This is a genomic window from Streptomyces sp. NPDC058246, assembly GCF_042881985.1.
GTDB lineage: Bacteria > Actinomycetota > Actinomycetes > Streptomycetales > Streptomycetaceae > Streptomyces.
In genome coordinates, this window is sequence record NZ_JBHVWZ010000011.1 from 1 (window position 1) to 56,728 (window position 56,728).

Sequence of the window (56,728 nt, forward strand, 5' to 3'; positions counted from 1 at the left end):
ATCCTCGACGCGGTGGACTCGCCGCTGGTCACCGCCGCCGAGACGTCCTCACTGGCCGACGTGATGAAGGAGATGGCGGCTGCCGACACCGTGGTGGCGACCCGCTACCACAACCTGATCTGCGCGCTGAAGGTCGGCACACCGACGCTCGCACTCAGCTATGCGGCGAAGAGCGACGCACTCATGGCCCGGATGGGTCTTGGCGCGTACCGCCACCCGGCCCGCGAGGTCGACGCCGACCGGCTGCTCGAGCAGTTCCGGGCGCTGGAGAAGCGCTCGGCGGAGCTGCGGCAGACCCTCTCCGAGCGGAATCTGGCCGCCGTCCGGCAACTTGACCACCAGTTCACCGCCTTGACCTCGGCCCTGTTCCCGGCGGCCGACCACACCCACGCCCTGCGGGAGGCTTCATGAAGGCGACCGAAGTCCCGGAGATCGCCGGCGCGTACCTGTTCGAGCCGACGCCGTACGCCGACGAGCGCGGCTTCTTCTGCCGCACCTTCGACGCCGACGTGGTCCGCTCGGTGGGCCTCGACCCGGACGCCTTTGTCCAGGACAGCGTGTCCCGCTCGGTCCGGGGCGTGCTGCGCGGCCTGCACCTGCGCTCCGGCGCGGGCGAGGCCAAGCTCGTGCGGTGCTCGTACGGGAGGATCTTCGACGTCGTCGTGGACCTGCGCCCCGGCTCTCCGACGTACCGCAACGTGGCCTCCTTCGAGCTGTCCGGGGAGACGCAGACGACCCTGTACATCCCGGCGGGGTGCGCGCACGGCTTCCAGGCGCTGACCGAGACCGCCGACACCTCGTACCGGATCGACCGCCCGCACCATCCGGCCGAGGACGTGACGATCGCCTTCGACGACCCGGAACTCGCCATCCCCTGGCCGCTCCCGGCCACGTCGATGTCCCAGCGGGACCGGGAGGCGCCGAGCCTCGCCGAGGTCCTGAAGCAACAAGAAGGGTGAAGTTCGCGTGGACACCGAAGAGTTCCTCCTGCCCCGGTCGCGGATGGCGAACGAGCGGCTGCACGCCATGATCCCCGGGGGCGCGCACACCTACGCCAAGGGCGACGACCAGTACCCCGAGAACCTGGCCCCGGTCATCAGCCACGGCCGCGGTGCCCACGTGTGGGACGTCGACGGCAACCGCTACATCGAGTACGGGTCCGGCCTGCGGTCGGTCAGCCTCGGCCACGCCCACCCACGCGTGCTCGAGGCGGTGCGGCGGGAACTCGACCGCGGCAGCAACTTCGTCCGGCCGTCCATCGTGGAAGTCGAGGCCGCGGAACGCTTCCTGGCGACGGTGCCGACCGCGGAGATGGTGAAGTTCGCGAAGAACGGCTCCGACGTCACCACCGCCGCGGTGCGCCTCGCCCGCGCCGTCACCGGGCGCCCGCGGGTGGCCATCTGCGGCGACCATCCGTTCTTCTCCGTCGACGACTGGTTCATCGGCACCACGCCGATGTCCGCCGGCATTCCGTCGGCGACCACCGAGCTCACCGCGGCGTTCCCCTACGGGGACCTGGCCGCCACGGAGGAGCTGCTGACCCGGTACCAGGACGAGGTCGCCTGCCTGATCCTCGAACCTGCCGGCCACAATGAGCCGCCGCCCGACTACCTCAAGGGCCTCCGTGAACTGGCCGACCGGCACGGCTGCGTACTGATCTTCGACGAGATGATCACCGGCTTCCGCTGGTCCGAGGCGGGCGCCCAGGGCCTGTACGGCGTCGTCCCCGACCTCTCCACGTTCGGCAAGGCGCTGGGCAACGGGTTCGCCGTCTCCGCGCTGGCCGGGCGCCGTGACCTGATGGAGCGGGGCGGGCTGCGTCACTCCGGCGACCGGGTGTTCCTGCTGTCCACCACGCACGGTGCGGAAACACACTCGCTGGCTGCCGCGATGGCCGTGCAAACGACCTATGTCGAGGAGGGCATCACCGCGCGACTGCACGCCCTCGGCGAGCGGCTGGCCGCCGGCGTCCGCGACGCGGCGGCCGCCATGGGCGTCGGCGACCACGTCGTCGTCCGGGGCCGGCCCAGCAATCTGGTCTTCGCCACCCTCGACGAGAACCATCAGCCGTCGCAGCAGTACCGCACCCTGTTCCTGCGCCGGCTCCTCGAGGGCGGAGTGCTGGCCCCGTCGTTCGTGGTGAGCAGCGCGCTTGACGACGCGGACATCGACCGCACCGTCGACGTGGTGGCCCAGGCATGCGCGGTGTACCGGAAGGCACTGGACGCCGCTGACCCCACGCCCTGGTTTGCCGGGCGGCCGGTGAAGCCCGTGTTCCGCCGTTTGGCGTGACGTGACGTCAGCCGCTTGGTGTGGCGTGACGTGAGCTGCTTGGCGTGGCGTGACGTCAGCTGCTTGGCGTGGCGCGACGTGACGTGACGTCAGTGACGCTCCCGCCGACCGGCGTCGGCCAACCGGTCGGCCACCCGGTCGATCAGCCACGCGGTGGCCGGAATCACCGCCAGCGCGGTGCACCAGCCGCCGAGGACGTCGGTCGGGTAGTGCGCGCCCAGGGAGACCTGCGCCCATCCCATCGCGGCGCCGGCGACCAACGCCGCGGCGAGCACGAGTAACGTACCGGCCGTCCTGCCGAGGCCGAGTCGGCCGGTCGCGAGCAGCGCCACCATGAGGGCGAGCGCGGTGGCGAAGGCGGTGTGCCCGCTCGGATAGGACAAGTTGTCGCCGTGGATGGTGCGTCCCACCAGGGACTTGAGCAGCGTCGTCGTCGCCACGGCCGTGCCGATGCCGGCAACGATGAGCACCGCCGCGCGAGGGCGCCGAAACAGCAGGCAGCCTGCCACTGCGGCCGCGACCAACGTCGCCGCTCCGGCGGGCTCCCCCCAGAAGTCCATGGCCAGAGCGACGTTCCGCCACGGCGGCCGCACACTGTCAGCCGTCGGCTGGATGATCCACCTGTCCACCGTGCCGGGCTCGTCGTGGCCGGCATACAGGACCCCGAGCACGATGACCGCCAGCGCGGCGAGGGCCGCGATCAGCCCGAGCCACACGCGCAGCGACGGGGGCAGCACCGCGGGCGCCGGCCGGCCGGTCACGCGCCCACCGCGTCCGGTCGACCTGCGGTGGTGACCGTCTTGTCTGCCGGGCGCGGCGTTGGGCGTTGCGGGACAGCGTCGCAGCCCTGCCGGCGCCGCGGGACCGCGGCAAGACGCTGACCGCGTTGGCGAAGCCGGTGACCGCGCCCCACGCCGGCGGGGCTTTGTTTCGGGACGACTCCGGTGCCCGGAAGTCCGGGCACGCCGCGGCTTACTGCCTGCTGCCGCCCGCCGACGTGGCCGGGATCGTCAGCCTGTACGGGCTGCGCGGCTGGACTGAGCAAGATGACTAACCCGTCAAGCACGAAGCGGTCTTGGCCGACTTCCATGTCCGCTCCGGCCAGGCGATCCAACGCGAGCCCCCCGTCGTGTCCGACCCACCCTGCCGGCGACCATATCCGCCCCGCGATCGCCAGCCTGGCCATCGCGCTGGTCAGGGGCATCGGGATCAGCCTCTACTTGTCACCCTAACCAACAATCCGGTCGCACGAGCAGTGCCGAACAACTCCGCAAGGAAATAGCGGAGTTGAAACGGGCATCGAGGCCGAACGAGCAGCCCATACCCGTTTGGACAGTCAAGGATGGTGACCTCGCTCTGAGGTCGCTCGGAGGGCAAAGGTTTCGTCCAGGCAACCGACTTGGGCCCTCTTCTCAGCGAGACGGGCCTGGTCATCTGTCGACGCCGTATCCCTCGGCTCGTGGACTGCTCCAAGCGGATGTGTCGGCCGCCCGGTGCTACATCGAGGTGGGCAGGTGCGGGGAGCGGAGCACGAGCAGGGTGATCTCGCTGGGGGCGAAGACGCGGAACGGCGGGCCCCAGAAGCCGGTGCCGCGGCTGGTGTAGAGGAGGGTGCGGGGGCCGTGGTGGCTGAGGCCGGCGAGGGCCGGCTGGTCGATGCGGACCAGGTGGTGGAAGGGCCAGATCTGGCCGCCGTGGGTGTGGCCGGAGAGCTGGAGGTCGACGCCGTCGGCTGCCGCCCGGTCGATGAACTTGGGCTGGTGTGCCAAGAGCAGGACGGGTAGGTCGGGGTCGGCGCCGTTCAAGGCTCCGGCGAGGTGGGCGCGGTGGCCTGCCAGGCCGGAGGACTCGGCGGTGACGTCGTCCACGCCGGCGACCACGAGGGTGTCGCCTCCGCGTTCGAGCAGCAGATGGCGGTTGCGCAGCGGCTCCCAGCCCAGCTCGTCCATCAGGTCGACCCAGCCCTGGGCCTCGCTGTAGTACTCGTGGTTGCCGGTGACGTATACACGGGCTCGGGTGGCCCGCACGGTACCGAGTGGGACGGCCTGGGCGCGGCGGCGTTCGGCCGTGCCGTCCGCGATGTCGCCGGTGTGGCAGACCAGGTCGGCTTCCAGGGTGTTCACCGTCTCGCATACCCGTGCAGACCAGCGAGCGCGATCGAGCGGGCCGTAGTGGGTGTCGGTGATGAGGACGACGCGGAGGCCGTCCAACCCGGCACCCAGTCGCGGGAGTTGCACGTCGAGGCGGCGTACGCGTGGCACGCGGCGGGCTTCGGCGTACCCCCAGGCGAGCAGTACGGCGGTTGTGCCGAGGACGGCCCACGTGACGATTCGGGCGCGGTCCTGACTCTCGCCGACGCCGGCCATGGCCAGGGCGAGCCGCAAGAGGACACCGAGCAGAACGGACCAGGTGAACAGAACCCAGCTGGTGCCCAGCAGAGTGTCACCGACGATCGCCGCCCGGTCCTGCTGGCGCCGGCCGTGGCCGCGCACCATCGCGAGCGGCATACCAATGAGGCCGAGGGCGAACAAGGCGGTCCCGACCAGCGTGACGGCCAGCGGCCAGTGCTGGCCGGTGTGCAGGAGCACCCAGCAGGGCACGGCCCACAGCAGGACGGGGGCGATCAGGGGGATGTAGCGCATCAGGCGGTGCAGTCGGCTCTGCCGCGGAGCTTGCGCTTCGCTGTCGGCGGGTCGGGTGTTGCTGGTGTCGGTCACGCTTCCCCTCTCTGACCAGGCTGCCGTCTCGCGCACTGTATCCGGTCCCCCTCGGGCCGGCCGGAGGGGCGTCAATTCGGTGCGGCCCCTTGGGGCGAAGGGTTCTCTACGGGATGGCAAGACTCCGCCGTGGACTCCTCCACGTCGTCGGCCAGACAGACGATGAGCGTGTTTGTCGTACGGGGTTACCTGGAGGCAACAGTGCCTCCAGGCAACCCACTTGAGGCTCTAGAAGGAGCCGAGTTTCTGAGGGCTGTAAGAACAAAGAATGTTCTTCGTCTGCTGGCTGTACAGCGGCTTCGCCTACGCTGACCAGCAAAACGGCGGTCGGTGCGGCTCCTTGGGCGGGGCTGGTCCGGAAATGGTCCGGATCTTGGGACGCTGGGGAGGGGCGCTGCCGTCGACGCCTGCCTCGGGGCCCGCCGCACCCGCGACATCGCCTGTGCCCACAGTGTCCCGGTCCGGTGTGGCGACATGTCGGAGACCGGCATGGACAGGCCGCGCCGCCCTCACGGCCCTGCCGGGCTTCGCTCTCCCCGGCGACACCTTGGCCTCCCATCGGCGCTCGCCGTGAAGTGCCACCGCAGTGGCGGCCCAGCACCTCGCGAGGAAGCGGAGGCCGGCCGCCTCCCCGGCCGAGCCGCGCCCGGCGGTGTGCAGGGGACAGGCCGGGCGGGGCGCCGGCCCGTCCGATCCACCTGGCCGGCCGGACGGGCCGGCTACCGCGCTTCGCGCAATCGCAGTTACTCAGCGCGGCCGCCCCCCGGATGCCCAGGACGGGCGGGGGAGAGGATGCGACGCTGGAGTGAAGGGCCCGCGAGTGGAGGTCCGAGTGCGTCCCATCTGGTCCGGGCCCTCTCCTTCGGCCTGGCGACCATGTCCCGGTGCGGCTCAAGGGATGCGACGCAGAATCGTGCGGTCAGTCGGTGAGCCCGCCGGCCGGGGCACCACTCACCGAGTTCGCCGGGCGGCCTTACCGCGTGGATCCGGCCCGCCGGGACCAGGACCGCGCGACCAACGGAAGGCAGGTGCGTCCCATGCGCACGTCGACCCGTATCGCCGGTGCCCTCACCGGCCTGACCCTCACCCTCGGTGGTGCGGTCCTCGCCGCTCCCGCGGTCCGGGCGGACATCCCCGCCTGCACACAGATGGCCGAACTGGCCGGTGCCACCGCTTCCGACTCCGTCACAGCGGCCTGCGGCCGTGGCGTGGTCGGAGACCTGCAGAGTTGTGTGACCGGGCTGACCGGGGCCGGAGTGGCGGCCGGCGCCGCGACCGGTGCCTGCCGGGCGGCGGCCCACGAACCGCGTTAGAGGACCGCGCGCGGCAGCCGCCCGCCGGCACCGGTCGGGTCGGAGGCAGGTACGGCCCGTCTCCTGCTCAACCTCCGGCCTGCCCGGACACAACGCGGCCCCGGTGGGCAGTCTCGACGCCAAGGACATCGACGTCGCCCCGCTCCTACCGACGCGCACGCGGCGTACCGATGAGCACGCGGCGTACCGATGCGGCCGGTCGAGATCGGTGACGTCATGCCTCTCCGGGGCCGGGCAGTCACCGCCCGGGCGCGGCGCCCGGCCTCGCCTCGCGGGCCTCATGCGGAGCGCCCATGCTGAGTAGGAGGGCGCCGTCGTCTTGAGACTTGTCCTTCCCGAAGGCCGAACGAAGGCGCCTGAGAGGAGGAGGAAGTCATGCGCATGCGAAGGATCCTGGGCCTCGCCCTGGCCGCGGCAACCCTTGCCGGCGTGAGCGCCGTCGGCGCTGTCAGCGCCGGGGCCGCCTCGTCTCCGAACATCTCCAGGGACGACTGCACGGCCGCCGGCGGACAGATCGTTTCACGCCCCTACGCCGGCGAGTCCTGCGCGCTGCCTGACGGGACCTCGCAGGCGATCACTTGACCGGTCGCCGCACGGCTGGGCAGCCAGTCCGGCCGGTGCACCCGGCGCGGTGGGTATGGAGTGACGGCACCCGGTCCACCGTCGGGTGGATCACCCGCGCCCGTCTCGACACCGCGGCACTCGCGATGGTGGACGCCGACCGTCTCGAAGCCAAGGCCGTCACCGCTTCGAGACGGTCCGCGCCGTCCTGAACACCGAGCTCGCCGCCGTCCTGAACGGCCTCGGCCATGTCGTCATACAGCGACCGACGAGGTCGTTCGCATTTCCCGGCTGTATTGATTCGGATTTCCCAGCTGTATTGATCACGAGCGTTGTTGACACTCGGCAGGTCTTGAACAGGCGCAGAAGAACGAGCAGTTCCGCCGGCCTCGAGCCTGGACGGTGATGGAGTCTTCCTTCTGGCGCGGGCGATGATCGCGCCGCTGTCCGCATTGAGGCGGCCCTTTGCCGATGCCCTGACTCCTCCCCACCGTGGAACCCACCGTGGAAGAAGTCCAGCAGGACATCCCGCTCCAACCCGTCTGAGTCAAGGCCGACCCCGCCGGCATCGCCAACCGGCACGCGGCCCACGGCCCTCTCCGGGGATCTACGAGACGGCGCCGTAACACCACGACCAAGGAGCCGACCGGCACGGTGCACCCGCCGGTCGGCTCCGCCGTGCCCCTCGACGACCCCGGGGACGACTCCGTCGTTCGGCCCATCAAGGGCACCGGCTGCAACGCCGAAAAGGACCAGGCGGAGTCGCCCCACCCTCGTGTTCCGGTACGCCTCCGCGCCCCAGGCCGCCCCGATGACGGCGGTCCCGTACCCCGGCCGACAGGCCCGGAGGAAATCCCGTATGCGCGTCTTCCTGCCCCTGACCGCCGTCACCACCGCCGCGCTCCTGCTCGTCACGGTCACCGGCGCGACTCCCGCCGCAGCGGACCGGAACCCCGACGGCACACCACTGGTCAAGGTGTCCCAGGGCGACCCGTACGCGAAGTGCACCATCGGAGCGAGGTCCCCCGACAGCATCGTCTACCCGGCCACCGAGGTCGAGCCGTACCTGTCCGTGGATCCGCGCGACCCCAAGCGCGTGGTCACCGTGTTCCAGCAGGACCGCTGGAACGACGGCGGCGCCCGTGGCCTGGCGGCCGGCTGGACCACGGACGGCCACACCTTCCACCGGAGCACGCTGCCGTTCAGCCTGTGCGCCCCCGACGGCGCGGACTACGAACGGGCCTCCGACCCCTGGGTGAGCACCGGTCCGGACGGCACGGTCTACGCCGGCGGCGAGGGCGTCGACTTCACGAAGAGCACGCGCAGCGCCCTCCTGGCCGTCACGTCCCGCGACGGCGGCCGCACTTGGCAGAACCTCACCACCACGCACGTCGACGAGCAGCCGTTCTTCAACGACAAGCCGTCACTCACCGCCGACCCGATCCGCAAGGGCACCGCCTACCAGGTCTGGAACCGCCTCGACAACGACCCACCCGGCCCCAGCTCCCTCGACGGTCCCGGCTACATCTCCCTCACCCGCGACGGCGGCCGCACCTGGAGCAAGGCCCGGCCGTTCGTCGACACCAGCACCGTGCCCAACACCCAGACCATCGGCCATCTGATCGTCGCCGACCGGTGCACCGGCAGCCTGTACGACTTCTTCGACCGGATCACCTACTCCGACGACCTGAGCACCGTCGTCGAAGCCCGCTACGAGGTGGTCAACTCGACCGACGCCGGAGAGACCTGGAGCGCCCCGGTCACCGTGGCCCGGGACACGTCCGTACCGGAGGTCGACCCGAACGACCCCACCAAACCGCTGCGCGCCGCGGCCACCCTGCCGAGCCCGGCCGTCGACCTCAAGACAGGCACGCTGTACATGGCCTACGAGGGCTCGGACTTCTCCGGTGGAGAATTCGACTCCGTCCAGCTTGTGCGGTCCACCGACGGCGGACGCACCTGGGGGACCCCGGAGTTGATCAGCCCCAAGGGCGTTCCGGCCTTTTCACCGTCGATCGCGGTCGCCGAGCGGGACACGGTCGCGCTCACTTACTACGACCTGCGCTTCCTCAAGCCCGGCAACACCACCACCCTGCCCACCGCCTACCAACTGGCCACGCTGCAGCACGGAACCCCGAAGCTCCGGACCGAACGACGGATCTCGCGGGTCTTCGACTGGCTGCAGGCGCCGTTCGCCGGGGGCTACTTCCTCGGCGACTACCAAGGCCTGGTGGCAGACGGCAAGGGAGTACGGGCGGTGCTCACCGAGACTCACTCCGGCGCACCACAGAACCGTACGGACGCGTACACCAGCAGTGTCCGCACCCGCGGACCGACGCGGACGCCGTCGGCCGGCCCGACCGCCGACGGCTGCAGACAGGCCTCGAACCCACTCCGTGACCACGTTGGGCGGGGAGGTTTGGCCGCGTCCCGCCCGGCGGGGCGGGTCTGTTGCTCTGGGGTCGCGTGGTTTCCCGGTCTGTAGGGCACGGACGGGGCACACGCAGGGCACGCCTGAGACCTGGCATTCGAAGATCCAACGCGCCGCCGGTCGCCCGCCCGCCAACGGTTGATCGGGATCTCATGGACGATCTCGCAATGAGCGACGGGCACCACGATGTCCGCCGTCTCCACGGGCCGCCCCTGGTGGCTGTAGTACGTCCGTCCGCCGGATGTGCGTGACGAGCGCGGCCTTCTGGATGCCGAGCAGTGATGCCCCCTCGGCAGTCGCCTCCCTTGGCTCCGGCTGTTTCACGGCGTGGCTGACGGTGACCCCGATCAGGGCCATGCGGTTCACAACGCCCGCCCCCGCGTGGGGCCCTCCCTCAGGGAGGACGACGAGAGTGCCGGCGGTGAGGTCGTACGGCTCCCAACTCGTCGACAGCTGCGCTGGCCTGCCGTCCGCCAGGAACTCGTACGTCGTCCGGACACACGGCTTGCCCTCGACGATTCCGAGCCGTGCCGCGATCTCCGCCGGAGAAGGTGCGGCCTACGGCCGCGCAAACCTTGACAGCTCGCTGCGCTCGCGCACGACGGCGTTCGGAAGCTCCCGCCCGCCGCGTGCTTCCGGGCCGACTCGGACCTGGCGTGCCCGACGGGTCGGCACAGTCCCTGCGACTCTCCCGGCTACGCTCGCGCGGGAGCGCCCCGCGGCGCGTGGCTGCGGGGCGCCTTGTGGGGTTTAGTCGATCTTCTCCCCGTTGTGCATACCGCCCTTGCAGAGGTTGTTCGCCAGATCGACCGTTCCGCCGCCCTGCTTGCACTCAGAAGGGGTGACGTAGGTTGGGGCACCCTGTGCGGTGGCGGTGGCGGTGGCGGCGCCTGTGAGGCCGAGTCCGGCGAGGGCTGCCGTGGCGATGACGGCGGCGAGGATTCGTCGAATGCGCATGTGGTTCCCTTTCACGGATTGCCTCGGTTGGGGCACTAGCCAGTTTGATCTTCACCCATGTGGGTGGCACGTCAGGTTGGGCCATTCGGGTGAAAGTGCCGTCGGGTGCGGGGTCGGTGACGCGACCCGTCGGAAAGGCCCTGGAACGAAGAGAGCACCCCGGCCGGATGGGCGGTCTCTTCGTTGTTCCAGAGGGGGCAGCGTCCGCATCCGACCCCATGCAGAGAGCCGTGTTGACCTGCGGGAACGCGCCCTTGATAGCGGAGGGCGGCCGTACGTTGGCGGACGCTACACATTCGGTTCGGCGTCCGCAGGAAAAGTGCAGGTCACAGGAGGCGAGTGATCTCCGGCGGACGCTGCGGAGGCTATTTTCCCTTAACTCTCAAGTTTTGCTGGGGAATGGCTATTCAGGCGGGGCGGGATCGCGGGCCCGGCTGCCCGCCCGCCCCTGAAAAGCCGTGGTGAACCACAGAGAGCGGGGGAGGCCCGGCGGCACCTGCCCACGTCTGCCGCCTGCCCCTTGGAAGGCCCGCAGGGCAGCAGTCCAGGAGCGGGCGTCCCCGGGGCAGGTACAGGCGCCCTACGCAAGGCCGCGCCGGCCAGAGCATCGAGGTTCTCTTTCGCCACTACGCCAAGTTCCTTGACGGCCTTCGACGGCAGGCGAACCGCCTCATCGAGCAGTCCATGAACGAGTGGCAGCGCGTCAGCCAAGATGACGTACCCGAGGGCTGAACCGGGGGTTTGGTCCGTGACTGGTCCGGAAGCACTGGTCAGGAGGGGTGCAGTCGTGGGAGGAATGGGGAGTTGGTACGCAAGCCGGGCTCGGTCGAGAGCGGGCTGAGCGAAGGGCGCCTGACAGGTGAAAACCCAGGACAGGCGCCCTTTCCCATCTGTCTAGAAGAAGCCCAGCTTCTTCGGCGAGTAGCTCACCAGCAGATTCTTGGTCTGCTGGTGGTACACGCCTGACCTCGCTCCTGACCTGCGACAAAGAGTGGAAACGTCGAGTGCCAGGCTGGTTCGGTCCGCACCTGGTCCGGATCTTGATGAGTGGTACGTGGTGCTAGCGAGTGGACCGCGGTACCACATGGCACAGGTAGGCGGAAGCGTCTGCTGGTGTCCACGTGGTCTAGATCGATGCCGTTCACGCAGGTGGGGCCTTCGGGGTCCAGGTGCGTCGATGGTGTTGGTGACAGGAACGTGACAGCTGAGGAACCTCCGTCGGCCAGGTGGCGACGGGGGTTCCTGCGTTCGGGGACAGCCTTTGCGTTGGCGGAGCCCAGCCGCATCCACCAGATGCTGACGGCACCGCCCCGTCACGGTGAACCAGATCGCCGGTGACAACCGTCGTGGTGCCTGGGCGCAGGGGCTGGTGGAACATCCGCCGGGTGCACCGCGTTCCCCCACGGGAACCCGGGGCGGAGGCGGCCAGGATGGTGAGAAAGGTGGCGACATGCTGGAGACGGTGGGCCTGACGGCCGACGAGAGCGAGGTGTACCGCCTTCTGGTCGCCACCGGGACGGCGTCCGCTCAGGACATCTCCGGCCGCTCGGCCCTCGACGTCGTCACCGCGCGGCTGCTGCTGCGCGCGCTGGAGCACAAGGGCCTGGCGTCGGTGGTCGAGGACAGTCCCGAATGGTTCAAGGCAGTGCCGCCGCAGGTGGCCCTCATGCCCCGGCTCCAACGCCACTTCGACGCCCTGGAACAGACCCGGGCCGCCGTCTACGAACTGGCGGAGACACACCGCCGCAGCGCGTGGGCCCGGAGCACGGGCGAGGCCGTCGAGATCATCACCGGCGCGGCGGCACTGCGCCAGCATCTGCGGCAGCTCCAGGACGGCGCCGGCCGCGAGATGATGTGGTTCGTGAAGGCCCAGTACGTGGCCATGTCACCGGAGAGCAATCAGGAGGAGTTCGACGCGCTGGACCGGGGGGTGCTCTACCGGGCCCTGTACGAGCAGGCGTACTTCGACGACCCCGACTCGGTGGACTTTGTCGTCAAGGGCGTGTGCGCCGGAGAGGTCGCCCGGGCGGTGCCTCTGCTGCCGCTGCGGATGGCGATCGCCGACCGCTCGGTGGCCATCCTGCCGCTGGCGGCCTCGGGCACGTCCCGCAACCCCAGGGAGCTGCGGGCCGCGGTGGTGCGGGAGAGCAGCCTGCTGGACGCGCTCATCGCCCTGTTCGAACACCACTGGGAGATCGGTGCCCCGCTCCGGGTGACCGGGGAGGGCCAGATCGGCGGCGCCGGCACCACGGATGCCGCCTCGCCGGTCGGGGAGGACCGGCACCTGCTCTCCCTGATGGTCGCCGGTATGACGGACGAGGCGATAGCCGGACAGCTGCGGGTCAGCAAGCGCACCGTCCAGCGGCGTATCCAGGGCCTGATGAGCCTGGCGGGCGTCGCGACCCGTATGCAGCTGGGCTGGCACGCGGCCCGCCGCGACTGGCTCTGAGAGTACGGCGGACGCCGCAACGCACACGAACAGGGCCCATCGGACGTGTCCGGCGGGCCCTGTCCCCGTTCGTCCGGCCGCTGCGGCCGGGCTGCGCTACTCGCGGAAGCAGTTACAAGAGGACGTGGCTACTACGCGAAGGCGGCTACTTGAGCAGGTAGCCCTTGATGACGGTCTCCTTGAAGGAGTTGCCCGCCGCGTCCTCGACGTGGACGCGCAGGCTGACCGAGCCGCCCGCAGCGCGGCGCGGGTGCTCCACGGTCACGGTGCGCTCCATGCCGGAGCCCTTGACCCGCACCGACTGCCAGGTCTTCCCCTCGTCGAAGGAGACCTCGGTGGTGAAGACGCGGATGGGCGACGCCGGGGCGCCGGCCGTCCGCTGGATCAGGACCGGGATGTCGAGCTCGCGGCCGGCCTTGGCCCGGTTCCACTCGTCCAGCTTCGGCGACATACGGACCGCGTACAGCGGCAGCGCCTGCCGGGTCGCCGTGGTCTGCGACCGGAACCGCCATTCCGCCCGCACACTCGTGGAGACGGAACTGGGGGCCATGTCACGGTTGTGCTCGACCGTCAGACGATAGTCGGCGGGGGTGGCGTCGGCCGGGACGTCGCTCATGCTCCAGTCCTGGGAGACCAGCTCACCGTTGCGCCACAGCTTCACCTCGGGCAGGCCGGACGTGGTGTCGGCCACCAGGTCGAGGTTGCCGTTCGCGGCCGACTGGAAGGGCCGGTACATCGTGTCGCCCTCACGGAAGGCGGCCATCTGGGACGAGAGGCCCACGGCCTGGATCCCGCCGTTCCAGCGCTCGTCGACCTGGGAACCGGCCTTGTAGCCGTGCAGGTCGCTGAGATAGCTCTGCCCGTGCGCGTCCGGATCGAGGAAGCTGTTCTGGTCGAAGGCCGTCTGCCAGCGCAGGCCGTCTGCCGCCGAGAAGTAGTCGACGCGCCGGGCCGGGACCGGAATCCCCTCCATCGCCCGGCCGCTGAAGCGGACGTTGCCGACGTACGTCCACACGATGCGCGTGGCCGTGGTTCCCGGCGTGGTGGCGGCGAACGTGGTGTTCACCCTGGCCAGTTCCGCCGTGCGGGGGTTGTAGGCGGGATCCGCCGGGATGGCGCCGTGCACCGGTCGCGTGAGGTAGTAGACCGAGGCGGGGTTCCCGTCCGCGCCGGCCGGTTCGCCCCAGATACTGGTGACGAGGTACGTGAACTTCGAGTCCTTGTACTGGTCCGTCGGCACCGCGTACACGCCGTCGATGTGATCCGTGCCGATCGCGTTGTACATGGTGACCGAGAGCAGCTGCTCGGCCATGCTGATCGTGCCGATCTCGGCCGACATGATGCGTGCGGAGCGGCTCGGTGCCGACACCGTGACGGGCTTCGCCTTGCGGGCGTCGATGGTCACCTGCCGGTCGGCGCTCATCACGACCCTCGGTACGCCGACGATGGTGCCCTCGGTGAAGGAGGCGTCGAAGTAGAAGCCGCTCACCGAGTAGGTGTCCTTCGGCAGTCGCACCACCGTGCTGCTCTTGCCGAGCGCCTCGACCTCGTACGCCTTGCCGTCAGCCGAGTTGACGAGCAGGTAGGCGTTGTCGGGGGCGGCGCCCGTGCGGCTCTTCATCCCGATGCGCAGTTCGTAGGACGGCTGCTCGACGTCCATGCCGAACGGGACGCGCACCGACACCTGGTCGTCCGCGGTGCTCGCGGTCACCACGCCGCTGTAGGCGGCGTACGTCGTGGTGGCTTCCGGGGTCGCGGTGAGGGTGACGGCCGCGGTTCCGTGCGCGGGCACGGTGACCGTGTCGGCGCTGAGCCGGAACAGTCCGGCGGGAGCGGGCACGTCCTTCTTCCCGCTGCTCGGGTTGTCCTTCAGCCGAAGGGTGACCGGTGCGGCGCCCGGGTTGCGGTAGGTGATGGTCTTGGTCACCGGAGGCCGCGTGCCGTCCGTCCAGCGGATCAGGCCGAAGCCCAGTGCGGTGGTGTCGGCTGTGACGTCCTGGTCGACCGCCCGGGCGACGTCGACGCGTCCGGCGCCCTGGAAGTAGGCGCCGTGCTCCTTGGCGCCGGTCGCCGACTGCATCAGCCGGCGCTTGACCTGCTCCGCCGTCCAGTCGGGGTGCTGCTGGAACAGGATGGCGGCGGCTCCGGTCACATGGGGCGTGGCCATGGACGTGCCGCTCATCGCGACATAGCCATCGTCGGCGGTGGTGCCGCCCGCCCTCGCGGCGACGACGTTGACGCCGGGGGCGATGATGTCCGGCTTGAGGCCGGAGTCGCCCACCCGCGGGCCGACCGAGCTGAAGACGGCGAGGTCGTCGTCGTCCTCGGCCGCGCCGACGGCCAGCGCCCGGTCGTCGGAGGCGGGCGAGGAGACCTTGTCGGGACCGCTGTTGCCGGCCGCGGCCACGACCAACGTGCCGTAGTCACGGCTCACGGTGTCGACCATGGCCTCGAGGGCGTCGGTCTCCGGTGTGTCCGTGGCGACCAGGCTGAGGTTGATCACCTTGGCGCCGTGCTGGGCGGCCCAGGCCAGGCCCTCGACGATGTCGGAGTTGTCGCAGTTGCCGTCCGCGGTGCACACCTTGCCGGACAGGATCTGCACGCCGGGTGCCACACCCCTGTAGCGGCCGTCGGAGGCCGCGCCGGAACCGGCGACCGTGGAGGTCACATGGGTGCCGTGACCGTTCAGGTCGTCGGTGTTCGGCTCGGTGGTGAAGTTCGCGGACTCGGTGACGAGGCCCTTGAGGTCCGGGTGGTTGGGGTCGTAACCAGTGTCGAGCACGGCGACCTTGACGCCGGTGCCGGTGTAGCCCTTCTCCCAGGCGTGCGGGGCCCCGATGCGCGGCACCGTGCTGTCGAGCTGGATCCTTGAGCGGCCGTCCAGCCAGACCCGGCGCACACCCGCTCCGAAGGACGTGGCGTCCGCCCGGCCGGGGGCGATGCCCTTCCAGAACCCGGCTGCGTCCGCGCGGTGTTCGCCGAGGGTCGCGAAGGGGGTCCCACCGATGGGGCGGACGGTGTCGGCACCGGCAGCGGTCAGCTGTCGCCGGGCGGTGCCCGCGTCCCCGGCGTACTCGACGATCAGCGGCAGGCTCGAGCGCTGCGCGTACTTGCCCCGGACCAGGGCGGAGACGTTGAACAGCGCCTTGTCGAGGCGGCCCGCCGCGAGCAGCGGGAGCGTGTCGGCGGGTATGACCGTCCAGTCGCGACCGGCCTGGCGCTTGATGAACGCGACTCGTTCGCGGCCCTCGGCGGGCTCGACCGACACACTCTGCTTGCCCGAGGTGTCCGTCTCCAGCGTGACGCGGTCGCCGGTGATCAGGGTGAGCTGATGCCGGGAGATGATCGGCGACCGGGCCGCTCCGGTTTGCGCGGCGGCTTCCGTTCGCCCGGTGTGCGGGCCGAGGTCCTGAGCGGCGCCAGGGGCGGCGGTCAGACCGGCCACGAGCGCCACGAGGGCGGCGGCCGCCGCCGTATGCCGAGGCCGGGGAGGGCGGACCCAGCGGCGCCACTTGTTGTTCATGTCTCTCATGGGAGGACAGCGTGGTGCCGTCAAGTGCCGAGGTCAGCAGATTGCCCTGTCCACCAGGCGTCAAGTCACCTATGCGCCAACTCCTATACTTCATAAAGCGGGCAAACGTGGCCACGTTGGCGGCTCATAGACGAACCGATCGAGCCGCTCCCCGGGTGGTGTCAAGCCGGCCGCCGGAGATCCCGTATCTCAACCGAACGTGATCCCGTGATTTTGCCTGCGGATTCTGGACATGCTGGAGGAGCGGCGGTCTGCGGGCAAGAGACCGTGAGGCCGGGGAGACGGCGGTGGAGCTGGGCCCTCGACATGGACACCTGTACGGCCGTGCTGTCGGAGGGGGCGTACACCGCACGACGAGGACAGGGTTCAGAGGCTGAACAGGCTGGGGTTGTCGAGGACGTAATCGGCCACCCCCGATGGAGGCCGCCCGGTGACCTGCTCGACCCCGTCCGCCTTGCGGTCGTATCGATTCTCGGCGTGAAGGCGAGCCATGGTGGAGATGTGCTGAAAGGCATGGTCCGGCAGCCCCAGCGGTCTGAGATCATCGTTGATCCATTCCTGCAGCGGGACGTCCGTGTACCTGACCGGTCGTCCCAGAGCTGTGGAAAGCTCTGCCGCCATGACGGCGGCGTCCTCCGAGCGCGGGCCGGTCAGCTCGTAGATTCGGCCGATGTGCGGGGACGGATCGGCCAGGATCTCCTCAACAACCGCGGCGACGTCCCGAGCCGTCACAGGGGAGGTTTTCGCCCGGCCGAAGGGCAGTCTGATGCTTCCGTTCTTCGCGATCGAGGAGAAGCCGACACGGAACAGCGGGTTCTCCGTGAACACAGTGGGCCTGATCTGGACGACGGGCAGGCCTGACCAGCCGAGGACCTGCTCCACCAACCAGTGCTGCCGCTGCTGCACGGACTCAGAGGTGCTGGTGAGATCCATCTCCGAGACAGTGAGCTGCGACATGTTCACGAACACTTCCAGGCGTCCGTACGCGCGGGCGACGGCCGCTGCCGTCACGGCAGCCTCCAGATACTGTGCCGACACACCCATACCGAAGTACATACGTCCACAACCGGCCAGGGCGTCGGCAACGTCGACCGCGCGCGTCAGGTCTCCGACGACGACCTCCGCTCCCATCGTGCGCAGCGCCTCCGCTCGCTCATCCTCGCGATGCGCCATGGCCCGGACGCACAGGCCCCTCTGCTTCAGGCCCTCGACCACAGATCGGCCGACGGCGCCGACACTGCCCGCCGCGCCCGTCACCAGAATGGGCAGCGCACGGGCTTCCGGGGTGCCGTCCATACGAGCAGACTGGGGTGCGCACCGCCACGGCGCAACCGGAGACGGCCGGCCTCGCCGACGTTGTGCCAGGCAGTCACCGTCTGTGAAGCAGGTCGGCCTGTTCGTCCGCCTCGGGTTCCGAGGCCGTCCTCTGTACCGCTCGGCGCGGAGTGTGGTCCGTGCAGTGGCCGGGGTGACACGCCGGGGCATACGGGAACGCGGTCGGTAGCGAGGGGGGTGGGCTGTCGGCGGGGTCGGCTACCTTCGAAAGGTCCCGAGTGGACCGCGCGTTCCCGCGCGCCTGACGGCTGCGGGCCGGGCGGGAGCGGTGTGCTCGCCCCCCGGTTGTTCTGGCCCGGGGGCGGGCTCTTCCCAGCACCGACTTTCCCCGGCCTCGCCCACGGTCCGGGCACCGGCCCGTGGGCGCGCTGACCACACTCCGCCACCCCCGCGGGCCGGACCCATCCCCTCCCCGCCGACAGGGGACCCCCGCCGTGGCACACACCGCCCCCGCCATCCCCCTCACTCCATCACCGAGTGCTGGCCGGCGTGACAAGCCCGAACGGCAACCGCCCGCCAGAGTGCACCGAGATCGACCCGTGCGAGCCGTGCACCCAGGACACGGACGCGGAAGCCGAGGTAATCGAAGCCTCCATGGGCCTGCGCGACCGACCGACAGGGACAGCCGAACCCCGACGGACGACTACGACGTGACCGTGCTCCGCACAGAGATGATCACCTTCCGCCTGCCTGCCGCCTCAGCCCAGGACGCCGAGGAGCGCTACCTCATGGACGCCGAGGAGACCAGCAGCGAGACCGTCAGCCTGCGCGTCGACTCCACAACACGCCTGGACCCGGACGTGGCCGGCCGGCCGCAGGAGGCCCTCATCCGCCTCACGGCGTAATACGACACGCTTCAGGGGTGCAGTGCTCGTTGCAGTGCCTCGATGGCGAGCGTGCGCGCGACCGTGGTTGCCTTGGAGTCGCGGAGGCTGTCGAGCATCAGGAAGTCGTGGACCATTCCCAGCACTCGGACCGCGGTGACGTCCACTCCTGCCTCGCGGAGCTTGGCGGCGTAGGCCTCGCCTTCGTCACGCAGTACGTCGGCCTCGTCGGTGATGACCAATGTGGTGGGAAGGCCACGGAGCTGCTCGATGTCGGCCCGCAGCGGCGAGGCATGGATTTCGGTGCGCCGCGCTGATCAATCGATGCCGCAGGGAGGGTCTGGAAGCCTTCGTCACGACGCCGACGCCTGTGGTCCCGTCGATGAACGGTGTAGAGGTGACAGGGCAGCGCCCGATGGCGTTCGTGGCCGAAGCCGATGTCGTGCTCATCGGTAGTGGCGTGCAGACGCGCGACGTCGTCGCGGACGACCGACTGATCTCCCGGCTGCGGCTCGACCCTTCGCGACAGCTGATCGGTGCCCAGTGCTCCGGCGCGCTGGTGCTCGCCCGGCTGGGGTTGCTGGACGGCATGCCGGCCTGCACGGACATGAAGAGCCGGCCCTTTGTTGAAGCCTGCGACGTCACCGTTCTGGACGCGCCGTTCCACGCCGAGGGGAACATCGCCACAGCGGGCGGCTGCCTGGCGTCCCAGTATCTCGCCACGTGGGTGATCACCCGCATGCTCGGGGAGGATGCCGCGCGCGACGTCATCGGCTACGTTGCTCCGGTCGGCGAAAACCAGGAGACCGTCGATCGGGCCGTGCGCGCCGTCCACTCGGGCGAGGCTGCACTGCGCTGACGGCCCGTGATCAGTCTCGATACGATGAAGATCCACCATCTTGAAGCCGTCTGGTTACGACCTAATGTGAGCGATCGGTGCTGGTCACGGGCGGTTTTCCGGACTCAAGCTCTCGTCTGCCGCACCGGTGATCACGGGCCCACGGATTCCCCTGGCGTGGGGTGCCTGTGCGTAGATTTGGGCGGGAGAGCGTTTTCGCCTGCGGGTCCGTCGACGAACCGTCTGTGCTGACCGCATCATCCTGTCCGCAGGCGCCGCCCTCAGGAGACCTACATGAACGAACTACTCACTGAGGCGATCGAAGCCCACGGCGGGAACGCACGCTGGCGCCAGCTGACTCGGGCGCGAGCCACCCTTGTCAGCGGCGGTCATCTTTTCGCCGTTAAAGGCTTGCCGCAGGATCCCGCGCCGCGCGAGATGACCGTTCTCCTCCACGAGGAGCACGCCTCGGTCAGACCCTTCGGCGCCCCTGACCAGAAGACCGACTTCACGCCCGGATGTGTGAGCATCGACAAGCTCGACGGGCGAGTGGTGGCCGAACGTGAGGATCCACGGTCGTCCTTCAGCGGCCACACTTTGGAGACCCCCTGGGACGCGCTGGACCGGGCCTACTTCAACGGCTACGCCCTGTGGACCTACCTCACCACACCGTTCCTGCTGGCCATGCCCGGCTTCACGGTCACCGAAATCGAGCCGTGGCGGGAAGGAGACGAACTGTGGCGAGGGCTTCGCGCTACGTTCCCACCCGAGATCGCCAGCCACAGCACCCACCAGGACTTCTACTTCGGCCCCGACCGGCTGCTGCGCCGACACGACTATCACGTCGATGTGGCAGGCGGGTTCGCCGCCGCGCAGTACGTCTACGACTGCGTGGAAGCAGACGGCATCGTGCTGCCCACCAAGCGCCGGGCCTACCGCCGCGATGCCGATGGCCACCCCATCCTCGATGAGGTCATGGTCTCGATCGACCTCAGCGACATCCACTTCAGCTGACAGCAGCAGAACGCCTGGCCGATGGGCTCGATGACGGCGACGAGTTCGTTCGAGTACCGTGCCCTACTCGTCGTCGTTGTCCCGGCCATCTTCGAAGACGAGGAGCGGTTTGGCGTCATGAGCGGGTGTTTCGGCGAACGAGATGGCTTCGGTGAAGCGTTCGAGCGGGAAGGGCCGGCCTTGGGGGATGCTCAGCACTTCGTCCGTGACGAGGCCGCGAACTTCAGACAGCGCGCGCAGCGCGTCCGCAGGTGAGGCAGTGCCGAACCAGCGGTTCAGCCAGAAGCCACGGACCACTTTGGTCCCGTAGATGACCGAGCGCGCCTGCAACGGGATCGTCAGGGCCGCCGGGTCAGTCTGCCGATGGGTGGAGAGCGCGCCGTAGACCACGAGCTCTCCTCCCGGAGCCAATGCCTGGGACACCTGGGCACCTACGTGGCCGGCGGCGCAGTCGATGGCCTGCGCACGCCGGCCGGTCCTGTGACCTCCGTCAGACGCTGCAACAGGTCCTCGTCCTCAGTACAAGAGACCTCGTCGCCTCCCAGCGCCTTGATCTCTTCAACGGCATCGCGCCGCCGCACCCCATTGATCGTGCGCAGACCCGGGTGCCTGGCCAGCTGAATGACGAGCCGGCCGACGGTGGAGCCCGCCGCGGTCTGCAACAACCATGCTCCCGGCTGGACGTCGAGCTCACGAGTCACCAGGAGCAGTGCGGTCAACGGGTTGACCGCGAGTTGACAGGCGGTGGACTCGCTCAGACGATCGGGGACCGGCAGAAGCCTGTGTGTATCGGCAACAAGGTATTCCTGCCAGGTGCCGGCTACACGCGGCCCGGGTACGGCCGGGATGGCAAAGGCCACTACACGCTCGCCGATCTTCAGTCCCTCGGTGTCCGCACCCAGGGCCTCAATACAGCCCACGCATTCCTGTGCCCGCCTACAGTGGGAAACTCCGGGGAGAAACCGTAGCGACCACGCAGCACGTGCAGATCGCTGGCGTGAATCGGCGTCTCCTTCACACGGATCGACGCCTGGCCGGCTTCCGGCGCGGGAACAGGCCGGGATTCCAGGCGCAGGACATCGTTCGGCTCGCCGACCTCTCCGGCTACGAGCGCGCGCATGGACTGCGGCATGAGTGACCTTTCGTCTCTCAGCACCCGACGAAGTCGGCGAACGTTCTGGGCAGGAACGACGCAACCTCCGCCGAGTCACGGCGCCATGTGTGCAGCCTCGCCTGATCGATCGCCAGGTGTCACCCCTGCCTTGCTCCCAGCTTGCGCTCCTGCGCGAGCACTGTCGTGTCGTAAGAAGCCTTGCTCCCCAACGCGAGGCCGGTGACCGCCCCCGACGCGGCGTCAGCCCAGCGGGTTGGTCGTGTCGCGGAGGAGGGTGAGGACAGGGGCGTACATGCGCGTCTTGATGGTTCCGAGGCTGTCGCCGGCCTTGTTCGCGTGAGACTGGGCGAGTTCGAGGGCGGCCGTGCGCAGGGCGCCCTCGTCCACGGCCTGATCGACGATTCCGGCGGCGGCGGCTTCCTTGCCGCCGAAACGACGGGCGGAGACCATGGCGTGCTGGGCTGTCTGCGGGGTCAGCCGGGACTGGATGAGGGCGGACATGCCCGGAGTGAAGGGGATGTTGATCTCTGCCTCGGGCAGGCACCAGAAGCCCCGGTCGGCACGCATGAGACGGAAGTCGTGGGCCAGAGAGAACATCGCTGCGGCGGCGAACGTGTGTCCCTGCAGGGCGGCTACGGTGATCAGCGGGAGGGACAGGAACCTTGCGAACAGACCGTGAACGGAGTTGACGTAGTCCAGGTGCTCGTCGCTGTGCGCAGCGAGCCATTCGAGATCGAGACCGTTGGAGTAGAACTTCCCGGTCGCAGCGGTCATCAGGGCGCGAGGGCCTTCTGACTTCTCCACCTCGTCCAGGGCTGCGTTGACCGAGGCGATCCAGTCGGGGTGGAAGCGGTTCTCCCCGTCGCCGAGGTCGAGAACGAAGACGGCGTCGTGGCGGTCGAGCATGGGCATGAGGGCTCCTTGGAGACGTTTCGGTGGGGGCAGGGAGGTCTCTCCGCCGCCAAAGCGGAAGTCAACTGGAAAGTGTTCGCCGGGCGCGGTGGAGCAGGGTGGCTGCTGCCAGGAGACCCAGAGCCGCGGTCGCACCGGTCAGGAGGATGCCGGTGAGGGCCGGCCCTTCGGGAAGCGCGGAGGCGTGGACCCAGCGGATGGCGAAATTGGTGCTTGCCGCTATGGGGAAGCTGAAGATCCACAGACCCGGATGGAACGAGGGCTGGCGCAGATCGGGGAGGAGGAAGACGACGAGGAGGACAGTGAAGAGCAGCGTGCCGGCGAAGCCGTAGCCGACGGCGTCGAAGACGCCCTTGTGAGCGGCGGTCCAGGCGATTCCGCCGGTGGCCGGTGGGATGGTCAGGACGGTGAGGGCCGGGCGGGCGGGCCCGGGCAGGGGGCCACCAGTGACGAGGCTGCCGAGGATGACGGTGCCGAAGGCGAGCCAGTACAGCAGCCCCACCGCGAAGGCGGCGTCGGCGACACCGGGCTGCCTGAGCGTGGAGGCGACGGCACTCGCCACGAACGGTGCGGAGGTCACCGGCAGCAAGTAGCCCGGGTGCAGGACGGTTGCGCTCAGGGCACCAGTGAGCCAGTGGGCCAGCAGGCGTGCGGCGATGAGGGCGGCCACGGTGACGAACACGGCGTAGGCCCATCGTGGGCCTGTGATCCCGTACCGCGAGAAGTGGCCTGCGATCAGCATGCCGATGATGGGGACGTACCCAAGAGTGAAGCCATCGCCGGGATGACGCAGGTCGTGGCGCAGGTTGCGCCACTGGGTCCCGCCATGGCGCAGGTACTGCGCCAGCAACACCAGCCAGATGAGACCGCTGACGGTGAACAGCGCGTCGCTGACCTGGAGAGCGGGCGGAAAGGTGGTCACCGCTGCCTGCCAGGCACCGCCGAGGCCGGCAGTGCCGAGGGAGATGGAGAGCAGCCTGATCCGTGCGGCGCGGGTCGCACGAGGACCGTTGATGTCGGAGACGATGTCGTCGGCTGGGCACGCAGGCCCGCGGCCGCGTGGGGCCGTGCCGGTGTGCTCTGTCGTATCGACCATGTCGGTCATGGGGGGGAACCTCAAGGGGATTGCCAGGGGCGCGGGCCAGGACTCGCCTGCCCGGCGACACAGGTCGTGGCGTGGTCAGGCGTCCATGTCGAGGACGACGCGGAAGCGGGCCTTGCCCGAGAGCATCCGCTCGTAGGCGTCCATGGCGTGGGTGAAGGGCATGGTCTCGGTGGCGGGACGGATGCCGTGGGCGAGGCTGAAGGCGAGGTTGTCCTCGTTCTGGATCGACGATCCGGTCAGGCTGCCGGCGATGCGGTGGGTGCCGAAGATCAGGTCGGCGGTGGCCACCGTCAGCGGGTCGGGGGCGGCGCCGACGACCACCAGCGTGCCGCCCGGGGCCAGTCCGCGGACCAGGGGATTCATGGACGTCCCGCTGGATGCGGTGGCGACGATGACCGAAGCGCCGCCCAGGTCGGCCAGCGCCGTGCCGGGGTCGGTGAGGGTGCTGTCGATGTACTCGTGGGCGCCCAGTTCTCTGGCGGGTTTTTCCTTCTCCTGGCCGCGGGCGATGGCGGCGACCCGGTGTCCGAGGCTGCGTGCGTACTGCACGGCCAGGTGACCGAGCCCGCCGATCCCCTGTACGGCGACCAGGGCGCCGGCGCGGGTGGGGGCCTGCTGGAGCGCAGTGAGCGTGGTCAGTCCGGCGCACAGCAGCGGGGCCGCCTCGGCGGCGGGCATGCCATCGGGGATGCGCACCAGTCCGCTCGTGCGGGCGTATGTCACCTCCGCGTATCCGCCGTCGACGGTGGTGCCGGTCTGTTCCTGGTTCAGGCAGTTGACGAAGTCGCCGCGGCGGCACGGTTCGCACTCCCAGCAGTGCCCGTTCAGGAAGCCGACGCCGACGCGGTCGCCGGGCTGCCAGACGGTGACACCCGCGCCCACGGCATCGATCACGCCGACGATCTCGTGGCCGGGGACGACGGGGCGTGACGGGTCGGGGCGCAGTCCCTCCACGGCCAGCACGTCGGAGTGGCATACACCGCACGCCTGCACCCTGAGCCGGACGTGTCCGGGCTGGGGGTCGACCAACTCGCGCTCGACGAGCCGGAGCTGGTGGACACCGGTGGCCTCGAAGGCTCGGTACGCGGACATGACATTTCTCCTCGGTGCTGCCTCTGCCGACCCGGAGAGGGCCAAGGGCTGGGGGGCGGGACTGGGGCGCGTTCAATATGACCGGTCACTTCAATATGACCGGTCGCTTTATACTTAGTCAAGCAGGTCCGAGGGGCGAGCCGTGGATCACGTGGCGTCGGAGGCGGGAGCCGCTTCCCCGGTGAACAGGGTTTGACCTGCCGCAAGGCGACCGGACATATTGACCCCGAGGTGGTGGTGAGGATGGCACGCGCGTCCAAGCGCGAGGAGATCGCGCAGGCAGCCCTGGAGCAGTTCCGCACGCGGGGCTTCAATGCCACGGGCATCAGCGACATCACCTCGGCGGCCGGGGCTCCCAAGGGCTCGTTCTACAACCACTTCGCCAGCAAGGAGGAGAGCGCCCTTGAGGCGCTGAGCCGCTACGCGGCCGGGTTGCGGTTCGACCTGCTCGACACGCCGGGACGCCCTGCGCTGGAGCGGCTTCGGGCGCACTTCGAGTTCCTGGGCGCGGACACGGTCGACAGCGGCTTCGCCCGCGGATGCCTGGTGGGCAACCTCGGCGCCGAGGTGGCGGACCACTCCGAGGAGATCCGTTCCGCCGTCCAGGGCGGCTTCCAGCGGTGGGCCGCGCGCATCCGGCGGGTCCTCACCGAAGCCCGGGAAGCAGGTGAGCTGGACGCCGCTCTCGAGGTCGAGGAGGCCGCGCTGTTCATCCTCAGCGCCTGGGAGGGCACGCTGATCGCGGCCCGAGCCGACAAGTCCTCCGCTCCCTTCGACGCCTTCTTCCACATGGTCTTCGGCGTCCTCCTGCGCTGATCGCGACCGGCCGCTTCTGGACCCCGCAGGTGAGGGTGCGGTCGCTGGGAGACGCAGCCGGTACCGGACGTCGTCGCACGGGTCCTGGGGCGCCAGGATCGTCGTCTTCCTGCCGTATGCCTCCCTGTGCGACCGATGGATCGCGTCCCCAGGACGGCGAACCCGTTCTCGGTGAAGGCGCGCGCAAAGGGCGCTGACGGCAAGGAGAGCACCTGACCGATGCAGCAGCCTCGACAGGCTGGCCAGTTCTCTCGGGCCCCATCGCGCTCAGGGCACGAGGATCGGGAAGAGGATGCAGCTGCTGGTGGCGTGGGCCAGGAGCCGGTCGTCGGTCAGGTCGATCGAGGTGTATCCCATGCCCCGGGGCGGCACGGACTGCACCGCGCAGCCGGCCGCCGAGTCGAGCAGTGTGGCGTAGACGCCGCCGTGGACGCTGCCGATCGGGTTGTAGTGCTCCTCGCCCGGCACCAGTACGAACACTGGCCGGCCGTGCTCGGCCTCCTCCAGGGTGAAGCCCAGGGCGGCGGCGATCGGCGGGGCGGGCAGGCGCCCGGCCAGGATCTCGCGGAGGAAGTCGATACCGCTGTGGTGAGGGACGGCGTCGGTGGTGATGGCTGGATCTTCCCAGCCGAACACACGTGATCTGTACGTTGCGGCTCTTGCCGGCCGCTTGTGTCGGCCCTCAGGGACTTCTTAGATGTTTCGGACACGCGGCAGCTGCTCGGGGGCGTGTGTTGTCGGTGTGGCGTGCCGGTCGGCGATGGCGGGGCGGGCCACTTCTGCGGTGGAATCGTCCTGCAGGGTGTTTCAGCCGCCGCGGGGTTCAGGGCTGTCCGGGCCGACGCGAATGAGGCCAGGGCCGGCGTCGACGGTCAGCTCATCACCATCCGGCGCGCCCGGTATGCCGGACGGCGGAAAAAATGCCGTCCGGTGCGTACGGGTGAGCGTCGAGATGCCGACTGAGGGCGCATCGTTTTCCTCGGCACTGGAGGCCAGGTCAGCTGCGGTTCAAGAGGAGGGCGATGCACCGCAGAGTCACCGACTTGCCGCCGCCCGTGGAGGCGTTGACACGGACGTACGGGTGCCGACGGTTCGGCCCTGCTTACCGGTATCGACGATCGCTGCGCTCATGAGCGGGCGGCTCGTGGGTTGGGTCCTCGGAGCTTTTTGGTCCGCGAATGGTCCGGTGGGAACTCCCATGTATGCCAGACTGTAGCTTTAGGAACCCAATTGATTACAGTGGGTATCTTCTATGACGGGTTGCCTGGAGCGCAACGATGCCTCCAAGCAACCCGACTTCAAGCTCTAGAAGAAGCCAAGTTTCTGAGGGCTGTAAGAACAAAGAATGTTCTTCGTCTGCTGGTAGTGCTCCAGCATCATCTTGTGGTTCTCCCGGCCGATGCCGGACTGCTTGTAGCCACCGAACGCGGCGTGTGCCGGGTAGGCGTGGTAGCAGTTCGTCCAGACGCGGCCCGCCTGGATCGCGCGGCCCGCGCGGTACGCGGTGTTGATGTCCCGCGTCCACACGCCGGCGCCGAGCCCGTACAGCGTGTCGTTCGCGATCTTTATCGCGTCGTCGAAGTCGTCGAACGACGTGACCGAGACGACCGGGCCGAAGATCTCCTCCTGGAAGATCCGCATCCGGTTGTCGCCCTCGAAGATCGTCGGCTGGACGTAGTAGCCGCCCTTCAACTCGCCGTCGTACTCGATCCGTTCACCTCCGGTGAGGACCTTGGCGCCCTCCTGCCGGCCGATGTCCAGATAGGAGAGGATCTTCTCCAACTGGTCGTTGGAGGCCTGGGCGCCGATCATCGTGTCGGTGTCGAGCGGGTGGCCGGGCTTGATGAGTTCGGTGCGGGCGACCGCCGCCTGAAGGAACTCGCGGTAGTGGCCGCGCTGGACCAGCGCCCGGGACGGGCAGGTGCACACCTCACCCTGGTTGAGCGCGAACATAGTGAAGCCTTCGAGCGCCTTGTCGCGGAAGTCGTCGTTCTCGGCCCAGACGTCGTCGAAGAAGATGTTCGGGGACTTGCCGCCCAGCTCCAGCGTCACCGGCTTGATGTTCTCCGAGGCGTACTGCATGATCAGCCGCCCCGTCGTGGTCTCGCCCGTGAACGCCACCTTCGCCACCCGCGGGCTGGACGCCAGCGGCTTGCCCGCCTCCACGCCGAAGCCGTTCACGATGTTCACCACACCCGGGGGCAGCAGATCCGCGATCAGGCCCATCCAGTAGTGGATGGACGCCGGGGTCTGCTCCGCGGGCTTGATCACGACAGCGTTGCCCGCCGCCAGCGCCGGAGCCAGCTTCCAGACCGCCATCAGGATGGGGAAGTTCCACGGGATGATCTGCGCGACCACGCCGAGCGGCTCGTGGAAGTGGTACGCCACGGTGTCGTCGTCGATCTCGCCGAGCGAACCCTCCTGGGCGCGGATCGCCCCCGCGAAGTAGCGGAAGTGGTCGATCGCGAGCGGGATGTCGGCGGCCAGGGTCTCACGGACCGGCTTACCGTTCTCCCAGCTCTCGGCGACCGCCAGCTTCTCCAGGTTCGCCTCCATCCGGTCGGCGATCTTGAGCAGGACGTCGGCGCGCGCGGTCACGGACGTGCGGCCCCAGCCGGGCGCGGCCGCGTGTGCCGCGTCCAACGCGCGCTCCACGTCCTCGGCGGTGCCCCGCGCGACCTCCGTGAAGGGCTGCCCGTTCACCGGACTCGGGTTCTCGAAGTACTGTCCGCGCGCCGGCGGAACGTACTCCCCACCGATGAAGTGGTCGTAACGGGCCTGGTAGGAGACGATCGCGCCCTGAGTGCCGGGCGCCGTGTAACGGGTCATGCTGGTCTGCCTCCCGGAGAAGCGCCGCCCGCCGTTGGGCAGCTCTCGCCGCGAGGCTAGGAACGCGGACGTTGCGCGGACGTTGCACGTGCGCGTTGCCCGTCCTCGCAGCCGCCGCTCCGGTCACGCCGGCCGTCCGTCAGGTCGGCCCGTCCGTCAGGTCGGCCCGTCCGTCACGCCGGTGGCCTGCTTGTCCGTTCATGCGGGTTGGCCGCCTGTCCGGTCACGCCGGGTGCGATGGCGGACGCACCCGCTCGTGCGGCGCGGCCCGTCCCCAACCAGGGGGCGCCGACAGCTCGGCCTCCAACGCCTCCAGCCGTGCCCGTACCGCCGCCGTCGGGCGCACCGCCGCCAGTGCCCGCCACACGTCGAGGTCGTCCTCGCCCCACGGCGTCCCGGCCCAGCCGGCCAGCAGATCAGGGTCGCGGCGCGCGATGAGCGCCGTACGCAGCCCGTCGGCGAGCCTGCGCCGCAGCCGGACCACCCCCGGCGCCCCCGAACCCGGGAGCAGCGGACCGGCGTACGCGGCCGCGGCCGCGGTGACCGCGCCGGTACCGAGCCGCCGCTCGACGACCGCGAGATCGGACTCGACCAGCACCGTGAGCCGGTAGGGGCGCGACTCCAGCAGACCGGGACCGAGGATTCGCCGCAACCGGGCCAGCTCGGCGCGCAGCGTCACCGGGGTCACCGACTCGTCCTCGTACAACGCGCACGACAACTCGTCGCCGGTCAGTCCCTCCGGGTGCCGGGCCAGCAACACCAGGATCTCGCTGTGCCTGCGACTGAGCCTGATCTTCCGGCCGCCCGCGAGCAGATGAGCCTCCTCGCGGCCCAGCGCGGTCAGCTCGACAGTGTCGGCCATGGCCGTCGGCGGTGCGAGCAACGCCAAGTGCGACTCGGCGGCGCGCGCCACCGCCTGCACGAAACCCAGACTGTGCGGATGCGCGAGCCGGTCCCCACCGGTGATGTCCACCGCACCGAGCACCCGCCCGGTGCGCGGATCGTGCACGGGCGCCGCCGCGCAGGTCCAGGGCTGGACACGCCGGATGAAGTGCTCGGCCGCGAACACCTGCACCGGCCGGTCGACCGCCACCGCTGTGCCCGGCGCGTTCGTACCGACCGCCGTCTCCGACCAGCGCGCTCCCGGCACGAAGTTCATCCGACCGGCCTGCCGTCGCGTCGCCGGGTGGCCCTCGACCCACAGCAACCTGCCCTGGGCGTCGCATACCGCCAGCAGGTGCTCCCCGTCCGCCGCGAACGTCCCCATCAGCTCCCGGAACAGCGGCATCACCCGGGCCAGCGGATGCTCCGCCCGATACGAGCCGAGCTCCCCGTCCATCAACTCCACGCTCGCGGTGCCGTCGGGCACGACACCGGCCCGCGCCGACCGCCGCCACGAGTCGGCCACCACGGAACGCACCGGCCGCGGCACCGTGCCCGCCTCGGTGAACGCATCGTGGGCGCGACGCAGGATCCGCACCCGCTCGACGGGATCGGTGCCCGGTTCCAGGGCCACCCATGGATCGGTCAACTCGGCCTCCCGGTAGGCGATGCGGAGGGGACCATCGTCACGTCCCGTGCGGGCTCGGACAAGCTGTGTGACGGTGCCGCCCATCCGTCACACACGGCACCCGCCGCCTTCCGGACACCCCGAGGGCTCTCCGGTCAGGCGAAGTTGACGAGTCTTATGTAGCGGGTCCAGTCCCAGTTCGGCCCGGGGTCCGTGTGGTCGGTGCCCGGTACCTCGGCGTGGCCGATGATGTGGGCGCGGTCCTTGGGGAGCCCGTATCGGGTGCAGATCGAGGCGGTGAGCCTGGCCGACTCCTCGTACAGGGCGTTGGTGAAGTAGGCGGGCTGGTCCACCCAGCCCTCGTGCTCGATGCCGATGCTGCGCGTGTTGTAGTCCCAGTTCCCCGCGTGCCAGGCGATGTCGTGCTCCCGGACGCACTGGGCGACATGCCCGTCGGCCGAACGCACGAGATAGTGGGCGGACACCTTCTTCTGCGGGTTCTGGAAGATGGACAGGGTGGTGGAGTAGGTCGCCTGCGTGACGTGGATGATCACGTAGTCGAGCGGATAGGCGACCGGCCGGTTGGACGCCGTGTAGTTGGACGTGTTCGCCTGCGTCCATTCGGCACCCGGGAAGTCCACGTCCGCGGCCTGCGCCGTGGCCCGGGTGCCGGGGAGTAATGAGTAGGGGAGGGCGGCGAGGGCTGCGCCCTTCAGCAGCCGCCGCCGGCTCGGGAACGATGAGGCTCGCTCCATGGAGTGTCTGCCTTTCTGTGGGGGCATTGAGCGCGGTCGTGTGGCGCTTGGGCCAGGGAGCGGGTGTCGGCGGTGGGGGGAATGTGATTCTTCGACGTCACCGACGACGTCAGCCGGCGCGATCTTGGCGGTGGTCCGTCGCGTGGGCCCTCGGTGGCGGTGGTCGGGGGCGGAATCGTCGTGTGCTCAGTGTCGGAGTCCCAGGGCCGTCTCGCGCAGCCGCGCGTGCAGCCCGCGGTGCGTCTCCCGTGTGGGCAGCCATTCCTTCCGGATCTTGGCGACGCAGGTGTAGTTGGTGTCGCAGACGTTGGCGAGCGGCGACTCCACCGCCTGGGTGGCGAACTGGTACGCGTCCAGCTCGCTGAACCCGTAGTCACGCACCAGCCACTGGACCAGGTCGAGTTGGGATATCCGGAACGCGTCCTCCAAGGGGCGTGCCGAGCCCGTCGAGATGATGTGCGTGTCGGACTCGATCCGCGGCCAGGGCGTGGCCACTCCCTTGAGGAGCTCGACGATCACCACCGTGTTCATCGCGCACTCGACGGCGACTCCGCAGGTCTCGCCCTCTCCCTGCCGGGCGTGGCCGTCACCGAGGCTCAACAGGGCGCCCTCGACGTTCACTCCGAGGTAACAGGTCACGCCCTCCCGCATCTCCGGAGTGTCCATGTTTCCGCCGTGCGCGTCGGGGACCAGCGCGGAGCGCACCTCCAGATTGGCGGGCGCCACACCGACCGTTCCGTGCATCGGATCCATTGGCAGCTCGATCCGGATGTCACTGTCACGGGCGCTGAACAGCGCTGTGCGCCGCTCTCGGTCGAGCTGCCAGATCCACACCGTTTCCGGCAGCGGCGGCTGGAGCGTGGCCGTGGTGTGCGTGGAGGTGAGCGCACCGAAGAGCGGGACTGTCGTCGACGCCGCCCAGTCACGGGCGGGTTCGATCGACACGAAGTGGACCGCGACCGTGTCACCCGGCTCCGCCCCCTCCACGTGGAAGGGTCCCGTCTGCGGGTTGAGGAACGGGAATTCGCACACCTCGGACACCAAGTCCTTCTCGGAGCGCACCCGCCCGGCGAAGCAGTCCTCGGTGTAGAGATCGAGGACCGTGCCCGGTGCGATACGGGCCACGGGCGGCGCGCCGCCGAACGTCCATGCGTACTCGCCCGGTTCGGGTCGTACGGTCAGGATCCGGGGGTCGCTCATGACTGCACAGCTCCGCTCTGCCGAAGGTCGGTGGGTGAGGTCTCGTCAAGGTGGACGCGGGCGGTCTCGGCTATGCGCCCGGGGTGGCGGCGCAGCAGAACGAGCAGTACGACAACCCCTGCCGTCATCCAGACTCCGACGATCGGTCCCGCGTACGACACGGGCGCGGTCAGCTCGGAGACGAAGTCGAAGACAGGCAGGCCCGCGGCGGTCAGTAGCGCGGGGACGAAGGCCACGATGCCGAGCAGCGGGAACACCAGATGCCGCACCGGTTGGAACAAATCCCGCCTGCGGCGCAGGAAGTAGCCCGCACAGGCGAGGTTCACCACGATGTACACACCGGTCACGACCGTGACGATCACCGTAGCGAGCAGGAGAAACGCGGTCACGGGGTCGTACGAGAAGCCAAGGCCCAGCATGGCGGCGAGTGCCACGCCGCACTGCACGGCGACCCCGGTGACGGGGGAGCGGTGCTTGGGATGCAGACGTGCGAAGAGCTGCGGGAACACCCGGATCCGGCCCAGGGCGAAGGCGGTTCGAGTGGAGACGTTGGCGCACGCGTTGGCGTTGGCGATCGTCGAGTTGATCACGGCGAGGAACACCAGCACCCAGAACAGCCCGAACGACGCGCGGGCCACGCCTTCCCACGAGGCGGCGCCGGAGGCTCCGAACCCGGCGAAGCGGTCGGGGCCGTAGAACACGGCCATCGCGTAGGTCGTCAGGACGTACACGAGTCCGATCGAGAGCGCCGCGCCGAGGACCGCTCGATGCATCGTGCGGCGGGGGTCCTTCGTCTCCTCCGCAAGGGGGGCCGCTGCCTCGAAACCGGCGAAGGCCAGCACCGTGTACACCGAGCCCGCGAACACGCCGCTGATGCCGTCGTGTCCCTCGGCCGTGTGCGAAGTACCGAACACCGACAGGGTGTTGTCACCGCCGGCCTTGATGATCAGCCAGACCGCGAAGACGACGAAGACCAGGACCTCGAACACGCCGAGGACGGTTCCGAAGCGGGCCGAGGCGCGCACTCCGAAGTAGCCCGCCACCGCGATGACCGCGGCGCCCGCGAGCGACCAGGGCCACCACAGGTCGTCCGGATACGAGGACCACTCCTGATGGAGCGTGCCCGCCGTGGTGAACCCGAGCTGCAGGAGCAGCAGCGGCGGGACGAGCGCCTCGACGAACACATAGCCCCAGCCCACGAGGAATCCGACGGCCGGATGCAGCCCCTGGGCCGCGTACGTGGCCACCGAGCCGGCGGCGGGCAACTGGCGTGCCAGCTCGGCCACGCACGACGCGGTGAACAGACATGCCACCAAGGCAATGAGTACGGACAACGGCAGACTGCCGCCCGCGAAGGCCGCGCCCGAGGGAATGGACGCGGCGACCGCGGCGGCCGGCGCCATGGCCGTGATGCTCTGGAACAGGACCTCGCGCAGTCCGATGGCCTCGCGCCGCAGCCCTGGAACCGTCTCCCCCGACATGTGAACCCCCCGATGCACTGGACACGCAGCCATCGGCCCGACGGCTGCGCCTCGCGTGAATTACGGTACGGCGCTTGCCGGTTGGGCAGGAAGAGCGGGGCGTGAGTCGGTGGACAAGTCCCGGCCTGTGGACAACTCGGCCACTCCCAAGAGGGAACTGGGTGCCCCGCGGGACGCCTCGCTCGGTGTCCGCAGACCACCAATTTCGGTGTCTACCCACTACCGGCGGCGCGCGCCCCCGCCAGCAACGGCCGCCCGCTACCCTCCGCATCGCCCCGCACCCCCGCTACCCTCCGCGACACCCGCCTCGCCTCCGCGACACCCGCCTCGCCCCGCCCTCGCTACCTCCGCCCTGCCCCCGTGACCCCCGCCGGATCGTCGAGCACGGCCCGCACCACCGAGTGCGCCGCGCCCAGCAGCGGACCCTCGGGTCCCAGCCGCGAGACCGTCACGGCGCAGGCGGGACCCGCCGTACGCCCCGCCAACTCGGCTTCCAGCGCAGGCAGCAGCCACGGCGCGAGGCCGGACAGCGCTCCCCCCAGCACGACTGTCTCCGGGTCCAGCAGATTGACCGCCCCGGTCAGCGCGATGCCGAGCGCCGTTCCGGCTCCGCGCAGCGCACGCCGTACCGCCGCGTCACCCTGGGTGGCGCGCTCCGCCAACAGCCCGACCCGGTCCTCGCCCGGCCCCAGACCGGCCGCGCGCAGGACGGCTTCCTCTCCCGCGTACTGTTCGAGGCACCCGCGTCCACCGCAGGGGCACGGCGGGCCCTCCGGACGTACCGGCACATGCCCCAACTCGCCCGCGAAGCCGCGCGTGCCACGCAGCAGCCGCCCGTCCACGAGTATCGCCGCCCCGATGCCGATCTCCGCCGACACATGCAGAAAGTCCCGCGGAGTCGCCTCGCCGAGCCAGAGTTCCGCGAGACCGCCGAAGTTGGCCTCGTTGTCCACGGTCAGCGGCAGCTCTCCGGGCAGTAGCGCGCCGAGGTCCGTGTCGTGCCAGTCGAGGTTGGGCGCGCGCACCACGGTGCGGGCATCGCGCGCCACCAGGCCGGGTACGGCCACCGCGAGGCCCGCGGGCCACAGCCCCTCCCGCTCCGCCGCGGCGACGACCTGACGTACCAGGGTCGTCAGCTCCTGGATCACCGGCTCGGGCGGCCGGCCACGATTCGTGCCGTGCCGCACGACCCGGGCCCGCACCTCACCGCGCAGATCGACCGCGCACACCGCGAGATGGTCGACGCCGACCTCGGCGCCGATCCCGGCGGGACCGTGCCCGCTGACGGCGAGGGCCGAGCCGGGACGCCCCACCCGTCCGGGCCGCTCGGGGCCCAGCTCCTCGAGGAGCCCGGCGCGGATCAGCTCGTCCACCAGCGTGGAGACGGCCGCTCGCGTCAAGCCGATGCGCGAGGCGACGGCGGCACGCGACAGGGGTCCCTGAGCGCTGACGGTGTGCATGACCCGCGAAAGGTTGCGGCGGCGCATGCCCTGCTGGGTGTCGGGCAGCCGCCGGCCGGAACCGGTCGGGTGGGCCTCGTGCAGTGGTGCGGTCATGCCTCCATCAATCCTCGTTCGGCCAATCCCTGTTCGGCCAATCCTCGTTCGGCGGTTCCTCGGGGGCGGCCGCTCGTCAGCGCCGGTCCTTTGGGGGATCTTGCGATTGCCGGTTCCGGCGAGGCGGTCGACGTCTGCGCCGGTCCCCGCGAGGACCGGGGCGATCCTCGTGTGGCCAGGCCCCTCGGGGTGCCGCTCCTCGTCCGTGCCTGGTCAGTTCCGGTCCACCCCCCGCTCCAGCAGCGGCGCCGCGTCGGAGAGTACCCCGGCGATCCTCGCCAGCGTCTCGTCGTCCCGGTCCACGGCGTCCAGCACGGGCCCGTGGGCGGTGTTCCAGCGGCGGGCGACCGCGGCCGGGTCCTCGCCGGTGAGCAGGCCCGCCGCCTGCGCGGCGGCCCCGAGCGCGACCAGTTCCTTGGCCTCCGGCACCTGAACCGGCCGACCGGACAGCCGTCGTACCGTCTGCTGCCAGGCCGTTCCTCGCGCACCGCCACCGATCAGGAGCAGGGGAGCGGAGCGGTCGGCGTCCGCGTCCAGCACCAGGTCGAGGGCGCCCAGGAGCGAGTGGACCGCGCCGTCGTACGCCGCCTGCAGGAGCTGTCCGCCCGTCGTGTCGTGCCGCAGTCCGTGCAGCAGCCCCGAGGCGTGCGGCAGGTTGGGTGTGCGCTCACCGTCGAGGTAGGGGAGCAGTGTCACGCCCCTGCCCGGCTCGACGGCCTCGCGGTCGAGGCCCAGCAGCGCGGCGACGCGGTCGACGGCGAGGGTGCAGTTCAGGGTGCAGGCCAACGGAAGCCAGTCACCGCGCGCGTCGGCGAAGCCCGCCACGGTCCCGGTCGGGTCGGCAGGGCGCCGCGTCGAGACGGCGTACACCGTGCCGGAGGTGCCGAGGCTGAGTACCGCCGTGCCGGGGCGAAGCCCGAGCCCGAGAGCGGCGGCCGCGTTGTCGCCGGTGCCCGCCGCGACCAGCGTGCCCCTGGAGAACGGCAGCTCACCACGGGCGTGGACGGTTCCGGCCACCTCACCGGGCCGGACGACGCGGGGGAGCAGGGTGGGGTCGAGGCCGACGTGCGCGAGGACCTCTTCGTCGTACGTCTCGGTACCGGACGCCCACCATCCCGTACCGGAGACATCCCCGTGGTCGGTCGTGCCCTGGCCGGTGAGGAGTTCGGTGAGGTAGTCGTGGGGCAGACGTACGGCCGTGGTCGCACGGACGGCATCCGGTTCGTTCTCGGCCAGCCAGGCCCATTTCGTGACCGTGAAGGACGGCCCCGGCACACTGCCGGTGCGTTCGGCCCAGGCCTTCGGGCCGCCGAGTTCCTCGACGAGCCGACGCGCCTGCGGCGCCGAGCGCACGTCGTTCCACAGCAGGGCCGGGCGTACGGGATCGCCCTGGGCGTCCAGCGTGACGAGCCCGTGCTGCTGGCCGCCGATCGACACCGCCGCGGCCTCGTGGGCCGCGTCGCCGCACTGGTGCAGCGCCTCGCGGAGCGCGTCCCACCACTGCCGCGGATCACTCTCCCGGCCCGCACCCGTGGAGACGGTGTGCGGCGCCTGCCCGCTCGCCACCACCTGTCCGGTCGACGCGTCGACGACCAGCACCTTGGTGGACTGGGTGGACGAGTCCACCCCGACGACGAGTGGACCCTCGGCTGCTGACATCGGGCTCTCCCTCTTCCGCGGCTCCGCGGGATCTGTCCTGGTTGGGGGCTCCCCGGACCGCCACGGCCCGGTTTCACCCTTCGTCTCTTCCCAGAGATGCGTTCGCATACTAATTTGTTAATCGCCATGACGAAATAGTCGGAGCTAGCGAGGAGCCGCGGCATGAACTACCAGCCCACCCCCGACGACAGGTTCACCTTCGGCCTGTGGACCGTCGGCTGGCAGGGAAGGGATCCGTTCGGCGACGCCACCCGGCGCGCCCTGGACCCGGTCGAGTCGGTGCAGCGTCTCGCCGAGCTCGGCGCCTACGGAGTGACCTTTCACGACGACGACCTGATCCCCTTCGGGTCCTCGGACAGCGAGCGCGAGTCGCACATCAAGCGGTTCCGGCAGGCCCTGGACGCGACGGGTCTGAAGGTGCCGATGGCCACCACCAACCTGTTCACGCACCCCGTCTTCAAGGACGGCGCGTTCACCGCGAACGACCGTGACGTACGCCGCTACGCGCTGCGCAAGACGATCCGCAACGTCGACCTGGCGGTCGAGCTGGGCGCCCAGACGTACGTCGCCTGGGGCGGCCGGGAGGGAGCCGAGTCCGGCGCCGCCAAGGACGTACGCGTCGCACTCGACCGTATGAAGGAGGCCTTCGACCTCCTGGGCGAGTACGTGACCTCCCAGGGGTACGACCTGAAGTTCGCGATCGAGCCCAAGCCCAACGAGCCGCGCGGCGACATCCTGCTGCCCACCGTCGGCCACGCGCTCGCGTTCATCGAGCGACTGGAGCGCCCGGAGCTGTACGGCGTCAACCCCGAGGTGGGCCACGAGCAGATGGCCGGGCTGAACTTCCCGCACGGCATCGCGCAGGCACTGTGGGCGGGCAAGCTCTTCCACATCGACCTCAATGGCCAGTCCGGCATCAAGTACGACCAGGACCTGCGCTTCGGAGCGGGCGATCTGCGCTCCGCGTTCTGGCTCGTCGACCTCCTGGAGAGCGCCGGTTACGCGGGCCCCAAGCACTTCGACTTCAAGCCGCCACGGACCGAGGACTTCGACGGCGTGTGGGCGTCGGCGGCCGGCTGCATGCGCAACTACCTGATCCTGCGCGAGCGTTCCGCGGCCTTCCGCGCCGACCCGGAGGTCCAGGACGCGCTGCGTGCCTCGCGCCTGGACGAGCTGGCGCAGCCCACCGCGGGGGACGGCCTCAAGGCGCTGCTCGCCGACCGCGCGGCCTTCGAGGACTTCGACGTGGAGGCGGTCGCCGCGCGCGGGATGGCCTTCGAGCGTCTGGACCAGCTGGCGATGGACCACCTGCTGGGCGCGCGGGGCTGACCGCGGTCACCTCGGGGGCTCGGGCCCGCCTTCGGGCGGGGCCGGTCGTCCTGGTCCTGAGCCTTCGGCGGATCGCTGTGGATCCCCCGCGCGGAATGCTCCGGAATCATGCGATCCATGGCATGAGTCCGTATCAACTTCCGCGCAGGGGTCGCGCCATGACCGGTTCGAGGCGACTCTTGACGGTATGGCCATGCCGCCCGTACCGCCCCAGCCCCCTCGGCCGCCGGGAGACACGCCGCCACCCGAGGGGGGTGGTTTCGGCCCTCCGTCCGGGGGCTACGGAGCACCCTCGGGTGGCTACGGGCCTTCGCCCGGCGGCTACGGACCTCCGCCCGGCGGCTATGGTCCGCCGCCTGACGGATACGGGCCACCGTCGCAGGGCGGTGGTCGGCCTCCTGGGCAGGGCGGGGGCGGGGGCTGGGATCCGCCGCCTTCCGGACCGCCCGGTGGCCCTGGAGGCCCCGGCGGAGGACGGCGACGCGGCACCCTGTTCCTCGTGCTCGCCGTGATCGTGGCCGTGGGAGTCATCGCCGTCGTGGCCGTCGCGGCCACCAGCGGAAACGGCAAGCAGGACAAGAAGTCACCCGACGGGAGCAGTGGGAGCACGTCCCGCACGCCCATCCCTTCGCTGAGCATCCCCTCCGAACTACCGTCGCTGCCGTCGGAAGTGCCCAGCGTCGTGCCGTCGTTGCCCTCGGACATACCAAGCGGCGTGGTCCCGAGCGACCTCCAGTCGCTCTTCCCGACCCTCGCGAACGACGAAGTCCCGTACTACATGTTGAAGAAGGGTGACTGTTTCGACACGAGCGAGGGGTTGCCCGGGCAGGCCGCCAAACGCTCCTGCACCAAGCCGCATGACGCCGAAGTCGTCAAGATGGCCGAGCTCAAAGGCAGTTACACGACCGACGCCGCCCTCAAGAAGGCCGCGTCCGCGCTGTGCGAGTCGACGCTGCAACGCAAGGCGGCCAAGCAGCGCGCGGGCACCGTGCGGGGCACCCTCGTGCAGTACCCGGACGCGAGCGGCTACAAGATAGGCATCGACAACGTCGCCTGCAGCCTGGCGGCGGACGTCGGCAAGGGAACCCACAAGCTGACCAAGCCTCTGACGTGAGCGGCACACGCGCGTGGCCCGTCTTCACCGCGCACGCGCGCGTGCCGTAAGAAAACCGCTCCCGAGGTCAGGCCGGTCCGGGACCCCACTCCCCGAGGTCAGGCCGGTCCGGGACCCCACTCCCCGAGGTCAGAGGCCGCACCGTCCCGAAGTCAGATCCCGCGCGGCAGTCGCACGTACGTCACCGTCGTCTCGATTCCGCTGTCCACCAACCGCCCCTGCGCGTCGAACGCGCCTGCCCCGTCCGTCATCCCGAAGTCGTTGTCGTTGATGAGAGCGAGTGTGTCGTGGTTCACGCGCGCGATGCCCTCGACCTTGCCGGGTACCCCTTCAACGGTGCCCAGGTCCACGACCAGGCGCTTGCCCAGCACGGGAACCCCGGCCGCCGCGGGGTCGTCGAGCTGCTCCAGGGAAGGCGACGTCGTGTCGGTGTCCCACACGTCGCCGAGGATGTCCGCGCGACGCGTGAGCTCGACCGACTGCAGGCGTGCCGCCTTGTCGGTGCGCTCCTCGACAAGCAGCCGATCGCGGCCGACGGCCACCACGGATGAGATCTTCAGCTGGGACGTGTCGTCCTCACCCGGGTCGACCACGTTCACCGGGTCGAAGCGGTAGGCGTACTCGGCGGTCACGGCCCGCTTCTTGGGCGAGAAGCGCAGCAGCCGCGTGGTACGCGAGGCGTCTCCGGCGTCGCCGTCCGGCAGTGACAGCGGGCTCTGCAGGGCCATCACCAGGTCGCCGCCCGGGAGTTGGGCGAGCCCTTCGAAGCCACGGTTGATCTTCCGGTGGAGCAGGACGGCGGGCAGCGCCTCGACCACCGGGTAGTCCGTGCCCGTCAGATTCAGCCCCTGGGGCACATACCGCGTGAGCACCTTCCCGCGCGCGGAGACATGGATCAGCGAGGGGCCGTACTCGTCGACGAGCCAGAAGGAACCATCCTCCGCCCGCACGATGCCCTCGGTGTCCAGACCGTTCGCGTTGTACGAGAAAGGGCTCCGCGCGTCGTAGGAGTACGGCGCTTCGTCGCGCCCCGCCTGGTTGGGGAGCCCGGTGACGGGCTTCCCCGAGGACGTGGTGATCGGGATGGCGTCGAGCACTTGCACGGTGTCTCCGGAGACCCGGATCTTCACGATCGCCGGGTCGAAGCCCGGTACCGGGAACGTCCGGCGCTTCGTGCCGTCGACCTTGATCTGGCCGTTGGGCCCCCGGTCGGTGACCGTCCAGAACTCGCCCTGGCGTCCGGCGGGGTAGATGTCACTGCCGATTCCGCCTAGGTCCACGCCGCGGTCGTCGCTCACCGTGCCGGGCAGCAGCGCGTTGCTGAACGCGCCCAGCGGTATGTCGCCGAGCGTCGCGGTACGCGTCACCTCGGGCGAAGGGTTGTCCGTCGCGCCGGCCGTGCCGGCCAGCGCGAAGGCGGCCAGCACGGCGAGCGGCACGCCCGCGGCGACGGATCGGTGGACACGGCGCCGGCCGACGGCATGCGGGGACATCGGGCCTCCTGGGACACAAGTACGGTGACAGCGGCCAGAGTTGGCCCTCTCTTCGAACAGCGTGCGACCTGGAGGTGAACGCCGGTCGTCAACCACTCATCGGGTCTCCGTCCGTCATGGCCAGAGCCGTTGCCGGATCCATGGCCGCCGGCCCCGCGGGGGCCCATCGGCCCCGCTCCTTGCGATACGGCCACCACCGGCCGTCGCTCCCGAGACGCAGCTGAGCGGACGAGCCGACCACCGTCCAGCGGTTGCGTGTCGCGCGCAGCCGTGGTCGCTCGTCCTCGTCCCAGGCGGACTCCAGCGCGGCACGCGCGCGTGCCAGCGACTCCGTCCCCACGGCCCACTCGTCGTCCAGGACCGACAGTGCGGCCACGCCCCCGTAACGCCAGGCGCGTACGGCGAGTTGCAGCCCCTCGGGATCCCGGCCCGAACCCTCGGCGAGCCGCCCGGAGACCCACTGGTCCGGGCTGCTCGCGGCCAGCCGAACCGCGTCCTGGGCAAGCGTCAACTCCGCCTCGTCCGCGTGCTGTCCGTGTCCTGAACCGAGCGCCTGGACGAGCAGCCGGTACGCCTCGCCCGCGGCCGCGCCGGCGAGGAACTCCACGGCGGCCGGGTCGACGCCCGGCGCCGGCGTGACCTCGGTGTCCAGGGAAGGCGGCCGCCCGGGCGCCTCGGGCAGCTCCGGAGGCGCCGGCAGCGGCGGCAGGACGGCCCCGGCCCTGTACGCCTCGGCGGCGTCCACGCCGTCCCTGTGGGCATCGGGCGTGTCCGGCTGTCCCATGGGTGCGCTGCTGCGTTCCTGGAGCTCGTCCAGCAGCGGGCGTTCGCCGCGCCCTCGCATCAGCAGCAGGACGAACGGGTCCTGGTCCAGCAGGCGGGCCGTCTGGTAGCACAGCGCGGCGGTGTGCCCGCAGTGGTCCCAGGCGCCGCAGGCGCACGCGGGCTCCAGATCGCCGAGTCCCGGAAGGAGTTCGACTCCGGCGGCCGCTGCGTCCTCGACCAGATGGGGTGGCATGTCGCGCTCGAGCAGCGCCGCGATGTGCCCGGCGCGCTCGACCGCCATGGCCAGAAAGCGGTCCCACTGCACCTCGGACAGCTCCTGAAGCAGGACGTCCGCGCGGTGCGCGGTGCCGTCCCGGTCCTGGACCACCGCGGTGATGCGCCCAGGGCGCACCGACACCGCGCCGACCGCTCCGCCGCGCGCGAGTCTGCGGCCGGTCTTCACCTGCTCCGAGTCCAACGCCGCGTCTTCCAGGGCCCGCAACCAGGCCTGGCCCCACCATGTCCGCGCGAAACCGCGCCCGGGCGGGGCCGGCAGTGCGGCAAACGTACGTTCCTCGTTCCGATTCGTCATCGTGCGCCCCCTCGCAGCTCCACCAGCTCGGCCAGTTCCGCGTCCGTCAGCTCTGTGAACGCCGGTTCACCGGCGCCCAGGACGGAGTCGGCCAACCGCTGCTTGCGCCGCAGCATGTCGGCGATGCGGTCCTCGATGGTCCCCTCCGTGATGAGCCGGTGCACCTGGACGGGCCGACTCTGTCCGATGCGGTACGCGCGGTCCGTGGCCTGCGCCTCGACGGCCGGGTTCCACCAGCGGTCGTAGTGCACGACATGTTCGGCCCGTGTCAGGTTCAGGCCGGTGCCCGCGGCCTTCAACGACAACAAGAAGACGGGGATTTCGCCCTCCTGGAAGCGCTGCACCATCGCGTCGCGCTCGTTGACGGGCGTCCCTCCGTGCAGGAACTGCGTCGACACTCCGCGCGCGGCCAGGTGCCGCTCGATGAGGCGCGCCATCCGCACGTACTGCGTGAAGACCAGAACGGCGGCCCCCTCCGCGAGGATGGTGTCGAGCAGCTCGTCCAGCAACTCCAGCTTCCCGGACCTGCCAGGGATCTTCGGCCGGTCCTCCTTGAGGAACTGGGCCGGGTGATTGCAGATCTGCTTCAGACCGGTGAGCAGCTTCACGATCAGGCCTCGCCGGGCCATGCTGTCCGCCCCGGAGATCTCCGCGAGCGTCTCGCGCACCATCGCCTCGTACAGACCCGCCTGCTCCGTGGTGAGCGATACGGCGCGGTCGGTCTCGGTCTTCGGTGGCAGCTCGGGCGCGATACCCGGGTCCGACTTGCGGCGGCGCAGCAGGAACGGGCGCACGAGCCGGGCGAGTCGCTCGGCCGCCGCGGGATCCTGGCCGCTCTCGACGGCTTGCGCGTAGCGGGTGCGGAAGGTGCCGAGTGGGCCGAGCAGGCCAGGCGTCGTCCAGTCGAGGATCGCCCACAGTTCCGAGAGGTTGTTCTCCACCGGGGTGCCGGTGAGCGCCACACGCGCGCGTGCGCCGATGGTGCGCAGTGCGCGCGCCGTCGCCGAGTAGGGGTTCTTCACGTGCTGGGCCTCGTCCGCGACGACCATGCCCCACGCCACCTCGCCGAGCCGCGCCGCGTCGAGCCGCATCGTGCCGTACGTCGTGAGCACGATCTCGCCGTCGGCCAACCCTTCCAGGCTGCGCCGAGCACCGTGGAAACGGCGTACGGGGGTGCCGGGCGCGAACCTCTCGATCTCGCGCTGCCAGTTGCCCATCAAGGAGGCCGGACAGACCACCAGGGTGGGGCCGGCGGCGGACGCTTCGGTCTGCCGGTGCAGATGCAGGGCGATCAGCGTGACGGTCTTGCCCAGGCCCATGTCGTCGGCCAGACAGCCGCCCAGCCCCAAAGAGGTCATACGGGCCAGCCAGTTGAGCCCCCGCGCCTGGTAGCCCCGCAGCGTCGCGTGCAACGCGGCCGGCTGCCCGACCGGCTCCTGACCCTCCGGGTCCGCCAGCCGCTCTCGCAGGGACGCCAGCCATCCCGTGGGACGTACGTCGACCCGGCGGCCGTCGACCTCCGCGGAGCTCGTCAGAGCGGCGCTCAGCGCGTCGATGGGCGTGACCTTGCGATCCTGCTGTGCCTGGGCGCGGCGCACCTCCCGCGGGTCGACGAGGACCCACTGGTCGCGCAGCCGCACCATGGGCCGGTTGGCCTCGGCCAGCTGGTCCAGCTCCTGCCGGGTGAGCCGCTGATCACCCAGCGCGAACCACCAGTTGAAGGCGAGCAGCGCGTCCGCGGACAGGAACGACGGCGCGTCCGAGGCGAACCTGCCCGGGCCGTCCTCATCGTCCGACGCGCCCGCGCCCTGGCCGGCCTCCCGGTTCGACGCGCCCCAGCCCCGGCCGGCGTCCCGGTTCGACGCGCCTTCGCCCAGGCCGGCTCCGTCGTCCGGCGGCCCGATGACCGCCTGAGCCGTCAAGTTCCGGGCCAGTTCCTTCGGCCAGTGCACGTCGACGCCGGCGAACGCCAGCGCGCGGGCGCCTGCCCCGAGAAGCTCGGTGACGTCCTCGTCCGCGAGCTCGACGGCATCCGGAACGGCCGCCGAGAGCAGGGGAGTCAGCGGGGCCCAGGCCCGCGCCGCGCGACGCAGCGCGAGCAAGGCGTCCATCCGCGCGCGCGGGCCGAAGCCGGGGGCGCCGGCCCAGACGGCGGAGGCATCCGCGACGAGGGCCGGATCGCTCACGCTGTGCAGTTGCAGCACCGCGTGGAACGCCGGCCGCGTCTCGTCCGACAAGGCCGACGTCAGCCCCGGCACTTCGAGGCGCAGCGAGATCCGTACGTCGCTGTCGTGCGCCGCGGCGACGTCCGTGGCCCACGCCCGCTGCTCTGGCACATGCTGCGGCTCGGGCGCCGCGTAGGTCGGACCACCCGCCGCGAGCGCCGCCGCGGGGGAGCGGGGCAGCGCGTCGGCGACCGCGTCCAGGAAAGCGCGCAGCAGCCTCTCCGGCTCGGGAAGCAGCAGCGGTGCGGCGCCGTCCACCGGTACGGCGTGCGCCTCGGGTGGCATCGCCGCCGCCACCTCTCGGATCCGCTCCAGATCCTCCGCGCGCAGCGGGCCCGCACGCCATGCGTCGTGGTCGCCGGCCGTCAGCCCCGGCAGCAGCAGTCCTCGCGCGAGGAACTGGAGGGCGAGTACGGCGGCCCCGCCCCAGAACGCGGTCGCCCGGTGCGGGTGCGCGGCGCCGCGCACGCGCGTGAGGACCGGCAGAGCCGCCCGCACGGGAATCAGTACGGCAGGCACGCTGACGAGCTCGACGCCCTCGCCCGAGGGCAGCACGACGGTCAGATCCTCCGCGGAGCCGGACGCCACCGTGGGAGGGGACTCGCCTTCGGGGCGCCAGAACGCGACGCTTCCCGAACGCGGCGGATCGGCAGGTACGAACACGGCACGACAGCGGGCCAGTTCCGAGATCTCGGCGGGAGTGGCCGCGGGAATCCTCTGCACAGCGATAACGCATTCCTCAAATTTGACTACTGGGGGCGAGTCGCCGAGGTTACCCCACTCCGGAAGCCGGACAAGCCCGGCCGAGCCGTGACGTGGTTCACCTTGCGAGGGGGTGTCGCCAACCCCCCTACGGTGCCCCGGCAGGCCCCCGAACAGACGCGGGTGGTGGCGCCATGGTCGCGGAAGGTCACTGATTCGTACGTTTCATCAGGTCAGCCCGTTCCCTGAGAGACCGGAGTCCCACCATGTCCCAGAGCGCCGCCGTCCTCGCGGAACACCCTCCAGGGGCGAGCGACGGTCAGACCGCGGGGAGCGACTTCGCGCCCCTGCTGCGTACCGTCAGGAACCAGGGCCTGCTGAAGCGGCGCCATGGCTGGTACGCCCGCGAGATCGCCGTGAACGCGCTGGCCCTGGCCGGTGTGGTGACAGGCGTCGCCCTGATCGGCAACTCCTGGTGGTCGCTGCTCCTCGCGCCCGTGCTCGCCGTCCTGGGGGCCCGGACGGCATTCACAGGCCATGACGCGGGCCACTCCCAGATCACCGCCGACAAGTCCGTCGGCCGCCTGATCGGCCTGCTCCACGGCAACTTGCTCCTCGGGATGAGCTACTCCTGGTGGAACGACAAGCACAACCGCCACCACGCCAACCCCAACCACATCGACAAGGACCCCGATGTGGTCGCCGATGTCCTGGTGTTCAGCAGTGAGCAGGCCAAGGACCGGGCCGGCTTCAGGCGCTGGCTCACCCGCAACCAGGCCTGGCTCTTCTTCCCGCTCACCCTCCTCGAAGGCGTCGCCCTGAAGGTCCACGGCTTCCAGGACCTTCGTCGGCAGCCGCCGCGTGAGCGGGCCGTGGAGGCGTTGCTGCTGGTGACCCACATCGTCGCCTATGCGACCTTGCTGCTCACCTCCATGTCACTCGGCAAGGCGCTGGCCTTCGCGGCCCTTCACCAGGCACTGTTCGGCCTGCACCTGGGAATGGCCTTCGCCCCCAACCACAAGGGCATGGAGATGCCCGACCCGGACGGCGAGCGCTGGGGCCACCTGCGCCGTCAGGTGCTGACCTCGCGCAACGTCCGCGGTGCCGTGACGACCGACTGGTTCCTCGGTGGTCTGAACTACCAGATCGAGCACCACTTGTTCCCCAGCATGCCCCGCCCGCATCTGCGACTCGCTCAGCCCCTGGTGCGCGCGCACTGCCAGGAGTTGGGTATCCCCTACGCGGAGGCCGGGCTCGTCGATTCCTACCGGCAGGCCCTGCGCCACATGCACGAGGTCGGGGAGCCCCTCAGGGTCGCGTAGGGGGCGCGCCTCAGGGACGTATCAGGGTCGCGGTCCGGAACCGTGGGAGCCAGGGACCCGTTCTCAGGACAGAGAGCGGCAGCAGCCGCGAAGGAGGCGACACATGTCGAAGAACGCGAAGATCGCCGCAGGAGGTGTGGCGGTAGGCCTCATCCTGCTGATCTGGCTGCCCTGGTGGGCTGCCTTCCTGATCGTGCTGGGAGTCCCGGCGGCGGCCTACCTCGCGCTGGACCCCTCGCAGCGGCGCAGGCTGCGCCGCGTCACGCGCAAGGAGATCGGTCGCTGAGGAGCCACCGACGGCTCCGGCCGGCGCACGGGGACTGACTCACCACGTTCACCACAGCCCGCTCGCGGACCCTCCGTCGGTACGGTCCGCGGGCGGGGCCGCACCTCGCCCAAGGTCCGCATGCGGGGCCGCACTATCGGCACTCTGCCCCTCGACTCGGACGACAGCCGCTGACAGCGCAGCGTCCGCGCCGCGGGAATTCCGCGCGGCACGGCCGCTCAGCTCGGGCGTACCGCCATCTTGTCGAGGGCTTCCAGGAGGCCGGGCAGTTCAGGTCCGCGACCGACGGGCAGGACCTCTCCGGGCTCCTCGTCGAGGAGGACGAACGCGATGTCGTCGGTCCTCGCGACCAAGGACCAGCCGGGGCCGTCCGCGCGCAGGGTCCGGGCGTCCCCTGTCGCGAAGGACGAGCGGACACGGCCGAGCGGAGGCGGCGTGTCGACGTAGGAGCGCGCCTCCGCGAGCACCCGGCGGACGCCACCGCGCGCCTCGCCGTCGCCGCCCTTCTCCTCGGCGGCGTCCTCGGCCTTTGCCGCACCCGACGACGTCACGAAGTCACCGTCGTCGATCTGCTCCCGCCAGATCGCCCACTGCAAGGCGATCTCGTCGGCACCGAGGCGCCGTTGGGCCGGACCCCACGTGGCGGTGTCCGGCGGGCTCAGCGGAGGCCCTTCCGTGAGCTCGGGCGCGGGGTCGTGCGGGGCCGGCACCCCGGGGGCCGATACAGCGACCTCAAGGGGCCAGCCGGGCAGCGCGGCGACGACCGTGCGCTCGTCCGGCGACAGGTCGTGCTCCATTCCGCAGTCCCAGGAGGCGATGGCCACGGCGACCAGCGACACGTCGTCGACGACAACGGTCCACCGCGCGCCCTCCCCGTCCTGGCCGAGCACGAGACCGTACCCGTCGGCGAGCGGCGCGAGGCCGAGCGTCGCGCAGGCCTCCGGATAGTCGTCCCCCAGCACGCTGGGGAACTTCGCGGGCGTCAGCAACACCGCCGTCAGCACATAGAGTGCGTCGTCGTCCAGTACCTCGTCGTCCCCGGTGGCGACGGCGCCATCGTCCGTCCCGGCCATCCCAGCCTCCCCATCGCTACGTTCGTCGGCGCACCATAATGCGACTGGAAGGCGCTTGTCACGAGCCCGAAGTACACGCGGAGCTGCAGTTATCCGGCTGGACAGGGGCGAAACGCCCGCCCCGGTACCCGAGGGTCAGGCCGTGGGCAGCCCCAGCAGCGTGCGCGCCACCGTCCGCGGCGACTCGTCCCGCTCCCGCGCCAGCGCTATCACCGCCCGGCAGGTCAACTCGTTCACCCCGAACGACAGCGCCTCCGGCGACACCCACGCAGCCGCCTCGTCGATCTGGTCCTGGTCGTCCTCCGCGCACGCCGACACATAGGCCGCGGCCGCCTCGAACAGGTTGTGCGCTCGCTTCTTCGGCCGTGGCACGACGGGCTGCGGCTCGTCGGGCCGCTCGACCGTCCTCGTGCGCCATATCTTGCGGAGTCTGCCGAGAATGCCGGACATCGGGCCACCTTCCCCCTGTGCGATGGTCATCGCTGATCGTGCACCTGCTGCTACTCAACGTAGAGTTGGAGCCGCGGCGGCAGAAGGGGGACGGCCAGGTGAAGCGTTACGAGCGGCTCGAACAGATCCGGCGGATGGACCCGGAGAAGGAGGCGTCGGAGATCTACCGGCTCTCCACCGCGTACGAATTCCCCTGGGACTTCGCCCGGGCCTTGGAACTCGCGCTGTACCGCACGTACGCCGTGCCCGGCATCGGTCGGCTGCTCGCCGAGACCGCGGAGCTCACGGACCGCACGCAGAAGCGCTACGACGACACCGCGCTCCTTCTCGACGCCGTCGTCGAGCACGGCTTCGACGGAGAGGAGGGCCGCGCGGCGATTCTCCGTATCAACCAGATGCACCACAGCTACGACATCAGCAATGAAGACATGCGTTACGTGCTCTGCACCTTCGTGGTGATGCCCAAGCGGTGGATCGAGGCTTACGGGTGGCGCAGGATGTCGCGCCACGAGATCATCGCTTCCACGGTGCACTACCGCACCCTGGGTCGGTACATGGGGATTAAGAACATCCCGGAGTCCTACGAGGACTTCGAGGACTGCCTCGACGCCTACGAAGAGGCCCATTTCGGGTGGGACGAGGGTGCGCGCAGGGTCTCCGACGCGACGCTGGACCTGATGGCCTCCTGGTACCCCCGTGCGCTCGCACCGCTGCTGCGTGCCTCGACCCTGGCCCTGCTCGACGCATCACTGTTGCGTGCCTTCCGGTACGAGCCCCCGGGTCCCGCCACACGCGCGCTGGTCCGCCGTGCGGTACGCGCGCGTGGCCGACTGGTCCGGCTCATGCCGCCGCGCCGTGCACCGCACTTCGCCAGACAGAATTGGGAGATCAAGGGCTACCGGGACGGCTACCGCGTCGCCGATCTGGGCACTCGCCCAGTGCCTGGCGTGCGGGGCTGTCCCGTCTCATCGGCCGCTCGCGTCGAGTGAGTCGATCGTGGCCCGCAGCCAGGCCAGTTCGGCCCGGCTCGTGGCCCGCGCGATGGTGAGGATGCCGCGCCTGAAGGGGTCGTCCAGCTCCTCCGCGCGCAGCGGCCGGTCACCGTCGTAGAAAAAGCTCGCGGGCTCCTCCAGGAAAGCGAGCCTGCGCCGCAGCACGGCGGCCTGCGCCGCCGGGCCGCCCAGGTGCCTGAGGAAGGCGAGTACCGTGAACCAGCGGTTCTCGTCGGTGATGTCGCGCCCCGCCGGTTCCGCCAGCCGACGGCGCAGTTCGCGTCTGCCCTCGCCGGTGAGGGTCAGGACGTGACGCGGGGCGGCCACGGATCCGGGCTGCGTCGCCCTTTCCAGCAGGTCCGCCTTCTCCAGCCGCTTGATCGCGGGATACAGGGTGCTCTCGGCAACGGGTTTCACATGCCCGGTCAGCGCGGTGATGCGTTTGCGCAGCTCGTAGCCGTGCAGGGGGGCGTCGTACAGAAAACCGAGGATGGCGAGCTCCAGCATGCCCACATTCTGCCGCACCTTCGCTGTACATCGCTTCCCCGATACATCGGTACCGATGTATTGTCTCGGAAGTGCGGTGCACCGAGGAGACAGGGGAGAGCGGGATGCAACAGGCAGAGTTCGACGGCAAGGGAAGTCACATCCGCTGGACGGAAGCGGCAGGCGCCGAACCCTCGCGGGTGTACGTCCATGGTCTGGGCTCGGCCTCGACGGTCTACAACGCCCACATAGCCGCGCGGCCGGAACTGGCGGGCCGCCGCACCCTGTTCGTCGACCTGCCCGGTCACGGCATCAGTGATCGGCCCGCGGACTTCGGCTACACCCTGGAGGACCACGCCGAGGCGCTGGCGGTGGCCCTGGACACTGCCCATGTCACCGGCGCGGAGCTCGTCGCGCACAGCATGGGGGGCGCCGTCGCCATCGTGCTCGCCCACCGACGGCCCGACCTCGTCTCACGGCTGGTCCTGGCGGAGGCCAACCTGGACCCGCACCCTCCGGTCACCGCGGGCAGTAGTGGCATCGCCTCCTACGACGAGGAGGACTACGTCGTCAGCGGCGGCCACGCGCGCGTGCTGGAAAAGGTCGGCCCCTTCTGGGCGGCCACCATGCGGCTCGCCGATCCGCGCGCCCTGCACCGCACGGCGAAGGGACTCAGGCGCGGCACGAGTCCCACGATGCGCCGCATGCTCGAAGAGCTGACAGCGGAGCGCGTCTACCTTCAGGGCGAGCTGAGCGGTGAACTCCCGGGCAGGGAAGATCTGGAGGCGGCTGGAGTGCGGGTCGTGACCGTGCCCGGCGCCGGGCACAACGTCATGTTCGACAACCCCGACGCCTTTGCTGCGGAGGTCGCCGGACGGGCTGAGGCGTCAGCCACACGCCGGAAGGAACGGACGGCGTCAGCAGCGGGAGGCGCTGAGGTGCTGAGGCGTCAGTGGTGACAGAAGGTCCGACGCGTCAGTGGCGCCGCACGGCCAGCGCGAGGAAGCGGGCGTCCTCGTCGGCGTACGACGTCAAGTCCCAGCCGGAACCGGCCAGCAGGGGAGTGAGGTTGGCCTCCGCCCGCAGGTCGTCCGGGGTGATCTGCCGGCCCTGCCGGGCCGCGAGCGCCGCCCGGCCGATCGGGTGGAAGAGTGCCAGGGTGCCGCCCGGCCGCACCACGCGTGCCAACTCGCTGAGGTTCTCGGCCGGGTTCGGCAGGTGCGCGATGAGGCCCGCTCCGAAGACCGCGTCCAGCGACTGCGCGCGCAACGGCAGCCCGGCGACGTCGGCGAGCAGCAACTGCCCGTCGCGGTCCCGTCCGGCCCGTACGGCGGCCTGCAGCATGGCCGGGGTCAGATCGGCCCCGATGACCACTCCGGACGCTCCCACGGCCGCTCGCAGCGGCGGCAGGGCGCGTCCGGTGCCGCAGCCCGCGTCGAGCACGCGGTCGCCCTCGCGCAGCCCCATCTCGGCGACCGCGGCCGCGTACGCGGGCCCGTCGTCGGGGAACTTGGCGTCCCAGTCGGCGGCACGCGCCGTGAAGAACTCCTGGACATGTGTGTGGTCGTCGCTCATGTTCCGCATGATCCCTCACCGACACGAAGGATGCCGCTGTGCACATGTTCGAGCGTGACGCGATCGTTCAGCTACACCTCTGAGTCATATTCCAACAGCTTTCGAAATGCGCCCCCTTTGAGCGCCCCTGTCCGGACTAGCGTCCCTGGGCCATGGGACACCTGGACCACGCCGCTTTCGGCTGGCTGACCCCCGTGCTGTCGTACGTGATGGCCTGCATAGGCGCCGCTCTCGGGCTGCGCTGCACGGTCCGCGCGCTCGGCGCCACCGGGCGGTCGCGCCGCAACTGGCTCCTCACCGCGGCCTCCGCGATCGGCACCGGCATCTGGACCATGCACTTCGTGGCGATGCTGGGCTTCAGCGTCAGCGGCACGGAGATGCGCTACAACGTGCCGCTGACCATCCTCAGCCTGCTCGTCGCCATGGTCGTCGTCGGCGCGGGCGTCTTCGCCGTCGGCTACGGCCGCGACCGGGGCCGCGCTCTCGTCCTCGGCGGACTCACCACCGGGCTCGGGGTCGCGAGCATGCACTACCTGGGCATGGCCGCGCTGCGACTGCACGGCCAGGTGCACTACGACCCGGCGCTGGTCGGGCTCTCCGTCGTGATCGCCGTGGTCGCGGCGACCGCCGCCCTGTGGGCGGCGCTCAACATCAAGTCGCCGGTGGCGGTTGCCGTCGCCTCCCTCGTCATGGGCGGCGCGGTGAGCAGCATGCACTACACCGGGATGATGGCGGTGAGTGTGCGCGTCAGCCCGTCCGGCGAGGCCCTGCCCGGGGCCACGGCGATGCAGTTCATCTTCCCCCTTGCCGTCGGCCTCGGGTCCTATCTCTTCCTGACATCGGCGTTCGTCGCGCTGTCGCCGACGACCGACGAGCGCGAGGCATCCGCATCGGCCCAGCGGCCGGTCGAGAGCGTCGCCCGCTAGAGGCGGGCCCGGAGCCACGACGGCCCGGAAGGCACGCCCCGAACCTTCCCGAGCGAGGAGGCCATGCGTACACCCCGTAGGACCCCCACAGCCGGCGCCGAGCCGCCGCCCCAGTCGCCGGCACGCGGTCGCCGCGCGCACGCCGGTCCGCCGGCCGACGAGCACGCGGACGCCGACGACACCGTCGCGGGGACGCCGCAGGACCCGCCCCCGCGCGCGGGACGCCGGCGCATCCGGCCCCGCACCGTCCGAGCCAAGATCGTCTGCCTGCTGATGGTGCCGGTCATCTCCTTGCTCGCCCTCTGGGCGTACGCCACGGTGAGCACCGCCCAGGACGTGGCACGGCTACGGCAGTTGCAGCGTGTGGACTCAACGGTGCGGGCCCCGGTCGACGCCGCCGTCGCCGCGCTCCAGGCCGAACGCACCGCCGCCGTCCGCTACGCGACCGATCCAGCCGCCGAGCAGCCGGGCGACCTCAAGGAGCTGGCACGGCGCACCGACCGAGCGGTGGCGAAGCTGCGACTGGGCGACCACAACACCGTCGCCGACGGCGCCGACCTGCCGGCGGGAGTGGCTGGGCGCCTCGAGGCCTTCGTCACCGGAGCGGAGCGGCTCGGCTCTCTGCGCACCGCGCTGCTGGACCGCCGAAGCGGATGGGACGAGGCGTACGGGCAGTACACGAAGACCATTTCGACGGCCTTCGGTGTGGGCGGCGCGCTCACCGGCATCCAGGACGCCGATCTGGGCTCCGACGCGCGCGTGCTGCTCGAGTTCTCCCGGGCCGGGGAAGCGCTCGCCCAGGAGGACGCGGTGCTGGCCGGCGCCCGGCTCGCCGGGAGCCTCGACGGGGAGCGGCTGCGGCTGTTCACCGGCGCCGTCGAGACCCGTCGTACGCTGACCGATTCGGCCGCCGCGGACCTGCGCGGGCCCGAACGAGCCGCCTGGCGCGACCTCGTGGAGGGGAGCGCGTACATCGACGTGCGCGCCGTCGAGGACAAAGTGCTCGTCTCGCGCCCGGGCGGCAAGGCGATCGACGCCGCGCCGGAGGCCGGCTGGAACACGGCCCACGCGCGCGTGCAGGACGCAATGCGCACCATCGAGGCGAACGCGGGCCGTGGTGTCGCGGACCGGGCCGACCCGCTCACCCGCGGTCTGCTCACCCCCGCCGGTGCCGCGGTCCTGTTCGGACTCGCCGCCGTCGTCGCCTCGCTCGTCATCTCCGTACGCATCGGACGCGGCCTCGTCGTCGAGCTGGTGAGCCTGCGCAACAGCGCTCTGGAGATCGCCCGCCGCAAACTTCCGCAGGCCATGCGCCAACTGCGGGCGGGGGAGGAGATCGACGTCCGCGCCGAGGCCCCGCCCGGGCCACCCGCGGAGGACGAGACCGGACAGGTCGCGGAGGCCCTTGGCACCGTGCACCGAGCCGCCCTGCGCGCCGCCGTCGAACGTGCGGAGCTCGCCAGCGGAATCTCCGGAGTCTTCGTCAATCTCGCGCGCCGCAGTCAGGTTCTCGTGCACCGGCAACTGAGCCTGCTGGACAGCATGGAGCGCAGGTCCGAGGACCCGAACGAGCTGAGCGACCTGTTCCGGCTCGACCACCTCACGACCCGGATGCGGCGTCACGCGGAGAGCCTGATCATCCTCTCCGGAGCCGCGCCCGGCCGGGCCTGGCGCATGCCGGTCTCGCTGACGAACGTGATCCGCGCGGCCGTTTCCGAAGTCGAGGACTACGCGCGCGTGGAGGTACGACAACTCCCCGAGGCCGCCGTGGTCGGCGCCGCGGTGGCCGACCTCACCCACCTCCTGGCGGAGATCGTCGAGAACGCCGCGCAGTTCTCGCCCCCGCACACCCGGGTGCGGATCACCGGTGAGCCGGTCGGCAACGGCTACGCGATCGAGGTCGAGGACCGGGGGCTCGGCATGGGCAAGGAGACACTCGCCGAAGCCAACCGGCGCATCGAACAGTCCGAGGCACTGGACCTCTTCGACAGCGACCGGCTCGGCCTCTTCGTCGTCAGCAGGCTCTCGGCCCGGCACGGCATCAAGGTGCACCTGAGAACCTCCCCCTACGGCGGCACCACCGCGGTCGTCCTGCTGCCCACGGCCTTGCTGCACGGCGGTGCGGCGGAACACTCCCCACGCAGGACCGACTCCGGCCGGCCCGCGGAACGGCAGTACGCGCGCGTGGCGGCCGCCCCGGAACCGGAGTCCGTCCAGGCCATCACCGAGCGCCCCGTACTGGTGCCCCCGGTACAGGCAGCCTCCGAAGCCCCCGCGAACGGCTCGTCGGACAACCCGCCACCTGGAGTCACCACGTTGCGGCTGCACCGTCCCCCGGACGACTCCGAAGATTCCGACGAGCTCCCTCGACGTGTACGGCAGGCGAGTCTCGCCCCCCAACTGCGCGAACAGCGCTCCGAGGAGCCGGCGGAAACGCAGGGGCCCCGGGGTGACGACGAGCGCACCCCCGAAGTCGTACGAGACCGCATGGCGGCCTACCGCGACGGCTGGGCACGCGGCGGCGGCAGATCGCCCGGCCGCGGCGCCACCCCGGACCGCGAAGCCCGCAGCGACAGCAGCGAAGGAGACCCCGCATGATCCAGGACCCGAGCATGAGGGCCGGCCAGCGGTCCGGTGAACTCGACTGGCTGTTGGACGACTTGGTGCTGCGCGTGGCGGAAGTGCGACACGCCGTGGTGCTGTCGAACGACGGTCTGGCGGTGGGCGCTTCCACCGGTCTGCGCCGCGAGGACGCCGAACACCTCGCCGCCGTCGCCTCCGGCTTCCACAGTCTGGCCAAGGGCGCGGGGCGCCACTTCGGCGCCGGCGGGGTGCGTCAGACGATGGTGGAGATGGACGACGGTTTCCTGTTCGTCGCGGCCGCGGGTGACGGTTCGTGCCTCGCCGTCCTGACCGCCGCCACGGCCGACATCGGCCTGGTGGCGTACGAGATGGCCCTCCTGGTCAAGCGGGTGGGCGAGCACCTCTACACGCCCGCGCGTGTCGCCGCACAGCCGCCCGCCGCCGGATGACGCCCGAGGACGGTCGGTGCAGATGACCGAGGACACGCCGGGCGCCCCGCCACAGCCGGGCAGCCAGTGGTACGACAACGAGGCCGGACCGCTCGTCCGCCCCTACGCGATGACGGGCGGGCGCACCACACCGGGCCCTACCGGGGTGCGCTTCGATCTGATCGCTCTGGTCAGCCTCGACACGGGCGCACCCGGCGTCGGCGACGACATCTCGCTCGGCCCCGAGCATCGGGTGCTGATCGAACTGTGCCGTATCGAGACGCAGTCGGTGGCCGAGCTGGCCGCGGACGCCGACCTGCCGGTGGGCGTGGTGAGGGTGCTCCTCGGCGACCTTCTGGAGCTGGGCTGCGTTACGGTCAGCCGCCCCGTGCCGCCGGCACAACTGCCCGACGAGCGGATCCTCCGCGAGGTGATCGAGGGACTGAGGGCGCTCTAGATGAACCATGTCGGTCCGACTCTGGATCCCTTCTTGCCCACATTCGGGCAGCGAATGGGCCTCATTCGACTGGAACGGTCACATTGCGGTCCCACCGTTCGAAGGGGAGCCGCAGTTGTCATGATGCTGACTTCGCACGCCCGCGCAGATGTACCGAAGCGCGCCCGCATCGAAGCAGTGCCGTACACCCCACACCGATGCACCGACGTCGACCGTTGTCGGCACTCCCGAGAGAAGTGAACGATGGTCTCCGAGAACTCCGACGCCTCGGGTGGCGAGACGACCGCCCTGGCATTGAAGATACTGGTCGCCGGCGGTTTCGGCGTGGGCAAGACCACCCTGGTGGGCGCGGTCAGTGAGATCAGGCCGCTGCGCACCGAGGAACTGCTGAGCGAGGCGGGCCAGTCGGTGGACGACACGGACGGTGTCGACCAGAAGGTCACGACGACCGTCGCCATGGACTTCGGACGCATCACCATCAGGTCCGGACTGTCGCTCTACCTCTTCGGAACCCCGGGCCAGGACCGGTTCTGGTTCCTGTGGGACGAGCTGTCCCAGGGCGCCCTCGGCGCGGTCGTCCTCGCGGACACCCGGCGACTCGAAGACTGCTTCCCCGCGGTCGACTACTTCGAGCACCGGCACATCCCGTTCGTGGTGGCCGTCAACTGCTTCGCGGGTGCCCGCGCCTACGGAGCCCAGGACGTGTGCCGCGCCCTGGACCTCGACCGGGGGACGCCGGTGGTGCTCTGCGACGCACGTGACCGCGACTCCGGGAAGGAGGTGCTGATTCGTCTCGTCGAGTACGCCGGGCGGGTGCACACCGCCCGGCTGCTCAACTCTGTCGGCTGAGGTGAGGAGTGCGCGCCGCGCGCCGCCGCGAGCGTCGGGGACCGTGCCCTGGTCGTGGCGATCGCTCCGAGGGCTCGTGCCGCCCGGACGCGTACTGATCCGATGTTGTCACTCGGCCACGGAGGCGTAGGCCAGGACCTTCTCGATCCTCACGCGTACGAGGAGTTCACCAGGCACCCCGTTGCGCTTCCCGAGCTCCTCGGCACGCTCCTCGCCCATGTAGCGGGCGCCGATCCGAGTGGCCCAGTGACGCAACTCGCCGAGATCCTCCGACAGCACCGCCCGCCCTTCCAGCACGACGAAGTCGAACGGCGGCCGATCGTCGTCCACGCACAGCGCGACCCGGCCGTCCCGGGCCAGGTTCCGCCCCTTGACACTCTCCTTTGCGGTGTTGAAGACCAGGTCGTCGCCGTCCACCAGAAACCAGATCGGCGCCACATGCGGACTTCCGTCGGCTCGCACGGTGGAGAGCTTTCCGGTGCGGGTGCCGTGTGAGACGAACGCCCGCCATTCCTCGTCGGTCATCTTCTTTGCCATGCCGCCCATCCTCCTTGCTCGGACGGCGGCTGTGGGGAAGGCTGGCTGGTCAGATCCTCCGGCCAGGGGGAAGGACACCACGGGGAGACCGGATCATGGCGCAGAACACAGGACTTGGCTGGCTGCTCGACGACCTCACCGAGCGCGTCGAACACATACGGCACGCGCTGGTGCTGTCCAACGACGGGCTGGTGACGGGCGCGAGCACCGGGCTTCGGCGCGAGGACGCCGAACACCTCGCCGCGGTCTCGT

At 70.4% G+C, this 56,728-nt stretch carries 49 protein-coding genes and 2 pseudogenes (1 of these 51 cut by a window edge); 23 read left to right on the forward strand and 28 right to left on the reverse strand.

Annotated features, from left to right (window positions below):
- The 3 genes from ACFVXA_RS18110 to ACFVXA_RS18120 form a co-directional block, all read left to right on the forward strand.
- The coding region (locus ACFVXA_RS18110; RefSeq protein WP_390025568.1) for a polysaccharide pyruvyl transferase family protein at positions 1–411 on the forward strand (411 nt) is incomplete at its 5' end.
- The gene (rfbC, locus tag ACFVXA_RS18115; protein ID WP_362015136.1) at positions 408–959 is read left to right on the forward strand and encodes a dTDP-4-dehydrorhamnose 3,5-epimerase; all 552 of its coding nucleotides are present in this window, start codon (positions 408–410) and stop codon (positions 957–959) included. The genes ACFVXA_RS18110 and rfbC, both read left to right, overlap by 4 nt.
- Before the next feature lie 7 nt (positions 960–966).
- Positions 967–2,292, forward strand: a complete 1,326-nt coding sequence (locus ACFVXA_RS18120) for a glutamate-1-semialdehyde 2,1-aminomutase (RefSeq protein WP_390025570.1) — start codon at positions 967–969, stop codon at positions 2,290–2,292.
- A gap of 89 nt (positions 2,293–2,381) precedes the next feature.
- Here the strand turns inward: ACFVXA_RS18120 and ACFVXA_RS18125 are convergent, their stop codons facing one another.
- The gene (locus tag ACFVXA_RS18125) at positions 2,382–3,053 is read right to left on the reverse strand and encodes a phosphatase PAP2 family protein (protein ID WP_362015141.1); all 672 of its coding nucleotides are present in this window, start codon (positions 3,051–3,053) and stop codon (positions 2,382–2,384) included.
- 735 nt (positions 3,054–3,788) lie between these two features.
- The gene (locus ACFVXA_RS18130; protein WP_390025572.1) at positions 3,789–5,009 is read right to left on the reverse strand and encodes a metallophosphoesterase; all 1,221 of its coding nucleotides are present in this window, start codon (positions 5,007–5,009) and stop codon (positions 3,789–3,791) included.
- Positions 5,010–6,046: 1,037 nt separating this feature from the next.
- On the opposite strand from ACFVXA_RS18130, the gene ACFVXA_RS18135 reads away from it, so the two are divergent.
- The 3 genes from ACFVXA_RS18135 to ACFVXA_RS18145 all read left to right on the forward strand — a co-directional run bounded on the left by ACFVXA_RS18135 (position 6,047) and on the right by ACFVXA_RS18145 (position 9,368).
- A complete protein-coding gene (locus ACFVXA_RS18135) occupies positions 6,047–6,322 on the forward strand; it encodes a hypothetical protein (RefSeq protein WP_389463969.1) in 276 nt (91 codons plus the stop codon).
- A gap of 375 nt (positions 6,323–6,697) precedes the next feature.
- Positions 6,698–6,904, forward strand: a complete 207-nt coding sequence (locus ACFVXA_RS18140; protein ID WP_079071256.1) for a hypothetical protein — start codon at positions 6,698–6,700, stop codon at positions 6,902–6,904.
- An 838-nt stretch (positions 6,905–7,742) separates the two neighbouring features.
- Positions 7,743–9,368 (forward strand): sialidase family protein, encoded by a 1,626-nt coding sequence (locus ACFVXA_RS18145; RefSeq protein ID WP_390025574.1) that lies wholly within the window; start codon positions 7,743–7,745, stop codon positions 9,366–9,368.
- 80 nt (positions 9,369–9,448) lie between these two features.
- Here the strand turns inward: ACFVXA_RS18145 and ACFVXA_RS18150 are convergent.
- Both ACFVXA_RS18150 and ACFVXA_RS18155 read right to left on the reverse strand, forming a co-directional pair.
- Positions 9,449–9,866: pseudogene (locus ACFVXA_RS18150) on the reverse strand (UTRA domain-containing protein); the annotation flags it as partial.
- 198 nt (positions 9,867–10,064) lie between these two features.
- Complete coding sequence (locus tag ACFVXA_RS18155; RefSeq protein ID WP_362015150.1) at positions 10,065–10,271, reverse strand: hypothetical protein; 207 nt, start codon at positions 10,269–10,271, stop codon at positions 10,065–10,067.
- Positions 10,272–11,721: 1,450 nt separating this feature from the next.
- Here ACFVXA_RS18155 and ACFVXA_RS18160 point away from each other — a divergent pair.
- Entirely contained in the window at positions 11,722–12,720 is a 999-nt protein-coding gene (locus ACFVXA_RS18160; protein WP_390025576.1) for a helix-turn-helix domain-containing protein, read from the forward strand.
- Between the two features lie 145 nt (positions 12,721–12,865).
- Here the strand turns inward: ACFVXA_RS18160 and ACFVXA_RS18165 are convergent, their stop codons facing one another.
- Positions 12,866–16,252: a S8 family serine peptidase gene (locus tag ACFVXA_RS18165; protein ID WP_390025578.1), complete on the reverse strand. Its 3,387-nt coding sequence runs from the start codon at positions 16,250–16,252 to the stop codon at positions 12,866–12,868.
- Between the two features lie 366 nt (positions 16,253–16,618).
- Positions 16,619–17,548 carry an NAD(P)H-binding protein gene (locus tag ACFVXA_RS18170; protein WP_384397973.1) on the reverse strand — a complete coding sequence of 310 codons (930 nt, stop codon included), beginning with the start codon at positions 17,546–17,548 and terminating at the stop codon, positions 16,619–16,621.
- A 695-nt stretch (positions 17,549–18,243) separates the two neighbouring features.
- On the opposite strand from ACFVXA_RS18170, the gene ACFVXA_RS18175 reads away from it, so the two are divergent.
- A complete protein-coding gene (locus ACFVXA_RS18175) occupies positions 18,244–18,432 on the forward strand; it encodes a hypothetical protein (protein WP_383904937.1) in 189 nt (62 codons plus the stop codon).
- An 11-nt stretch (positions 18,433–18,443) separates the two neighbouring features.
- Here the strand turns inward: ACFVXA_RS18175 and ACFVXA_RS18180 are convergent.
- Positions 18,444–18,725 (reverse strand): annotated as a pseudogene (locus tag ACFVXA_RS18180) (alpha/beta hydrolase fold domain-containing protein); the annotation flags it as partial.
- Here ACFVXA_RS18180 and ACFVXA_RS18185 point away from each other — a divergent pair.
- Both ACFVXA_RS18185 and ACFVXA_RS18190 read left to right on the forward strand, forming a co-directional pair.
- Positions 18,653–19,270, forward strand: coding sequence for an AraC family transcriptional regulator (locus ACFVXA_RS18185; RefSeq protein ID WP_390025580.1), 618 nt, complete (start codon positions 18,653–18,655; stop codon positions 19,268–19,270). The pseudogene ACFVXA_RS18180 and the gene ACFVXA_RS18185 overlap by 73 nt on opposite strands.
- Positions 19,271–19,543: 273 nt before the next feature.
- Positions 19,544–20,263: a hypothetical protein gene (locus tag ACFVXA_RS18190; RefSeq protein WP_384397971.1), complete on the forward strand. Its 720-nt coding sequence runs from the start codon at positions 19,544–19,546 to the stop codon at positions 20,261–20,263.
- Between the two features lie 63 nt (positions 20,264–20,326).
- On the opposite strand, the gene ACFVXA_RS18195 is transcribed toward ACFVXA_RS18190, so the two are convergent.
- The 5 genes from ACFVXA_RS18195 to ACFVXA_RS18215 all read right to left on the reverse strand — a co-directional run bounded on the left by ACFVXA_RS18195 (position 20,327) and on the right by ACFVXA_RS18215 (position 24,486).
- Positions 20,327–20,653 (reverse strand): hypothetical protein, encoded by a 327-nt coding sequence (locus ACFVXA_RS18195; RefSeq protein WP_384023644.1) that lies wholly within the window; start codon positions 20,651–20,653, stop codon positions 20,327–20,329.
- Positions 20,654–20,694: 41 nt separating this feature from the next.
- Positions 20,695–21,183: a hypothetical protein gene (locus tag ACFVXA_RS18200; RefSeq protein WP_390025582.1), complete on the reverse strand. Its 489-nt coding sequence runs from the start codon at positions 21,181–21,183 to the stop codon at positions 20,695–20,697.
- A 434-nt stretch (positions 21,184–21,617) separates the two neighbouring features.
- Positions 21,618–22,289, reverse strand: a complete 672-nt coding sequence (locus tag ACFVXA_RS18205; RefSeq protein ID WP_384397965.1) for an enoyl-CoA hydratase-related protein — start codon at positions 22,287–22,289, stop codon at positions 21,618–21,620.
- A 61-nt stretch (positions 22,290–22,350) separates the two neighbouring features.
- Positions 22,351–23,394: a hypothetical protein gene (locus ACFVXA_RS18210; protein ID WP_390025584.1), complete on the reverse strand. Its 1,044-nt coding sequence runs from the start codon at positions 23,392–23,394 to the stop codon at positions 22,351–22,353.
- A gap of 75 nt (positions 23,395–23,469) precedes the next feature.
- Positions 23,470–24,486: an alcohol dehydrogenase catalytic domain-containing protein gene (locus ACFVXA_RS18215; protein ID WP_390025586.1), complete on the reverse strand. Its 1,017-nt coding sequence runs from the start codon at positions 24,484–24,486 to the stop codon at positions 23,470–23,472.
- Positions 24,487–24,729: 243 nt separating this feature from the next.
- Between ACFVXA_RS18215 and ACFVXA_RS18220 the strand changes: the two genes are divergently transcribed.
- Entirely contained in the window at positions 24,730–25,302 is a 573-nt protein-coding gene (locus ACFVXA_RS18220) for a TetR family transcriptional regulator C-terminal domain-containing protein (RefSeq protein WP_362562371.1), read from the forward strand.
- A gap of 267 nt (positions 25,303–25,569) precedes the next feature.
- Here the strand turns inward: ACFVXA_RS18220 and ACFVXA_RS18225 are convergent, their stop codons facing one another.
- From ACFVXA_RS18225 to xylB, 8 genes are all read right to left on the reverse strand, one after another.
- The gene (locus ACFVXA_RS18225) at positions 25,570–25,938 is read right to left on the reverse strand and encodes a PaaI family thioesterase (RefSeq protein WP_390025588.1); all 369 of its coding nucleotides are present in this window, start codon (positions 25,936–25,938) and stop codon (positions 25,570–25,572) included.
- A gap of 669 nt (positions 25,939–26,607) precedes the next feature.
- Positions 26,608–28,131 carry an aldehyde dehydrogenase family protein gene (locus ACFVXA_RS18230; protein WP_383904917.1) on the reverse strand — a complete coding sequence of 508 codons (1,524 nt, stop codon included), beginning with the start codon at positions 28,129–28,131 and terminating at the stop codon, positions 26,608–26,610.
- 223 nt (positions 28,132–28,354) lie between these two features.
- Positions 28,355–29,662: a GAF domain-containing protein gene (locus ACFVXA_RS18235; protein ID WP_383904914.1), complete on the reverse strand. Its 1,308-nt coding sequence runs from the start codon at positions 29,660–29,662 to the stop codon at positions 28,355–28,357.
- Between the two features lie 134 nt (positions 29,663–29,796).
- Positions 29,797–30,396, reverse strand: a complete 600-nt coding sequence (locus ACFVXA_RS18240) for an N-acetylmuramoyl-L-alanine amidase (protein WP_390025590.1) — start codon at positions 30,394–30,396, stop codon at positions 29,797–29,799.
- A 186-nt stretch (positions 30,397–30,582) separates the two neighbouring features.
- A complete protein-coding gene (locus ACFVXA_RS18245; protein WP_362015160.1) occupies positions 30,583–31,596 on the reverse strand; it encodes an acetamidase/formamidase family protein in 1,014 nt (337 codons plus the stop codon).
- On the reverse strand, positions 31,593–33,077 hold the full coding sequence (locus ACFVXA_RS18250) for an APC family permease (protein ID WP_383904911.1): 1,485 nt from the start codon (positions 33,075–33,077) through the stop codon (positions 31,593–31,595). Before ACFVXA_RS18250 ends, ACFVXA_RS18245 begins: the two co-directional genes overlap by 4 nt.
- A 341-nt stretch (positions 33,078–33,418) precedes the next feature.
- The gene (locus ACFVXA_RS18255; protein WP_390025592.1) at positions 33,419–34,633 is read right to left on the reverse strand and encodes an ROK family protein; all 1,215 of its coding nucleotides are present in this window, start codon (positions 34,631–34,633) and stop codon (positions 33,419–33,421) included.
- 213 nt (positions 34,634–34,846) lie between these two features.
- Positions 34,847–36,292 carry a xylulokinase gene (xylB, locus tag ACFVXA_RS18260; protein ID WP_390025594.1) on the reverse strand — a complete coding sequence of 482 codons (1,446 nt, stop codon included), beginning with the start codon at positions 36,290–36,292 and terminating at the stop codon, positions 34,847–34,849.
- Positions 36,293–36,454: 162 nt separating this feature from the next.
- On the opposite strand from xylB, the gene xylA reads away from it, so the two are divergent.
- Together xylA and ACFVXA_RS18270 are read left to right on the forward strand one after the other, a co-directional pair.
- Positions 36,455–37,621: a xylose isomerase gene (xylA, locus tag ACFVXA_RS18265; RefSeq protein WP_390025596.1), complete on the forward strand. Its 1,167-nt coding sequence runs from the start codon at positions 36,455–36,457 to the stop codon at positions 37,619–37,621.
- Positions 37,622–38,120: 499 nt separating this feature from the next.
- Positions 38,121–38,735, forward strand: coding sequence for a hypothetical protein (locus ACFVXA_RS18270; RefSeq protein ID WP_362015173.1), 615 nt, complete (start codon positions 38,121–38,123; stop codon positions 38,733–38,735).
- A gap of 152 nt (positions 38,736–38,887) precedes the next feature.
- Here ACFVXA_RS18270 and ACFVXA_RS18275 read toward each other — a convergent pair whose 3' ends face one another.
- From ACFVXA_RS18275 to ACFVXA_RS18285, 3 genes are all read right to left on the reverse strand, one after another.
- Positions 38,888–40,228, reverse strand: a complete 1,341-nt coding sequence (locus tag ACFVXA_RS18275) for an esterase-like activity of phytase family protein (protein WP_383904903.1) — start codon at positions 40,226–40,228, stop codon at positions 38,888–38,890.
- 88 nt (positions 40,229–40,316) lie between these two features.
- Complete coding sequence (locus ACFVXA_RS18280; protein WP_389933840.1) at positions 40,317–41,585, reverse strand: SWF or SNF family helicase; 1,269 nt, start codon at positions 41,583–41,585, stop codon at positions 40,317–40,319.
- On the reverse strand, positions 41,582–44,533 hold the full coding sequence (locus ACFVXA_RS18285) for a DEAD/DEAH box helicase (RefSeq protein ID WP_390025599.1): 2,952 nt from the start codon (positions 44,531–44,533) through the stop codon (positions 41,582–41,584). Before ACFVXA_RS18285 ends, ACFVXA_RS18280 begins: the two co-directional genes overlap by 4 nt.
- A gap of 245 nt (positions 44,534–44,778) precedes the next feature.
- Between ACFVXA_RS18285 and ACFVXA_RS18290 the strand changes: the two genes are divergently transcribed.
- Positions 44,779–45,834, forward strand: a complete 1,056-nt coding sequence (locus ACFVXA_RS18290; RefSeq protein WP_390025601.1) for a fatty acid desaturase family protein — start codon at positions 44,779–44,781, stop codon at positions 45,832–45,834.
- A 103-nt stretch (positions 45,835–45,937) separates the two neighbouring features.
- On the forward strand, positions 45,938–46,120 hold the full coding sequence (locus ACFVXA_RS18295) for a hypothetical protein (protein WP_081223009.1): 183 nt from the start codon (positions 45,938–45,940) through the stop codon (positions 46,118–46,120).
- 218 nt (positions 46,121–46,338) lie between these two features.
- Here ACFVXA_RS18295 and ACFVXA_RS18300 read toward each other — a convergent pair whose 3' ends face one another.
- Both ACFVXA_RS18300 and ACFVXA_RS18305 read right to left on the reverse strand, forming a co-directional pair.
- The gene (locus tag ACFVXA_RS18300; RefSeq protein ID WP_383904892.1) at positions 46,339–47,193 is read right to left on the reverse strand and encodes a hypothetical protein; all 855 of its coding nucleotides are present in this window, start codon (positions 47,191–47,193) and stop codon (positions 46,339–46,341) included.
- 135 nt (positions 47,194–47,328) lie between these two features.
- Positions 47,329–47,643 (reverse strand): hypothetical protein, encoded by a 315-nt coding sequence (locus ACFVXA_RS18305; protein ID WP_390025603.1) that lies wholly within the window; start codon positions 47,641–47,643, stop codon positions 47,329–47,331.
- A 98-nt stretch (positions 47,644–47,741) separates the two neighbouring features.
- Between ACFVXA_RS18305 and ACFVXA_RS18310 the strand changes: the two genes are divergently transcribed.
- Positions 47,742–48,632 (forward strand): oxygenase MpaB family protein, encoded by an 891-nt coding sequence (locus ACFVXA_RS18310; RefSeq protein ID WP_384023690.1) that lies wholly within the window; start codon positions 47,742–47,744, stop codon positions 48,630–48,632.
- Here ACFVXA_RS18310 and ACFVXA_RS18315 read toward each other — a convergent pair.
- Positions 48,609–49,142 carry a PadR family transcriptional regulator gene (locus ACFVXA_RS18315; RefSeq protein ID WP_390025605.1) on the reverse strand — a complete coding sequence of 178 codons (534 nt, stop codon included), beginning with the start codon at positions 49,140–49,142 and terminating at the stop codon, positions 48,609–48,611. The two genes, ACFVXA_RS18310 and ACFVXA_RS18315, sit on opposite strands and share 24 nt — an antisense overlap.
- 104 nt (positions 49,143–49,246) lie before the next feature.
- Between ACFVXA_RS18315 and ACFVXA_RS18320 the strand changes: the two genes are divergently transcribed.
- Complete coding sequence (locus ACFVXA_RS18320) at positions 49,247–50,080, forward strand: alpha/beta fold hydrolase (RefSeq protein ID WP_383904889.1); 834 nt, start codon at positions 49,247–49,249, stop codon at positions 50,078–50,080.
- A 16-nt stretch (positions 50,081–50,096) separates the two neighbouring features.
- Here the strand turns inward: ACFVXA_RS18320 and ACFVXA_RS18325 are convergent, their stop codons facing one another.
- Positions 50,097–50,696 carry a methyltransferase domain-containing protein gene (locus ACFVXA_RS18325; protein ID WP_362015196.1) on the reverse strand — a complete coding sequence of 200 codons (600 nt, stop codon included), beginning with the start codon at positions 50,694–50,696 and terminating at the stop codon, positions 50,097–50,099.
- A 152-nt stretch (positions 50,697–50,848) separates the two neighbouring features.
- On the opposite strand from ACFVXA_RS18325, the gene ACFVXA_RS18330 reads away from it, so the two are divergent.
- The 5 genes from ACFVXA_RS18330 to ACFVXA_RS18350 all read left to right on the forward strand — a co-directional run bounded on the left by ACFVXA_RS18330 (position 50,849) and on the right by ACFVXA_RS18350 (position 55,939).
- A complete protein-coding gene (locus ACFVXA_RS18330) occupies positions 50,849–51,622 on the forward strand; it encodes an MHYT domain-containing protein (RefSeq protein WP_384397937.1) in 774 nt (257 codons plus the stop codon).
- Between the two features lie 63 nt (positions 51,623–51,685).
- Positions 51,686–54,220, forward strand: coding sequence for a nitrate- and nitrite sensing domain-containing protein (locus tag ACFVXA_RS18335; RefSeq protein WP_390025608.1), 2,535 nt, complete (start codon positions 51,686–51,688; stop codon positions 54,218–54,220).
- Complete coding sequence (locus ACFVXA_RS18340) at positions 54,217–54,654, forward strand: roadblock/LC7 domain-containing protein (protein ID WP_362015203.1); 438 nt, start codon at positions 54,217–54,219, stop codon at positions 54,652–54,654. The genes ACFVXA_RS18335 and ACFVXA_RS18340 overlap by 4 nt, the downstream gene beginning before the upstream one ends.
- 22 nt (positions 54,655–54,676) lie before the next feature.
- The gene (locus tag ACFVXA_RS18345) at positions 54,677–55,090 is read left to right on the forward strand and encodes a DUF742 domain-containing protein (protein ID WP_362015206.1); all 414 of its coding nucleotides are present in this window, start codon (positions 54,677–54,679) and stop codon (positions 55,088–55,090) included.
- Between the two features lie 243 nt (positions 55,091–55,333).
- Positions 55,334–55,939 (forward strand): ATP/GTP-binding protein, encoded by a 606-nt coding sequence (locus tag ACFVXA_RS18350; protein WP_362015209.1) that lies wholly within the window; start codon positions 55,334–55,336, stop codon positions 55,937–55,939.
- A gap of 108 nt (positions 55,940–56,047) precedes the next feature.
- Here ACFVXA_RS18350 and ACFVXA_RS18355 read toward each other — a convergent pair whose 3' ends face one another.
- Positions 56,048–56,476, reverse strand: a complete 429-nt coding sequence (locus ACFVXA_RS18355; protein ID WP_362015211.1) for a PPOX class F420-dependent oxidoreductase — start codon at positions 56,474–56,476, stop codon at positions 56,048–56,050.
- Between the two features lie 95 nt (positions 56,477–56,571).
- Here ACFVXA_RS18355 and ACFVXA_RS18360 point away from each other — a divergent pair, with 95 nt between their 5' ends.
- On the forward strand, positions 56,572–56,728 hold the 5' portion of the coding sequence (locus ACFVXA_RS18360; protein WP_383744894.1) for a roadblock/LC7 domain-containing protein. It continues 257 nt past the right edge of the window; 157 of the gene's 414 nt are visible here — the first part of the coding sequence; its start codon is at positions 56,572–56,574; its stop codon lies beyond the right edge, outside the window.

Bases quoted from the DNA above. Each gene is read 5' to 3' on its own strand.
- ACFVXA_RS18230 (WP_383904917.1), bottom strand. From the start codon at position 28,131: ATGACCCGTTACACGGCGCCCGGCACTCAGGGCGCGATCGTCTCCTAC.
- ACFVXA_RS18215 (WP_390025586.1), bottom strand. From the start codon at position 24,486: ATGTCCGCGTACCGAGCCTTCGAGGCCACCGGTGTCCACCAGCTCCGG.
- ACFVXA_RS18255 (WP_390025592.1), bottom strand. From the start codon at position 34,633: ATGACCGCACCACTGCACGAGGCCCACCCGACCGGTTCCGGCCGGCGG.
- ACFVXA_RS18185 (WP_390025580.1), top strand. From the start codon at position 18,653: ATGTGGTGGGAAGGCCACGGAGCTGCTCGATGTCGGCCCGCAGCGGCG.
- ACFVXA_RS18305 (WP_390025603.1), bottom strand. From the start codon at position 47,643: ATGTCCGGCATTCTCGGCAGACTCCGCAAGATATGGCGCACGAGGACG.
- ACFVXA_RS18240 (WP_390025590.1), bottom strand. From the start codon at position 30,396: ATGGAGCGAGCCTCATCGTTCCCGAGCCGGCGGCGGCTGCTGAAGGGC.
- ACFVXA_RS18340 (WP_362015203.1), top strand. From the start codon at position 54,217: ATGATCCAGGACCCGAGCATGAGGGCCGGCCAGCGGTCCGGTGAACTC.
- ACFVXA_RS18290 (WP_390025601.1), top strand. From the start codon at position 44,779: ATGTCCCAGAGCGCCGCCGTCCTCGCGGAACACCCTCCAGGGGCGAGC.
- rfbC (WP_362015136.1), top strand. From the start codon at position 408: ATGAAGGCGACCGAAGTCCCGGAGATCGCCGGCGCGTACCTGTTCGAG.
- ACFVXA_RS18245 (WP_362015160.1), bottom strand. From the start codon at position 31,596: ATGAGCGACCCCCGGATCCTGACCGTACGACCCGAACCGGGCGAGTAC.
- ACFVXA_RS18325 (WP_362015196.1), bottom strand. From the start codon at position 50,696: ATGAGCGACGACCACACACATGTCCAGGAGTTCTTCACGGCGCGTGCC.
- ACFVXA_RS18280 (WP_389933840.1), bottom strand. From the start codon at position 41,585: ATGACGAATCGGAACGAGGAACGTACGTTTGCCGCACTGCCGGCCCCG.
- ACFVXA_RS18320 (WP_383904889.1), top strand. From the start codon at position 49,247: ATGCAACAGGCAGAGTTCGACGGCAAGGGAAGTCACATCCGCTGGACG.
- ACFVXA_RS18140 (WP_079071256.1), top strand. From the start codon at position 6,698: ATGCGCATGCGAAGGATCCTGGGCCTCGCCCTGGCCGCGGCAACCCTT.
- ACFVXA_RS18275 (WP_383904903.1), bottom strand. From the start codon at position 40,228: ATGTCCCCGCATGCCGTCGGCCGGCGCCGTGTCCACCGATCCGTCGCC.
- ACFVXA_RS18330 (WP_384397937.1), top strand. From the start codon at position 50,849: ATGGGACACCTGGACCACGCCGCTTTCGGCTGGCTGACCCCCGTGCTG.
- ACFVXA_RS18250 (WP_383904911.1), bottom strand. From the start codon at position 33,077: ATGTCGGGGGAGACGGTTCCAGGGCTGCGGCGCGAGGCCATCGGACTG.
- xylB (WP_390025594.1), bottom strand. From the start codon at position 36,292: ATGTCAGCAGCCGAGGGTCCACTCGTCGTCGGGGTGGACTCGTCCACC.
- ACFVXA_RS18315 (WP_390025605.1), bottom strand. From the start codon at position 49,142: ATGCTGGAGCTCGCCATCCTCGGTTTTCTGTACGACGCCCCCCTGCAC.
- ACFVXA_RS18335 (WP_390025608.1), top strand. From the start codon at position 51,686: ATGCGTACACCCCGTAGGACCCCCACAGCCGGCGCCGAGCCGCCGCCC.
- ACFVXA_RS18205 (WP_384397965.1), bottom strand. From the start codon at position 22,289: ATGCCCATGCTCGACCGCCACGACGCCGTCTTCGTTCTCGACCTCGGC.
- ACFVXA_RS18350 (WP_362015209.1), top strand. From the start codon at position 55,334: ATGGTCTCCGAGAACTCCGACGCCTCGGGTGGCGAGACGACCGCCCTG.
- ACFVXA_RS18295 (WP_081223009.1), top strand. From the start codon at position 45,938: ATGTCGAAGAACGCGAAGATCGCCGCAGGAGGTGTGGCGGTAGGCCTC.
- ACFVXA_RS18170 (WP_384397973.1), bottom strand. From the start codon at position 17,548: ATGGACGGCACCCCGGAAGCCCGTGCGCTGCCCATTCTGGTGACGGGC.
- ACFVXA_RS18160 (WP_390025576.1), top strand. From the start codon at position 11,722: ATGCTGGAGACGGTGGGCCTGACGGCCGACGAGAGCGAGGTGTACCGC.
- ACFVXA_RS18145 (WP_390025574.1), top strand. From the start codon at position 7,743: ATGCGCGTCTTCCTGCCCCTGACCGCCGTCACCACCGCCGCGCTCCTG.
- ACFVXA_RS18135 (WP_389463969.1), top strand. From the start codon at position 6,047: ATGCGCACGTCGACCCGTATCGCCGGTGCCCTCACCGGCCTGACCCTC.
- ACFVXA_RS18300 (WP_383904892.1), bottom strand. From the start codon at position 47,193: ATGGCCGGGACGGACGATGGCGCCGTCGCCACCGGGGACGACGAGGTA.
- ACFVXA_RS18155 (WP_362015150.1), bottom strand. From the start codon at position 10,271: ATGCGCATTCGACGAATCCTCGCCGCCGTCATCGCCACGGCAGCCCTC.
- ACFVXA_RS18345 (WP_362015206.1), top strand. From the start codon at position 54,677: ATGACCGAGGACACGCCGGGCGCCCCGCCACAGCCGGGCAGCCAGTGG.
- xylA (WP_390025596.1), top strand. From the start codon at position 36,455: ATGAACTACCAGCCCACCCCCGACGACAGGTTCACCTTCGGCCTGTGG.
- ACFVXA_RS18220 (WP_362562371.1), top strand. From the start codon at position 24,730: ATGGCACGCGCGTCCAAGCGCGAGGAGATCGCGCAGGCAGCCCTGGAG.
- ACFVXA_RS18190 (WP_384397971.1), top strand. From the start codon at position 19,544: ATGAACGAACTACTCACTGAGGCGATCGAAGCCCACGGCGGGAACGCA.
- ACFVXA_RS18210 (WP_390025584.1), bottom strand. From the start codon at position 23,394: ATGACCGACATGGTCGATACGACAGAGCACACCGGCACGGCCCCACGC.
- ACFVXA_RS18355 (WP_362015211.1), bottom strand. From the start codon at position 56,476: ATGGCAAAGAAGATGACCGACGAGGAATGGCGGGCGTTCGTCTCACAC.
- ACFVXA_RS18165 (WP_390025578.1), bottom strand. From the start codon at position 16,252: ATGAGAGACATGAACAACAAGTGGCGCCGCTGGGTCCGCCCTCCCCGG.